Origin of the sequence: Gluconacetobacter johannae (assembly GCF_014174305.1) — a bacterium.
Taxonomy (GTDB): domain Bacteria; phylum Pseudomonadota; class Alphaproteobacteria; order Acetobacterales; family Acetobacteraceae; genus Gluconacetobacter; species Gluconacetobacter johannae.
In genome coordinates this window covers 1-42,497 of the sequence record NZ_JABEQH010000028.1, presented here as the reverse complement: position 1 = coordinate 42,497, position 42,497 = coordinate 1, and the positions used below count along the sequence as shown (strand labels likewise).

Below are 42,497 nucleotides of genomic sequence, written 5' to 3'. Positions count from 1 at the left end.
CCCGCCGCGCACCGGCGCGCGGCCGCCGGCCGCGATGCCGACCCGGCGGCGGGACGTGCCATCGCGCAACTGCGCCAGCACGGTCTCCGCGCCCGGAAAGCCCCCCGCCCGCGCCCCGCCGGTGCGGCGGCTTTTCTGGATCGACCAGTCCAGCGCGGCCTCGACCGGCGACGTCGTGCGGTCGATGTCCGAACCATAGAGGCACAGGCCGGCCTCCAGCCGCAGGCTGTCGCGCGCGCCCAGGCCCGCCGGGGCGACGCCCGGCTGCGCCAGCAGCGCCTCGGCCACGCGGACCGCGCCGTCCGAGGGCATGCCCAGTTCGAACCCGTCCTCGCCGGTATAGCCCGAGCGCGAGGCGATGCAGGGCACGCCGGCCACGTCGAATTCCGCCACGTCCATGAAGCGCATGTCCGCTGCCCGCGGGGCCAGGCCGGCCAGCGCCGCGCCGGCGGCGGGGCCCTGCACCGCGATCAGCGCGCGATCGGGCATCGCCTCGATTGTGCAGGCATCCTGCACGCCGGCCACGATATGGGCCAGGTCGCCTTCCTTGCAGGCGGCGTTGACGACCAGCAGCAGCCAGTCGTCCAGGCGCGAGACCATCAGGTCGTCGATGATGCCGCCCTGCGGATCGGTCAGCAGCGCGTAGCGCTGCCGCCCCGGCTTCAGCGACAGCATGTCGGCGGGCACCAGGCGTTCCAGCGCCAGGGCCGCGTCCTCGACCCGGCCCGAGCGGGCGCGCAGGCGGATCTGCCCCATATGGGACACGTCGAACAGGCCGGCGGCGGCGCGGGTATGCTGGTGCTCGGCCATCACCCCGGCCCGATACTGCACGGGCATCTGGTACCCCGCGAAGGGCACCATGCGCCCGCCCAGCGACAGATGCAGGTCGTGCAGCGGCGTGTGCAGCAGGGGCGCGTTCATGCGTCCCTCCGCGCCGCGCGCGGCCGGGCTGTGGGGGATGGGGAAAACCGGAAAGACGAAGTGCGGGACATGAACAGGGCCTCCTGAATCCATGCATTGGATCCGAATGCCCCTTCTGTCGCTGTGCCTGAGATCGCTATCCCGTCGGCGGACGCACGGGGCGCCTCTCTCCAGAAGTCAATGCCGGGCGGTCCTTTGGCCTGAGAGTTTCCGGGGCGGTTGCTCCTTCGGCGCCGGCTCTCGCCAGTCTCTCCCGCTTCAGCGTTCCGATGCTTGGCACATGTCTCGCGATCAAGTCAATTGATCCGGCGCTGGATCGCCTGCCGGCCCGGCGCTAGATTTGCGCGCACCGATCACCGGAACAGCGAAGGACGCCGACCATGGACGCACGCCCCCTGATCATCATCGCGGAATTCGAGACGACGCCGGAAACCCACGACAGATTTCTGGAAATCTGCGCCCATGACAGCGCGCATTCGGTAGCCGACGAACCCGGATGCCATTGTTTCGATGTGCTGGTGCCGGACGGCGAGGCGAATCGGGTCATCCTGCACGAAGTCTATACCGATCGCGCGGCCTTCGACACGCACCTGACCACGCCGCACTACAAGGCCTTCGCCGACGGCCTGGCGGCCCTGAACATCACCACCGTTGCGGTGCGGATGCTGGCGCGATACGCCCCACGGGGCTGAACGGGACGAGCCGGGGCGCCACCAACGGCGCCCCGGCTACGATCATACCCCGGCGGAGGGCAGGTTGCGGGCGATGTAGGGCGGCAGGTTGAACGCCCCGGCATGGATTTCCGGCGTCCAGTAGCCGGTGGTCCCCAGGATGCCGGCGGCCTCGGCGCGGGCGCGGATCGTCTCGACCGGATGGGCGGCCGGGTTCTGCCCCTTTGCCGCGACGCCCAGCGTCATGAACCCGCCGACATAGGTCGGCACCGCCGCGACATAGGCCGAGACATGCGGGAAGAAACGGGCGCGACGCAGGCTGGTCTCGCGCAGTTCGTCGGCCTGCATGAAGGGCACGCCGCACTGGTTCACGATGATGCCGTTCGGCGTCAGGATCCGCGCGCAATGTTCGTAGAACGAATCGGTGAACAGCACCTCGCCCACGCCGATCGGGTCCGTGCTGTCGACGATGATCGCATCCACCGACGCCGTTTCGGCGCGCGCGACATAGTCGATGCCATCGCCGACGATCACCTCGGCCCGGGGGTCGGTCCAGGCATCGCCCGCGATGCCGGGCAGGAAGCGCTTGGACAGGTCGATGACCTCGCCATCGATTTCCACCATCACCGCGCGGGTCACGCCGCGATGCTGCAGCACGCGGCGCAGCACGCCGCCATCGCCCGCGCCGATAATCAGCACGCTGCGCGCGTCGCCATGCGCCAGCAGGGGCACATGCGTCAGCATTTCCTGATAGACGAACTCGTCCCCCTCGGTGATCTGGATCACACCGTCGAGGACGAGGACGCGGCCGTGCGTCTCGCTTTCGAAAACCACGATATCCTGGAAGGCACTTTTCGCGCGCGCCAGTTCCTTCCGCACCCGGAATCGCTGCTGCCAGCCGTCATAGAGGGTTTCGCCGATCCACGCTTCGGTCATTGCCTGTTCTCCCTGCGCGTACATAAAAAAAGAGGCCGGACGGATCCGGCCCCCCGGTTCATGCGGACGGCGCCCTGTCGGACGCCATCCCGGCCCGTCACCCCACCCGGCCGCGACGCTGTTCGTCGACGACGACCCGGCCCGCCTGGAACAGGCGCTGCATCACCGGGATCGCAAGGTGCGGATCGCACGCGCCGCACATGAAGATATCCACGGCGGCGAAATCGCGTTCGGGCCACGTGTGGATCGAAATGTGGCTCTCGGCCAGCACCACCACGCCCGACACCCCGCCGTTGGGCGAGAAGTGATGGAAATGGCTGTGCAGGATCGTGGCGCCGGCCGTTACCGCCGCCTCGCACAGGGTGCGGTCGATCTGCGCCGGATCATCCAGATTCCGGGCCTCCCAAAGATCGACGAGAAGATGCGTTCCCGCAAACTTCATCCCGTCTTTCTCGACGAAATAATCCGTCCGTTCCTCGGACGAGGACGGAGAAGAGGACATCTGGTTATTGCTCGGGAGTTCCGAGACCATCCCCAGCTGAGCAAGTGCGTTCATCACGTACCCCCAAACCAGTAGACAGCCTGTTGGGCGGGATCGCCCCCTTGGGCCAAGGGGGCCGCTGATAAGGCCACAGCCTTGCTGGCGCAAGTGTTTTCAACAGCTCGGGACCGAATTTTTTATGTATTTTCCATGACACCGCCTCACCCGCCGCGCACGGGGGCGCGACGGGCCGGAGAACGCGTCAGGCGCGGGCCCGCCGCGCGCGTTTTTTCGGCGCCGGGGCGGCGTCCGCCAGCAACGGACGCAGGAAGCGCCCGGTATGGCTGTCCGGGCAGGCGGCGATGTCCTCGGGCGTGCCCTCGGCGACGATGCGCCCGCCGCCGTCACCGCCCTCGGGCCCCATGTCCAGCACCCAGTCGGCGGTCTTGATGACCTCGAGATTATGCTCGATCACCACGACGGTGTTGCCCTGGTCGACCAGGGCATGCAGCACCTCCAGCAGCTTACGCACGTCTTCGGTATGCAGGCCGGTGGTCGGCTCGTCGAGAATATACAGGGTGCGGCCGGTGGCGCGGCGGGCCAGTTCCTTGGACAGCTTGACGCGCTGCGCCTCGCCGCCCGACAGGGTGGTCGCCTGCTGGCCCAGCGCCACATAGCCCAGCCCCACCTGCTGCAGGATCGCCAGCCGGTCGCGGATGCGCGGCACGGCCGAGAAATACGGCAGGGCCTCGTCCACCGTCATGGCCAGCACGTCGGCGATGGATTTGCCGCGGAACTTCACCTCCAGCGTCTCGCGGTTATAGCGCGCGCCCTTGCAGGTATCGCAGGTCACGAACACGTCGGGCAGGAAGTGCATCTCGATCTTCAGCACGCCGTCGCCCTGGCAGGCCTCGCACCGCCCGCCCTTGACGTTGAACGAGAACCGCCCCGGCTTGTAGCCCCGCGCCTTGCTCTCCGGCAGTTCGGCGAACCAGTCGCGGATCGGCGCGAACAGGTCGGTGTAGGTCGCGGGGTTGGAGCGCGGCGTGCGGCCGATCGGCGACTGGTCGATGTCGATGATCTTGTCCAGCAGGTCCAGCCCCGCGATCCGGCGATAGGGCGCGGGAGTCTGCCCGGAGCCCATCAGTTGCCGCGACAGCGCCTTGTACAGCGTGTCGACCACCAGCGTCGATTTCCCCCCGCCCGAAACGCCGGTGACGCAGGTGAAGGTGCCCAGCGGAAAACGCGCCGTCACGTCCTTCAGATTGTTGCCGGCCGCCCCCTCCAGCACCAGGCTGCGCTCTGGATCGACGGGGCGGCGCTGCGCCGGCACCGCGATCCTGCGCCGGCCCGACAGGTAATCGCCGGTCAGGCTGGCCGGATTGGCCGCGACCTCGGCCGGGGTACCGCTGGCCACGACATGCCCGCCATTGACCCCTGCCCCCGGCCCCATGTCGATCAGCCAGTCGGCAGCGCGGATCGCGTCCTCGTCATGTTCCACGACGATCAGCGTGTTCCCCAGCCGTTTCAGCCGGTCCAGCGTCGCCAGCAGCCGTTCATTATCGCGCTGATGCAGCCCGATCGAAGGCTCGTCGAGCACATACAGCACGCCCGTCAGGCCCGAGCCGATCTGGCTGGCCAGCCGGATGCGCTGGCTTTCCCCGCCCGACAGGGTCGCCGACCCGCGCGACAGCGTCAGGTAATCCAGCCCCACATCGTCCAGGAACCGCAGCCGGTCGAGGATTTCACGCAGGATGCGCCGGGCGATTTCCGCCCGCTGGGGCGTCAGCGTCGCCTCCACCGTGCCGAACCACTCCAGCGCCCGGCGAATGGGCAGGTCCGACGCCGTGGCGATGTCCGACCCGGCGACGCGCACCGATAGCGCCTCAGGCCGCAGGCGCGCGCCTTGGCAGACATGGCACGGCTTGTCGGACTGGTAGCGCGACAGCTCCTCGCGCACCCAGACGCTGTCGGTTTCCGCCATGCGCCGGCGCAGGTTGGTCGCCACCCCCTCGAACGGCTTGGTCAGCCCGTAGGACCGCTTGCCGTCGCGATAGAGAAAGGTGATGTCGTCCTTGCCGCCGTCCAGGATCACGTCGCGCACCCCCTGCGGCAGGTCGCGCCACGGAGTGTCCATCCGCGCCCCGTAATGGGCGGCCAGGCTTTCCAGGGTCTGCTGGTAATAGGGGCTCTGGCTGCTGCGCCACGGGGCGACGGCGCCCCCGGCCAGCGACAGCGATTCGTCGGGGACGATCAGATGCGGGTCGAAGAACGTTTCGGTCCCGATTCCGTCGCAGGCCGGGCACGCGCCCTGCGGGGCGTTGAACGAGAACAGGCGCGGTTCGATCTCCTCCAGCGTGAAGCCACTGACCGGGCAGGCGAAGCGCGACGAGAAGACCATGTGCGGCGGGGGCTCGGCGCCTTCGCCACGCACGACCTCCTCGGCGTAGACCAGGCCGTCGGACAGGGCCAGGGCGGTCTCGAAACTGTCGGCCAGGCGGGATTCCAGCCCGGGCTTGACGACCACGCGGTCCACCACGGCCTCGACCGTGTGGCGCAGCTTGCGGTTCAGGTCCGGGACCTCGGCGATTTCGTGCAGGGTGCCGTCGACCTTGACGCGGGTGAAGCCCTTGCGCTGCAGTTCGGCCAGTTCCTTGCGGCATTCGCCCTTGCGGTCGCGGATCACCGGGGCCAGCAGGATCAGCCGCGTGCCCTCGGGCAGCGCCATGACGCGGTCCACCATCTGGCTGACGGTCTGCGCCTCGATCGGCAGGCCGGTCGCAGGCGAATAGGGCACGCCGGCCCGCGCCCACAGCAGGCGCATGTAATCATGGATTTCGGTGATCGTGCCCACGGTGGAACGCGGGTTCTTCGACGTCGTCTTCTGCTCGATCGAGATCGCCGGCGACAGGCCCTCGATCGAATCCATGTCGGGCTTGCCCATCAGCTCCAGGAACTGCCGCGCATAGGCCGACAGGCTTTCGACATAGCGCCGCTGCCCCTCGGCATAGATCGTATCGAACGCCAGGGACGATTTCCCCGATCCCGACAGGCCGGTCACCACCGTCAGGGCATCGCGCGGGATCTCGACGTCGATGTTCTTCAGGTTGTGCGCCCGCGCCCCGCGAACCCGGATCGACTGCGCCGCCGGCAGGCCAGGGGCAGGCCTGGATGGGGTATCCATGATGTCCGCTCTCCGCTTTTTTCCCGACGCGCACGGCGCGTTCCGTTCATACTCTGTTCTGACCTGTTCCGCGCCCCGCGCCAAGATCCGTCGCCCCGGAAAAATGCATCGCCCGGCCGATCGCATCGCCGGGGACGCCAGATGACGCGACACGGACAGGTATCCTCGGCCATGCAATTGGGTTAAGATGTCCGTTCAGCCTCGTCCGCCCCAGATACCGATCCGGGCGGACGGCATTATTCCATGGGGCGCGACCCGACGGGACGCGACTCCATACCGGACAGCAGCAGGAAGCACTATGGCGGGTAGCGTCAACAAGGTCATTCTCGTAGGCAATCTGGGCAAGGACCCCGAGGTCCGGAACACCCAGAACGGCGCCAAGATCGTCTCGCTGACGCTGGCGACCAGCGACACGTGGAACGACCGCGCGTCCGGCGAGCGGCGGGAACGGACCGAGTGGCATCGCGTCGTCATCTTCAACGAGCGCATCGCCGACGTGGCCGAGCGGTTCCTGCGGAAGGGACGCAAGATCTATCTGGAAGGCTCGCTCCAGACCCGCAAATGGACCGACCAGTCCGGGCAGGAACGCTATACGACCGAGGTCGTGGTCGACCGCTTCCGTGGCGACCTTGTGCTGCTGGACAGCAACCGCGGCGGTGACGCTGGCGACGACATGGGCGGCGGCTATTCGGCCCCGTCCGCCCCGCGCCAGATCGGCGGCGGTCGCGGCGGCAGCCAGGGCGGCGCCCCCTCGGGCGGTCCGTCCTCCGGTGGTTCTTCGTCCGGCGGCTGGGACGCGCCGCATGGCGGCGGCAGCGACATGGACGACGAAATTCCGTTCTGACCGGTTTTGCGGGGCGCCGCGACGGCCGGCGCGGGCCGCGCGGTTTCTCCGCCGCCGGCAAACCGTGCTAGGGTCGCGTCGCGCGCCGGCACCGGCCCCGCACCAGTTTCCGCCAGCCGTGTCCGCCGATACGGGGAACACGAGGGTGACTTTGACATGACGGATATGCCTTGACCGAAATACCCGACCCGCCGCAGCCGCCGGCCCCTTCCGACATGATTCCGGTGACGATCGAGGAGGAAATGCGGTCCTCCTACCTCGCCTATGCGATGTCGGTCATCGTCAGCCGCGCCCTGCCCGACGTGCGGGACGGCCTGAAGCCGGTGCATCGGCGCATCCTCTATTCCATGCGCGAAAGCGGGTTCACCCACGACAAGCCCTATCGCAAATCGGCCCGCGCGGTGGGTGACGTGATGGGTAAATACCATCCGCACGGCGATTCCTCGATCTACGACGCCATGGTCCGGATGGCGCAGTTCTGGTCGATGCGCGTCAAGCTGATCGACGGACAGGGCAATTTCGGATCGGTCGACGGCGATTCCCCCGCCGCCATGCGCTACACCGAGGCCCGGCTGGCCAAGGCGGCGTCGTTCCTGCTGGACGACATCGACCGCGACACCGTCGATTTCCAGCCGAACTACGACGAGAGCGAGCAGGAACCCAAGATCCTGCCCGCCGCCTTCCCCAACCTGCTCATCAACGGGGCGTCGGGCATCGCGGTCGGCATGGCGACCAACATCCCGCCCCACAACCCCGGCGAAATCATCGACGCGACGCTGGCGCTGATCGCCCGGCCCGACATGACGCTGGACGAGCTGATGCAGATCGTGCCGGGGCCCGATTTCCCGACCGGCGGCATCATCCTGGGCCGCGCGGGCATCCGCAGCGCGTTCGAGACCGGCCGTGGGTCCGTCCTTATCCGCGCCCGCGCCGAGATCGAGGACCTGCGCCGCGATCGCCAGGCCATCGTCATCACCGAAATCCCCTACCAGGTGAACAAATCGACCCTGCAGGAACGCATCGCCGAACTGGTGCGCGCCAAGCAGATCGAGGGCATTTCCGACATTCGCGACGAAAGCGACCGGTCGGGCATGCGTATCGTCATCGAGATCAAGCGCGACGCGACGCCCGAAGTGGTGCTGAACCACCTGTACCGCTTCACGCAGCTCCAGACCTCGTTCGGCGTCAACACGCTGGCGCTGGATAACGGCAAGCCGCGCCTGATGGGGCTGAAGGACGTCCTGGAGGCCTTCCTGGCCTTCCGCGAGGAAGTCATCCTGCGCCGGGCGCGCCACGACCTGAACAAGGCGCGCGACCGGGGCCACCTGCTGGTCGGCCTGGTGATCGCGGTGGCCAATATCGACGCGGTCATCGCGCTGATCCGCGCCGCCCCGGACGCTGCCACGGCGCGCGAATCGCTGATGACCACCGCGTGGGACGCCGCCGACGTCGAACCGCTGCTGGCGCTGATCCATGACGAAGGCAACGTCGTCACAGGGGGCAAGGTCCACCTGACCGAGGCCCAGGCGCGCGGCATCCTGGAACTGCGCCTGCAGCGCCTGACCGGGCTGGAGCGCGAGAAGATCCAGCAGGAACTGTCCGAGGTCGCGACCCGGATCAACGAACTGCTGGACATCATCGCCAGCCGTCCGCGCCGCCTGGAAGTGATGCGCGAGGAACTGACCGCGATCCGCGCCGAACTGGCCAGCCCGCGCATGACCGAAATCGCGGATTATGCCGGCGACCAGACGGACGAAAGCCTGATCGAACCCGGACAGATGGTCGTGACCATCACCCGCGAGGGCTTCATCAAGCGCACGCCGCTGGACGTCTTCCGGGCCCAGAATCGCGGCGGACGCGGCCGCACCGCCGCCGGCCGGCGCGGGGACGACATCGTCGTGCGGTCGTTCAACGCGCACACCCATCAATGGGTGCTGTTCTTCTCGTCCGGTGGCAAGGCCTATCGCGAGAAGGTCTGGCGCCTGCCGGAAGCCAGCCCCACGGCCAAGGGCCGGGCGCTGATTAATCTGCTGCCCGACCTGGGCGGCGATTCGATCACGGCCGTCCTGCCCCTGCCGCAGGACGAGAGCCTGTGGGAAAACCTGCATCTGGTCTTCGCCACCGCGACCGGCAACGTGCGCCGCAACCGGCTGAGCGATTTCCGCAATATCCGCTCCTCCGGCCTGATCGCCATGAAGCTGGACGAGGATGACCGCCTGATCGGCGTCGCCACCTGCCGCGAAGGGCAGGACGTGTTCCTGGCCACCCGCAACGCCCGCTGCATCCGCTTCCAGATCACGGACGACACGCTGCGCGTCTTTGCCGGGCGCGACAGTTCGGGCGTGCGCGGCATCCGCCTGGCCGAGGGCGACGAGGTCAACAGCCTGTGCGTCCTGAACCATGTCGAGGCCACGGTCGAGGAGCGTGCATCCTACCTGCGCCTGGCCAACGCCCGGCGCCGGGCGGAAAACGCTGCGCTCCAGGCCGGCGAGGATGCCGAGGACACCGTCGCCGAGGCCTCGGACGAGGAAGCGGTGCCCCCCGACGCGACCATCGATGCCGAGCGGTTCGCGGAACTGGAGATGGCCGAGGAAGTCCTGCTGACCGTCAGCGACGCGGGCTTCGGCCGGCGGTCGTCCGCCTACGATTATCGCGTGAGCGGGCGCGGCGGCCAGGGCATCGCGAACATGACCTTCACCTCCGGCAAGCGCGGCAGCGAGGTCGTCGCCACGCTGCCCGTCATCAACGGCACGGACGTGATGCTGGTCACCGACGCCGGCCGCCTGATCCGCGTTCCGGTGGACCAGATCCGCATCATGTCGCGCCAGGCCAGCGGGGTGACGCTGTTCCGCCTGGACACGACCGAGCGCGTGACCAGCGTCTTCCCGGTCATGGACGACGGATCGGACGAGGATGGCGGTGAGGACGGGGGCGAGGACGACGCGGCTACCCCGGACGCGGCGCCGGACGCCCCCGATGCCTGACGCCGCGCCGCGCACGGGCTTCTACCCCGGCACGTTCGACCCGGTGACCAATGGTCATCTGGACATTATCGAGCGTGCGGCGCGGCTGGTCGACCGGCTGGTGATCGGGGTCGCCGAGAATATCGGCAAGCAGCCCCTGCTACCGCTGGACGAGCGGATCCTCTGCCTGACGACCGAGGTACGCAAGCCGGCCCGGCGCACGGGCACCACGATCGATGTCGTCGGCTTCGGCAACCTGCTGATCGACGCCGCGCGCGGCCAGGGCGCCACGGTGATCGTGCGCGGTTTGCGCGTCGTCGCCGATTTCGACTACGAGATGCAGATGTTCGGCATGAACCGTCATCTGGCCCCGGATATCGAGACCATCTTCCTGATGGCCAACGAGCGGAGCCAGTACATCTCGTCGCGGCTGGTGAAGGAGGTCGCCCGCATGGGCGGCGACATCGCCGGCTTCGTTCCCCCCTTCACGCGCCGCCATGTGCTGGCGCGGCTTGGGGGATAACAGCATGGCGTCCGGCATTGCACGCCGCGCCACACGCCTTAGCACTGGAACATGAACGATGTCTGATACCGAGAACAAGGCCGACCTGATCGCCCTGGAACTGAAGACGGGCCGGGTCGTCATCCGCCTGCGCCCGGACGTGGCCCCGCTGGCCGCCGAACGGATCCGCACCCTGGCGGCCGAAGGCTTCTACGACAACACGCCGTTCCATCGCGTGATCCAGGGCTTCATGGCGCAGGGCGGCGACCCGACCGGCACCGGCACCAGCGGCAGCCACCTGCCCGACCTGAAGGCCGAATTCACGCGTGCCGCCAAATTCGAACGCGGCACGGTCGGCATGGCCCGCACGATGAACCCGGACAGCGCGAACAGCCAGTTCTTCATCATGTTCGAGCCCTCCCCCCATCTCGACGGCCAGTACACGATTGTCGGCCAGGTGATCGAGGGCATGGAGCACATCGACCAGATCAAGCGCGGCGCCGGCCAGAGCGGCGTGGTGCAGGACCCCGACCGCATCATCAGCATGCGCCCCGTCGAGGCCTGATAGAGGTTGACTTGAACCTCTGAAGCCAGTACCCGAAGCCGCACCGCACATGCGGCTTCGGTGAGCCGGTAGCTCAGCCGGTAGAGCATTCGACTTTTAATCGAATGGTCGTGGGTTCGAGTCCCACCCGGCTCACCATTCGAAAACACCATATAAAATTCATGGGTTTTCCCGATCGCCGGGCAGCCGCCCGGCGGGCCGGACTTTTCCCGAACCCGCGTCCAGAGTCCGAATCTCACGAGACGCTTCCTCGCAGTATCTATATACGGGTGGATACAAATACCCACAAGCGACGGTCATGCCTGGACGTCGCGGATACAGCGGGAGCAGACGCCGTCATGGCCGATGAGACCATCGTCGAGACCTCACATCGGAAATCGCCCGAACCATGGCAGATCGCCAATCTTTTTGCGCGATACGCCAACTTCACCTGGGGCGGCGGCAGCGCGACGGTATCTGTCCTGCACAAGGAAATCATCGACCGCCGCGACTGGCTGAGCGAGAGCGAATTCACCCTGTGCTTCGCCCTGGCGCGCCTCATTCCGGGCACGAACCTCCTGGCCTTCTGCACCGGCATCGGCTGGATGGCGCGACGTGGCGGCGGCGCGGTGTGCGCGTTGCTCGGGGCCTCCGTCCCATCGGCGCTGCTCGTCCTGGTCTGCACCATGCTGTTCAGTTTCTGGGAACATGATCCGATCGTCCAGGCTGCGATCCGGGGCGCGGTGGCCTGCGCGGTGGCCGTGACGGTCAGGACGGCATGGGTGATCGCGCGGCCGCATGTCGTCCAGGGGTCCAGAACGATGATCGCGCTGGTCGCGGTGGGGTCGCTGGTCCTCTATTGGGGGTTCGACATTCCGGCCATCGACATCCTGCTGTCCTGCGCGGTCGTCGGCGCGCTGCTGCCGGTGGCCCGGGCATGAGTTTCCTGGACCTGTATGTCGTTCTTCTCAGGGCGACGATCACTTCCTTCGCCGGCCTGGCCTCGCTGCCGGCCATCCAGGATGCCCTTGTCCTGCATCGCCATGTGCTGACGGAAGCGCAACTGAACGAGGCCGTGGTCATTACCCGCAGCACGCCCGGCGCCGTGGGCCTGTATGTCGTCAGTGTCGGCTATTTCGTCTCGGGTGTCAGCGGCGCCGTCGCGGGCTGGCTGGCCCTGGTCACGCCGGCGGTCATGATCGTGCCGCTGCTGCATTATGCCGGGCGACGCCTCCATCATCCCAGGCTTCAGAACCTGCTGAAGATGGTCGTCGTGAGCAGCGCCGCGCTGCTGTTCGCCGCCGCCTTTCCACTGGCGAAGGACGCGCTCACGGGGTGGTTCACCTACGCCCTCGCGGCGATCGGCCTGCTGCTGATGTTCGTGACCAAAATCGACATTTTCTGGATCATTCTGGGGTCGGCGATCCTGTCCGTGGGCATGAGTGTCCTTGCCGCGTCGTGATGACAGGGTCGTTCGCGCCCTTCGGCCGGACAAATAAAAAGGGCGCCTCGCGGCGCCCCTTTTTCTTAGCCGACCCGGAGGTTGGTGGCGGACACTTTGCCGCTCCGCCCCGTTTCCAGTTCGTAGCTGAGGGTCTGGCCTTCGTTCAGGCCGCGCAACCCGGCCTGCTCGACCGCCGAAATATGCACGAACACATCGCTCGCGCCGTCAGTCGGCTGGATAAAGCCGAAGCCCTTCTGGGCGTTGAACCATTTGACAGTGCCTGTAGCCATGACAGGTCTCCTTATAACCGGCGCCCGCGCGAAAATGCGCGGGATCGAGACTTTTCTTTTTTCGGAGACGCCAGAATGTCGCGTGCGCGGCTACTTTGAGATCTTGCCCGTGGCTGAAAAGTCCAGCCGAGAGCGCTCTATAGATCCTCATGGCGAGGAATGCACGAACTTAATCCCGTCGTCAGTAAACCTCCTCGTACGTCGTCACGGTGAAGCCGGACAGGATCGCCGGCCCGAACGACGTCGTCAGCGCCACGTCGGTCGCATCGCGCCCACGCGCCATGACCACCCGGCCAATCCGCGGCGTATTGTGGCGTGCGTCAAAGGTGAACCACTGCCCGTCCAGCCAGACCTCGAACCAGGCGGAAAAATCCATCGGGTCGTCGACGGGCGGAACCCCGATATCGCCCAGGTAGCCGGTGCAGTACCGTGCCGGAATGTTCATGCAGCGGCACAGCGTCACCGCCAGGTGCGCGAAATCGCGGCATACGCCCACGCGCTCGTTATAGGCCTCGTACGCCGAGCGGGTCGCCCGGGCCTGGCTGTAATCGAAACGAATATGATGATGCACGAAACTGACGATCGCCTGCACCCGGTTCCAGCCCGGCAGCAGATGGCCGAACAGGGACCACGCGGTCTGCGACAGCAGGTCGGTCTCGCAATAGCGACTGCCCAGCAGGAAGACCAGGCAATCGGACGGCAGGTCGCCGACCGGAACCTCGCGCGCCATGGGCATCTGCCGGTCGGGCAGGCCGCTGTCGGCGATCAGGAAGGACATCGTCGTCCGCAGCGTTCCGCCGGGCGCGATCACCCGCGTGCAGCGGTTGCCGAACCCGTCCAGATAGCGCTGCGCCGGCACGGGCGGGTCGAACATCGGAATCTGCGGCGTCATCAGGTCCGGTTCCCGATCCGGATGAACCTCCAGCATCAGGACCAGCGGCGTAGGGGACTGAACCGTCAGTGCGATATCGTAGCCCGCGCGTATCAGCATGCCTCTCTCCCCGGTGTCCGGACGGGGCGCGACGACAGCCACACGATCCGCCCGGCGGCTGACGGCGGGACACCCCGCCGGAAAATCCGGACCGATCCACACCGATCCGGACGTCCCCACCCTGCCACGCCGCGCCGCGCGCGGCTATGGCCGATCAACCGCCCGCCTTCGCCGCAACACCGCGAGGGGCCGGCATCAGTGCGGGGTCGTGGCGTGGGCGCGCCTGTACACGATGATCGGAAGCTGACGGGCCAGGATCTGCACCACCGCCGGTCCCGACAGGCCCGTCTGTTCGGCGAACCAGTCCAGGTCCGGCTTTGCGATCAGGCCCCGGACCATGTCCTCGGTCATCGGGGCCGCCTTGTCGTCCGCCTTCCATCGGGCGACGATATCGCCATATCCCGCCGCCGCCGCCCGCTCGGCAAAGCCGTTCAGGCCGCTTTCGCGCCGGACACGGTCAAGATATTCGTGAATCGCGCTGACCAGACCGGAATGATCGTATTTCGCGCCGGTCACGAAGTCGCCCAGGGTCGTCACTGAATCAGTAATCGACATCGTTCGCCTCCATCAATATGGCATTGCGGAACAGTCCAGTAAGCGTGCGGGCTCCCGTTTCGTTCCCTGCTCGCCGAAACGTGCGGGATGCCGAAACGGAAAAACCGGGACCCGAAGGCCCCGGTTTCCCGCGGATGAGACGACACAGAGGAATTGGCCTTGATGGCCGAGTTCTGAATAACACTCATTCATTCAGCATATCAATCAGCCGAATGGGGGGCTCACGCCAATGTGTGACACCTGCGGTCCGACCATAAAAAAAGGCGGCCCCATGGGGACCGCCTTTCTGTCTTTTTCGGCGTACCGGCCAAAAAACGGCTCAGAAATTGTCGTCCCCGCCGCCGCCCCAGTCACCGCCGAAGCCGCCATCGCCGCCGCCGGCGTCGAATCCGGGGTCGACGTCCGTCCCCGCGCCGCCGAACGGATCAGCTGACGGGGCCCCGCCGTAATTATTGTTGACGATGGTTTCGCCACCGCCGCCCAATCCCCCGCCGAAGCCGGACTCATGATGCCCGCTGAACAGGTCGGTCAGCGCGTTGCCCACCATCATGCCGCCCGCGACGCCGGCCGCCGTGGTCAGCGCCGACCCCAGGAAGCCGCTGCCGCGCGCGGGAAACATCCCCGGCTGCATGCCCTGCGGATAGGCGGGCTGGGGCGGCGGCGGAGCCGCCTGCTGCCCTCCCCAGCCGGGCGGCGGGGCGCCCTGCGGACGCTGCCCCCCGCCGAACAGGCCGCCGAACAGTCCGCCGCCGGAGGGTCGCTGCTGCGTCTGCTGCGCCTGCAGGGCCTGTTGCGCCTGCTGCAACTGCCATTGCAGCTGCTGGATGCGGTTCTGCGCCGCGACCAGCGCCGCTTCCTGCACCACCGCCATCTGGGTGACGCGATACCGGGCCTCGGGGTATTGCTGGTACATCTGCCCGATATACTGGTCGGCCTCCGGGTCAATCGGCGGCAGGTTGGGCGTCGTCGCGGGCACGCTGCCGAATCCCCCCTGCGGCGCGCCGCCCACACGGGCAACGAACTTCGTGATAAGGTCGCGTTCCTCGATATTCATCGTTTCCGTCCTGTCTCCGACAAGATAACCAACCCTTGATGTGGCGCGCGGACGTGAATTCCGCAAGCCCGTCCCCCGCGATCGCCCGGATATCCGGCACGGCGGCCGCCTTTCGGTCGCCGCGGCATGGCTGTATGGTGCGCGCTCTTTACCCATGCCGCCGGCCGGCATGTCCTTCCCTATCTGCCTACCGGAGCATCCTTTCCATGGTCCCGGCCCCAGCGCCCCGTTCCATCGCCCCCGCCACGCGCCCCCTGTCGTTCCAGGCGCTGATCCTGAAGCTGCATCAATTCTGGTCGGAACAGGGCTGCGCGATCCTGCAACCCTACGATACCGAGGTCGGGGCCGGAACGCTGTCCCCCCACACCACGCTGCGCGCGTTGGGCGCGCGGCCGTGGAAGGCGGCGTATGTCCAGCCCTGCCGCCGCCCGTCCGACGGACGCTACGGCGAGAATCCGAACCGGCTGCAGCATTACTACCAGTACCAGGTGCTGCTGAAACCGACGCCGGAAGAAAGCCAGAAACTGCTGCTGGACAGCTATCGCGCCATCGGCATCGACCCGATGGAGCATGACATCCGCTTCGTCGAGGACGATTGGGAAAACCCGACCATCGGCGCCTGGGGCCTGGGCTGGGAAGTCTGGTGCGACGGGATGGAGGTGACGCAGTTCACCTATTTCCAGCAGGTGGGCGGCATCCCGACCGTCCTGCCCTCGACCGAACTGACCTACGGGCTGGAGCGGCTGGCGATGTACGTGCAGGGAATCGAGAATGTCTACGACCTCGATTTCAACGGGCAGGGCCTGACCTACGGCGATGTCTTCCTGCGCGCCGAACGCGATTATTCGCGCCATAATTTCGAACTGGCGGACACCGACATGCTGCACCGCCATTTCATCGACGCCGAACGCGAGGCCATCGCGCTGGTGGAACACGGGATCGCCCAGCCCGCCTACGACCAGTGCCTGAAGGCCAGCCATCTGTTCAACCTGCTGGACGCGCGCGGCGTCATCAGCGTCAGCGAACGCGCCTCGTATATCGGGCGCGTCCGCACGCTGGCGAAACGCTGCTGCGAAGCGTGGCTGGCGGGCGAGGAATAAGGACCATGCCCGAACTTCTGCTCGAACTCCTCTCGGAAGAAATTCCCGCGCGCATGCAGACCCGCGCGGCCGAGGACCTGGTCCGCCTGGTCGGCGAGGCCCTGGCGCCCCTGAACCCGCGCGCCGCCACCGGCTTTTCCGGCCCGCGCCGCATCGCCCTGACATTGACGCTGGACGCCACGGTGCCCGGCACCACGATTGCCGAGCGCGGCCCGCGCGAGGGCGCGCCGGACAAGGCGCTGGACGGCTTCACCCGCAAGCACGGCGTAACACGGGACGACCTGGTGCCGGAGGGCGGATTCTGGGTGCTGAACCGCACCGTCCCGCCGGTCGAGGCCGCCACCCGCATCGCCGAGATCCTGCCCCCGCTGCTACGCCGCTTTCCCTGGCCCAAATCCATGCGCTGGGGCCAGGGCAGCGCCTTCACCTGGGTCCGGCCGCTGCGCCGCATCCTGTGCCTGCTCGACGGGCAGGTGGTCGATTTCACCCTGGCCGACGGCGAGGATAACGGCCACGGCCTGCGCGCCGACCGGTTCAGCGAAGGCCATCGCTTCACCGCCCCCGCCCCCTTCGCGCCCGACAACGCCGCCGCGTGGCAGGCGGGCCTGCGCGACCGGCAGGTGCTGGCCGACGCCGCCGAACGCCGGACGCTGATCGCCGAGGGCGTCGCGCGCCTGGCCGCCGAGGAAGGGCTGAGTGTCGTGGCCGACCCCGGCCTGGTGGACGAGGTCGCGGGCCTGACCGAATGGCCGGTGCCCTTCCTGGGCCGTATCGACGCCGCGTTCATGGACCTGCCCGCCGAAGTCATGCAGGTGTCCATGCGCGTGAACCAGCGCTATTTCGCACTCCGCAACGACGACGGCAGCGCCGCCCCGCGCTTCGCCTTCGTCGCCAACCTGCTGCCGGCGGACGGCGGCGCGCTGACGATCGCGGGGAATGAGCGGGTGCTGCGCGCCCGCTTCGCCGACGCGCGTCATTTCTGGGACCTGGACCGGTCGCGCACGCTGGCCAGCCGCGTGCCGGCGCTGGATGCCGTCGTCTTCCATGCCGCCCTGGGCAGCCAGGGCGCGCGGGTGGCGCGCATCGTCCGCCTGGCGGGCCTGCTGGCCCCGATGGTGGGCGCCGACCCGGCGCAGGCCGAACGCGCGGCCCTGCTGGCCAAGGCCGACCTGACCACCGGCATGGTCGGCGAGTTCCCGGAATTGCAGGGGGTGATGGGGGCCTATTACGCCCGGCACGACGGCGAGGCCGCCGACGTCGCCCAGGCGGTGGCCGAGCATTACATGCCGCGCGGCCAGACCGACGGCGTGCCGACGGCCCCCGTGTCCATCGCCGTGGCGCTGGCGGACAAGATCGACAGCCTGACCGCCTTCTTCGCGGCCGGCGAAAAGCCCGGCGGGTCGGGCGACCCCTACGCCCTGCGGCGCGCGGCGCTGGGCGTCATTCGCATCATCCGCGAAAACGCCCTGCGCCTCGACCTGGTGCGGCTGTTCGTCCTGGCGTCCGAATCCCTGCCCGGAGACCTGGCGAACGCGCCGGACCTGGAACTGCTGCCGGCCTTCGTGGCCGAACGCCTGCGCGTGCAGTTGCGGGCCGAGGGCGCGCGCCACGATATCCTGGCCGCGATTTCCAGCGGCAACGCCGACAGCGACATCACCCGCCTGCTGGCCCGGACCGAGGCCCTGGCCGCGATGCTGGCGACCGACGACGGGCGCAACCTGCTGGCGGCGACCAAGCGCGCGGCCAACATCCTGCGGATCGAGGACCGCAAGGACGGCCCCCATGACGGCACGCCCGACCCCGCCCTGTATGAACAGGACGAGGAACGGGACCTGGCCCGCGCCCTGCTGGAGACCATTCCGACGGTCGAGGCCGCCATCGCCGGCGAACGGTTCGAAGACGCGATGCGCGCGGCCGCAGGCCTGCGGCCGGTGCTGGACCGGTTCTTCGAGGCCGTGACCGTCAACGCGGACCGCGCCGACCTGCGCCTCAACCGCCTGCGGCTGCTGGCCGACCTGCGCCGGATGACGGTGCTGATCGCGGATTTCAGCCAGATCGAAGGCTGACGTCGCGCCGGCCGGGGCCCACCCCGGCCGGCATAGCGCGGGCGGTCAGGCCAGGAAGACCAGCCGCGCCGCCCGTTCGTCGCGCAGCACCAGCACCGCGTTCTGCCCGAAGCGGCGGGCGACGACCCGCCCGCGCGCCAGCGGGAAGGCGACCGCGTACAGCGCCTCGGACCACGCACCCAGCGTCCCCTCGCCCGGACAGTGCGGCACGCCGGATAGATGTTCGGCCAGCCGGGCCATCATCCGGCGGTTCCACCCGTCGGGCCGCCGCCGGCCGCCAGGATTGCAGGCACTGACGAACACGACGTCGCCCCGCCGCCCCCGCCACCAGCCGGGCCTGCCGACCGGCCGGCCTCCGGGCCACACCGCCAGGCCGCCCGCCCGATACAGGCTGCGGCGATAGGCCCGCGCCGTCGCCGGATCGACGGGCCGCAGGCCGGTCATGTCTCGTCCGTCACCGCCTCGCCGAAGCGGGAATTGCGGTGCACCCAGGCCGACAGCAGCAGGCCGAATCCGAACATCACCGTCAGCATCGCCGATCCGCCATAGGAAATCAGCGGTAGCGGCACGCCGCCCACCGGTATGGTCCCCATCACCATGGACAGATTCACCGCGCAGTACAGGAAGAAATTCGTGGCGATCCCCAGGCCCAGCAGCCGGCCGAACTGGTTGCGGCTGCGTATCGCGATCAGCATGCCGCCCAGCACCATGGTCATCAGCAGGCCGATCACCGCGATCCCGCCGACATATCCCCATTCCTCGGCAATCATGGTGAAGATGAAATCGGTCTGTTTCTCGGGCAGGAAGTTCAGCTGTCCCTGCGTGCCGTGCAGGTAGCCCTGCCCCCACATCCCACCCGACCCCAGCGCGATCTTGGACTGGATGATGTTGTAGCCCGCCCCCAGCGGATCGCCCTCGGGGTGCAGGAAGGTGGTGATCCGCGCCTTCTGGTAATCATGCAGATGGGCATAGGCGATGCGGGCCAGGAACGGCACCGGCACGACCAGCAGCGCGATCTGCCACAGGCGCATCCCGGCCCCGAAGAACATCGTCGCCCCGACGGTCCCGATGATGACGGCGGTTCCCAGGTTGGGCTCCTTCAGCACCAGCCCGACCGGCAGCAGCACCATCAACGCCGGCGGCAGCAGATACAGCGGGTTGGCCATCCTGCGATAGCTGACGCGGTGGAACCAGGACGCCAGCGCCAGCACCAGCGCGATCTTGGCCAGTTCCGACGGCTGGACCTGCATGCCGCCGACGATCAGCCACCGTTCCGCCCCCTTGCCGACATGGCCCATCCGCAGCACCGCAACCAGCAGCAGGATGGACAGGCCGTAAAGCGGCCATGCCAGCCGGACCAGGACGCGCGGGCTGGTCAGCGCCACGCACAGCATCATCACCAGCCCGAAGGCGAAGCGGATGGTCTGCGGCCCCGCGAAGGGGTGCGCCGATCCGCCCGCCGCGGAATAGAGGGCGCCGTAGCCGACCCCCGCCAGCACGCAGATCAGCAGCACGTACAGCCAGTTGACCTGCCAGAGCTTGGCCAGGAGGCGGAAATTGGGTTCGGCGCGCAGAAGGCGCTTCTGGAAATTCATCGTCGCCCTCCTACCACCAAGGGGCCGAAGCCCTGGCCGGGTTCGGTCCCATATAACTTAGCGCCTATGGGGTGCCGCCCTGAAACCCGCCAAAGACAGTCGCGTTTGGAAACCAGTTATTATCCTCGATCGGGATCCCGGCCTAATCGACCTCGGCCACGACCTGGCCTGGGGGTTCCTTGCGGTTCGCGGGGTCGCGCGTCAGCGTGTCGGTCATGATGTCGCGCGCCAGCGGCGCGGCGACGGCGGCGCCCGCGTTGCCATGTTCCACCACCACGGCCGCGGCGTAGCGCGGCGCGTCATAGGGCGCGAAACAGATGAACAGGGCATGCGGACGATATTCCCACGGCAGGGCGGACGAATCGAAATGCCCGCTTTCACGCAGCGCCCGGGACACGCGCCGCACCTGCGCCGACCCGGTCTTGCCCGCCATCTGCACGCCGGGAATGCCCAGGCGCGCCATGGGCGCGCTTCCATGTTCCTCGTTGACCACGGCGAACATGCCGGTACGCAGATGCATCAGGAAGGCGTCGGGCATGTCCAGCCCAGGCCAGTGCGCGGGGTCCGTTCCCTCAACCAGCCTGCCGCCCGTGCTGCGGATCAGATGGGGCTGCACCGCACGCCCCGTCGCGATCCTCGACACATAGGTCGCAAGTTGCAGGGGCGTGACCTGCACGGCGCCCTGGCCGATGCCGCTGACGATCGTGTCGCCGCCGTTCCAGTGCTGCCCGCGCCCGCGCTGCCAGGCGGGGGTCGGGATCAGGCCCGCGCGCGTGTGCGGCACCTCGATATCCAGATGCGTGCCCAGCCCGAAGGCATGGGACGCTGCGGCGATGGCCTCCATACCCGTGCGGCGCGCGACCTCGTAGAAGAAGACGTCGCAGGAAAATTTCAGCGCGTCCTTCAACGTCAGCGACCCGTGGCCGTAGCGCGACCAGCAATGGAAACGCGTACCGCCCACATCCAGGTAGCCGGGACAGAAAATCCGGTCGGTGGGCGCCAGCGTGCCCGCCTGCATGGCGGCCATCGCCACCGCGGGCTTGAAGGTCGATCCGGGCGGGTAGACGCCCGCGACGGCCTTGTTGATGAGGGGGGTACGTTCGTTGTTGGTCCAATCGACCCATTGCGCCTGGCTGACGCCGCTGTCGAACAGGGACGGGTCGAAGGACGGGTTGCTGACCATCGCCAGCACCTCGCCATTGCGGCAGTCCATGACCACCGCGCTGGCCGACTGGTCCGCAATCCGGCCCAGCACTGCCTGCTGCAGGCCGCTGTCGATCGTCAGCGCGATCTCGTCGCCTGCCCGCCCCTCGTCACGCGACAGTTCGGCCATGACGCGGCCGACGGCGTTGACCTCGATCTCCACCGCGCCGACCTGGCCGCGCAGCAGGGCGTCCTGCGTCTGCTCGATTCCCGCGCGGCCGATCCGCATGCCGGGCAGCGCCATCGTGGCGTCCCCCGTCACGTCCTTCTCACTCGGCGGGGCGACATATCCCACGACATGCGCCAGCAGCGGCCCGAACGGGTAATTGCGGGTGGTCCCGACGTCGATCAGCACGCCGGGCAATGACGGCGCATTCAGTTCGATGCGCGCCATGTCGTCCCACGACAGGAAATCGCGCAGCATGATCGGGATGAAGCGTCGCTTGTGGCGCATCTCGCGCTCGATGCGCGTGCGGTCGCGGGCTTCGATGGGCACCAGCGTCGAAAACCGGTCCAGCGTGCCGGCGATGTCGTTGGTTTGCTCGGGCAGCAGCAGCGCGCGCCAGTTCACCTTGTTCGAGGCCAGCGCGATCCCGAAGCGGTCCACCACCCGTCCACGCGGCGGCGCGATCAGGCGGCGGTTGACGCGATTACTCTCGGCCAGGCGGGCATAATGATCCCCTTCCAGCACCTGCAACCCGTACAGGCGATGGCCCAGCGCGCCCAGGGCCGCCATCTGCGCGCCCAGCACCACCAGCGCCCGCCGGGTAAAGACGGCACGGGAGGGGTTGCCGGTATCGGGTCGCGACATCAGGCGGGGCATAGTCTTGCGACGACGAATCATCCACCTATCCACGTCGCAAGTGGTAAACCGGTTTTCAAGCGGACTTTCAGGCGCGGTCGGGGTTGGCCATGGTGCGCGCCATGATCGTGAACAGCGCGCAGAGCATGGGAAACACGCCCAGCGCCAGCGCCCACTGGAACACGAACGGCGCGCCGGGCATCACGCGCAGCGCCAGCACCGAGATGAGGCCCCATTGCAGCACCGTGGCCGCCAGCGCCACCCCGCCGAACACCGCCCACAGCAGCAGGATATGCATCCGCGCGAAACCGTACCGTCCGGACAGGCCAAGCCCATGCACGATCAGCAGGATCAGCAGCATGACCCCCGGCGGCCCGAAGCCCAGCAGATCGACCAGCAGCCCCAGCAGGAACACCATGGGCGAGGACATCGACGCCGGGCGGAAGACCGACCAGAAGAACACCGCGGACAGGACCACGCCCGGAAGCAGTTCCGCCTGGCCCGGCAGGTCGAAGGGCGCCGACAGCAGCAGAATCGACAGGGCGGTGAACACCCCGGGCAGGCCGCGCCGCGACATGGCGTCCAGCCGGCGCCACAGGCTGGGGCGAGGCTGGATTCCGGATTGCAGCACAGCAGGCTGGTCGGGTGTCATCCATGCATACCCTCATCCCCGGCCGACCTTGGACTGGAAGGATGGCACGAGGGAATTGCCGGGACGCGGCAAGGGAATCCGCCCCGGCGCGTCCGGCGCGACCACAGAAGCCCGTCCGTAATCGAACACCCGGACGATGTCGAGATGGTCGAGGGACGCCGAGGGGATGACGACGGGCTGACCCGGCCTGACATAATGAACCCGCCCGACCGGCAGGCCCGCAGGCAGTGAATCGATCTCGCCATTGGTGACGACACGCTCTCCCTCGATCGGGCCATTGTCCTGCGGATAGTACATCAGCCTGGGCGTGGCCGAATTGTCGCCCGCCATTATAGCCGCCCCGTGACTGACTTCCAGGGTTACCGGGATGCGGCTCGAGACGTCGGTCACCAGCAGCACCCGGACCGAGCGGCCGCCGACCTCGGTCACCCGGCCGACAAGGCCCGAGGCGTCGAGCACGATTTCGTCCTTGTGGATTCCGGCATCGACATTGGCCGCCAGCAGCACGCTGCGCGCATACAGGCCGCTGGTGTCCCTTACCACCCGGCCGGTGACGAAGGACGGCGACGGGTCGGGCATCCAGTGCAGATGGGCCTTCAGGGCGGCGTTTTCGTCCGCCAGCGCCGCCGCCACGTCATACCAATGGCGCAAATTGGCGTTTTCCGCCCGCAGGCGTTCGTTCTCGGCTTCGATTCGCGTCATGTCGCGCATGCGCCGATACAGGCCGTGCAGGCGCTCCTGCGGCCAGACGATCAGGCCATAGGCCGGGGCCAGCATGTCGGCGACACCCATGCGTACCCGTTCGGTCAACGCACGGTCGGCCTGGCCCAGCAGCATGATGCCCAACGCCATGACGACCAGAAGCGGCAGCACCAGCTTGTCCAGCGCCTGGCGGGACTGAATGGACAGCGGAATCAGCATCGCGCACCCGCGACCCGGTCGCGCGCGCGCCGCCTGCCCGAACCCGTGTTCCGCTGCCGGACGTTCATCGTCCCGGCCCCCTTGCTCGCCCGTTCGCCGGAATGCGGGAGTCTGCCCGCGCCGGCCCGCCTGTCAGTACATGCTGGTCAGCACGTTCCGCAATCGTTTCATTTCTTCCAGGGCGCGTCCAGTCCCCAATGCCACGCACGACAGCGCATCCTCGCCGACCGTCACCGGCAGGCCGGTCGCCCGGCGCAGCACCTCGTCCAGGCGATAGAGCAGCGCGCCACCGCCGGTCAGGACGATTCCCTTATCGACGATGTCGGCCGCCAGTTCCGGCGGCGTGTTTTCCAGCGCCGTTGTGACGGCATCGACGATCTGGCTGACCGGTTCGGCCAGGCTCTCGGCGATCTGGGCCTGGGACACGATGACTTCACGCGGGACGCCATTGACCAGGTCGCGGCCCCGGACCTCGCGCCAGCCGCCCTCGTCGTCCAGATCGTCAGGCGGCAACGCGGCGCCCAGGTCGATCTTGATCCGCTCGGCCGAGCTTTCGCCGATCAGCAGATTATGGTTCCGGCGGATGTAGGAAATGATCGCGTCGTCCATCTTGTCGCCACCGACGCGGGCCGAGCGGGCATAAACGATGCCGCCCAGCGAGATCACCGCGACCTCGGTGGTGCCGCCGCCGATATCGACGATCATGCTGCCCGAAGGCTCGGTCACCGGCAGGCCGGCCCCGATCGCGGCCGCCATCGGTTCCTCGATCAGGAACACCTTGCGCGCGCCGGCGCTTTCGGCGCTTTCCTGGATCGCGCGGCGTTCGACTGCGGTCGAACCCGAGGGCACGCAGACGATAATCAGCGGGCTGGCGAACATGCGGCGATTATGAACCTTGCGGATGAAATGCTTGATCATTTCCTCCGCCACCTCGAAATCCGCGATGACGCCGTCGCGCAGCGGGCGGATGGCCGTGATGTTGCCCGGCGTGCGGCCGACCATCTGCTTGGCTTCCTCGCCCACGGCCAGCACCTGCTTCTTGCCGCGCACGTCGGCGATCGCCACCACCGAAGGTTCGTTCAGGACGACGCCGCGTCCCTTCACATAGACAAGGGTATTGGCCGTGCCGAGGTCGATGGCCATGTCGGCCGACAGCAGACCCAGCAGACGAGCAAACATCCAGAACTCCCGACAACAAGCACGCGACACGGCAGGGCACGATCCCGGCGACGAGTCGCGCGACGCCTCGACGGGCGCCCCGTCCATCGTCACCCATCCCGGCCCTTCCTGGATCAGGGCGAGGGCTTAACGGTGCTGGCGCGCGCGGGCAAGGCCCGTGGACATTAATTCGTGCTTTTCCTCACGTCACCGGCCCGCCCGGCGGAAATTTCCATCCCGCCGTCCCGGCGCCGCCCTGTTTTCGCCATCGAAGGACCCCCATACCTTCATCAGAGGGTTTGACGATCGCATGGGTCTCCGAAGGCCAGGTCCGGGCGGAGGGCATGCGCCGCCGGACCATCGCGAACAAGGAAGACAATCATGAAGATCCGTATGCAACGCCCCCACATCGCCCGTGCCGCACTGCTGGGTTGCGGATTGCTGGCCCTGGCCGGCTGCGGCGACCCCTATGATCCGGGCGCCCGCGCCGGCACCGGCGCGCTGATCGGCGCGGGTGGCGGCGCCGCCATCGGCGGGCTGGCCGGCGGCGGAACGGGGGCGGCCATCGGGGCGCTGACCGGCGGCGCCGTCGGCGCGGCGACCGGCGCCGCGACCACGCCCAACCGGCCCCGCAGTGGCTATTATAACCGGGGCTACTGATTTCGTCCCCAGGCCGCCCCGCGGTTCACCGCAATCATGAGATGAACATGACCTCTTTTCGCAGCCTATCCTTCCATGCCGGCCCGTCCGCCCGCCGCCCCCTGCGTGCGACGGCGGCGCTGGCCCTGACGGGCGCCGTCCTGTCGCTGACGGCATGCAACAATCCCTACGACCCCGGACAGCGCGCCCTGGGCGGGGGGCTGATCGGCGCAGGCGGCGGCGCCGCGATCGGGGCGCTGGCCGGTGGCGGACAGGGGGCGGCCATCGGCGCGCTGGCCGGGGGCGCCATCGGTGCGGCGACCGGCGCGGCCACCACGCCCACGGCGCCCCGCCGCTATTACCCGCCGCAGGGTTATCCGCCACCCGGCTACCCCCAGACTGGTTATCCCCAGGGCGGCTATCCGCCCCCGGCCCATGGCGGCTACGCCCAGCCGGCCTACCCGCCGCAAGGCTATTATCCCCCGCAGAATTATCCGGGCGGTTACAACAACGGCTACTGAGCCAACCCGATAACGGGATGCGCCATGCAGGCGTGGCGCATCCCGCGAGTCGGGGCCTTCGTCTTCAGGCCGTCAGGGCTTCGGGTTCGGCACGGGTGCGCTTGACCAGCAGCTTGTTCAGCGCATGGACATAGGCCCGCACGGCGGACACCAGCGTGTCGCTGTCCGCGCCCTGGCCATCCACCAGCTTGCCGTCCTCTTCCAGCCGCACGGTGGTGCGGGCCTGCGCGTCGCTGCCCTCGGTCACCGCGCCGACCGAATAGAGCTGCAGCGTCGCGTCATGGGGGAAGATTTGCTGGATCGCGTTGAAGGCGGCATCGACCGGCCCCTGCCCGGTGACGGTCGCACTGCGGGCCTCGCCATCGACCTCCAGCGTCAGGGCCGCGCGCGCGGGGCGCTTCGACCCGGCCTCGACCTCCAGCGAGACGAAGCGAATGCGGGCGTGGTCCCGCGCCTCGTCATCCACCAGCGCCGCCAGGTCCTCGTCGTAGACGACCTTCTTGCGGTCGGCCAGGTCCTTGAACCGGGCGAAGGCGTCGTTCAGATGCGCGTCGTCCATCTCGCCGTAGCCCATCGCCTTCAGCTTGTCGCGGAAGGCCGCCCGGCCGGAATGCTTGCCCAGCACCAGCGAGGACCGGGTCCAGCCCACGCTCTCGGGCGTCATGATCTCGTACGTCGCGGCGTTCTTCAGCACGCCGTCCTGATGGATGCCGCTTTCATGGGCGAAGGCGTTGCGGCCGACGATGGCCTTGTTCGGCTGCACGTCGAACCCGGTGATGGTCGCCAGCATGCGCGAGGTCCGCAGCAGGGCCTGCGTGCGGATGCCGGTTGTATAGGGCATCACGTCATGGCGCGTGCGGATCGCCATGACGATTTCCTCCAGCGCCGCATTGCCCGCGCGCTCGCCGATGCCGTTGATGGTGCATTCGATCTGCCGGGCGCCCGCTGCCAGCGACGCGATGGTGTTGGCGACCCCCAGGCCCAGGTCGTTATGGTTGTGGGCCGAGAAGATCACCCGGTCCGCCCCCGGCACGCGGGTCCGCACGTCGTTGAAGATGCGGGCCATGTCCTCGGGCGTGGCATAGCCGACCGTGTCGGGGATGTTGATCGTCGTGGCCCCGGCCTTGATCGCGGCCTCGACGCAGCGGCACAGGAAGTCGGGGTCGGTCCGCGACCCGTCCTCGGCCGACCATTCGACGTCATCGGTGAACTGGCGCGCCGCGCTGTTGCCGGCGACGATCAGTTCCAGCACCGTTTCCGGCTCCATCCGCAGCTTGTATTTCATGTGCAGTGGCGAGGTGGAGATGAAATTATGGATGCGCCCGCGTTCGGCGGGGCGAATGGCCTCGCCCGCGCTGGCGATGTCGTTCTTGCCGCCGCTACGCGCCAGCGCGCACACCACGGGGCCGCGCACGGTGGACGCAATCTGGTGGACGCTGTCGAAATCGCCCTTCGACGCCACGGGAAAGCCGGCCTCGATCACGTCGACGCCCAGTTCCGCCAGGGCCTCCGCCATCCGGAGCTTTTCCGTCAGGTTCATCGAAAAGCCGGGGGATTGTTCGCCGTCACGCAGGGTCGTGTCGAAAATGATGACACGGTCGTCGCCGATGCGGCCGAAGGACGGATGGTCGATAGTCATGGATTACCTCGGACAGGTCCGGATGTTCGCCTCTGAACGCCACGACGGGCGTTCGTTGCCTAGCCTGCGGGATTGCTCCCGCCATTACCCCTGGGCGTACCGGCTTCGTGCCGGCCCTGAACGCTCAGGGGCAGATAAGTCGAAGGCTGAGGCGAAGGGCGGCACGTCCATGGGCGCGCGACGACACCGGCGCTGCCGCGCCCGACCCGTCTGCCATCATGAACATCGCAAAATCCATGGGCGGCACCATACAGACCGATCCGCCGATTGCAACCCAAAAGGCCGCCATCCGAACCGGCGCGACATCAGCCCGTCAGGCGGGTAACGCCGCCGGCCGAGGCGAAATAACGGTCGATCGCCTGCTTCATCGCGCCGGCCACCATCATCCGATGCCCTGCCTGACGCAACGCGGCCTCGTCCAGCCGGTTGGACATGAACCCCATTTCCACCAGCACCGACGGAATGTCCGCCGATTTCAGGACCACGAACGCCGCATGCCGCGACGGATGCGGCAGCAGGCCGATCCGGGGCTGGAAGGCCGCGACGACGCTGCTGGCCAGATGGGCGGCGCCGCGCCGGGTTTCCTCGGTCACCAGGCTGGCCAGGATGGCCTGCACCTCGGGCGAACTGGCGTGCACCTGCGGGCCGCCGAATCGGTCGGCGCTGTTTTCGGTGCGGGCCAGCGCCGCCGTCTGGGCGTCCGAGGCCTGGCCCGACAGGGTATAGACGCTGGCCCCCCGCACCCCGCGATCGGCCAGCGCGTCGGCATGCATGGACACGAACAGGGCGGCGCGATGGGCGTGGGCGATGTCGACCCGCCCCTCCAGCGGGATGAACCGGTCGTCGGAGCGCGTCATCGCCACGCGGTAAGCGCCGCTGGCCAGCAACTGCCGCCGCAATTCCGACGCCGCGGCCTCGGCGATATGCTTTTCGTAGGTGCCGGATATCCCGATCGCACCCGGATCCTTGCCGCCGTGACCGGGGTCGAGCATGACCAGCGGCAGGGGCGCCGCCGCCCGGCCGACGATGGCGGGCGCGCGATGCGTGACCGGCGCATGAACGGCGTGCGCCCGATGGTGCGTCGTGACGGCGGACGCGGCACCCGGGCGCAGCAGCATTCCGGCCATGGACAGGCCGGACAGCAGGACATGGCGCCGATCCCGACAGGGCGGGCCGGCCGGACAATCGGCCTTCCGGCCCGCCGTCGTCGCGCGATCGGAACGATGGGTGTGCATGACGGCCGGTCCCTGCTGCGGATCCTGGTGGGCCTCATAGCATCTTTCGACCCGCCCGTCAGCAATTCAACCACTTGCGGCCATTCATTCGTACGAATTTTCAGGCGGCGACGGTGTTTTGGCGGTGGCGCTTGCAGCGAAGGCGCAGTTGGGTCATGCTGAACTGGTGATGGGTCCGCGTCGACCGACGTCCGTGCAGGTCACGGGCGCCCCCGGCCGGCATGACCGGCCCCATCCGGCAGGCCGGCCCCGCGCGGGCGTGGCGCGTCCGACCGCAACACGGGTCGGACGGCCCGCAACCGCGTGGCCCGGCGGCCGCTCCGCCCCTGCCGCAAGGCCGGGCGCAGGATGACGACGATATATTGATCTGACGACGCGGCCGCGCCTCGGCCTGGACGCATCGTCATCGCCTGATGAGGATGGATGAACGCCACGCGGACCGCGTTTGCAGGCAGCACGACACAGCATGCGTCACCCGTGACACATGCCGGCGCTGGTTGCCCGGGCCCCGCCGCAACGGCTTCCGGATCCGTCATATCTTTCCCGTTCGTTTTTGCCCGCCCTCTCCATCGCAGTTGCCCGTCCCCGATGCGGACGCCGGACAGACAGGGGAGCCGGGCACACCGGAGTTCCGTTTTTTATGAACAAGCGCATGCTGATCGACACGACCCACGCGGAAGAAACCCGCGTGGTCGTGATGGATGGTAACAGGCTCGAAGACTACGACGTCGAGGCATCCGCCAAGAAGCAGCTCAAGGGCAATATCTATCTCGCCAAGGTAATCCGGGTCGAGCCCAGCCTGCAGGCCGCCTTCGTCGAATATGGCGGAAACCGTCACGGTTTCCTGGCCTTCAGCGAGATCCATCCGGATTACTACCAGATCCCGGTTGCCGACCGCGAGAAGCTGCTGGCGCTGCAGGAAGAGGAAGCCCGCGCCGAGGAAGCCGCCCCCCAGGACGACGAGGCCGACCCCGCGCCCCGCGACGCCGAGGGCGCGAATGGCGAGGACGAGGCCACCGACAGCAATGGCGAGCCCCTGCCCGAGACCGTCGGTGGCGAGACCGACACCGGCGACGAGGGCGTGGTCCAGCGCCGGATCGCCCGCTTCCTCCGCAGCTACAAGATCCAGGAAGTCATCCGTCGCCGGCAGATCCTGCTGGTGCAGGTCGTCAAGGAAGAGCGCGGCAACAAGGGCGCCGCGCTGACCACCTATGTCTCGCTGGCCGGGCGCTATTGCGTGCTGATGCCCAATTCGCTGCGCGGCGGCGGCGTGTCGCGCAAGATCACGTCGGTGGCCGACCGGCGCCGGCTGAAGGACGTGATCGCGGAACTGCAGATCCCGCGCGGCATGGCGATGATCGTCCGCACCGCCGGCGCCCAGCGCCCGCGCCCCGAAATCATGCGCGACTGCGAATATCTGCTACGCCTGTGGGACGACATCCGCGAACATACGCTCAATTCGATCGCCCCGGCGCTGATCTATGAAGAAGCGAGCCTGATTAAGCGCGCCATCCGCGACATCTATACCCGCGACGTGGGCGAAATCCTGGTCGATGGCGAGACCGGTTGGAAGTCCGCCCGCGAATTCATGCGTATGCTGATGCCGCAGGGCGCGCAGAAGGTGAAATGCTGGCGTGACGGGCAGCCGCTGTTCTCGCATTTCAATGTCGAGGGGCTGCTGGATTCGATGCTGTCGCCGACGGTGCAGCTGCGCTCGGGCGGGTATCTGGTCATCAACCAGGCCGAGGCGCTGGTCGCCATCGACGTCAATTCGGGCCGTGCGACGCGCGAGCGCAATATCGAGGAAACGGCGCTTCGCACCAACCTCGAGGCCGCCGAGGAAGTGGCGCGGCAGTTGCGCCTGCGCGACCTGGCCGGCCTGATCGTCATCGACTTCATCGACATGGAAAGCCGCAAGCACAACGCGATGGTCGAGCGGCGGCTGAAGGACGCGCTGCGTACCGACCGCGCGCGCATCCAGGTCGGCAATATCTCGCATTTCGGGCTGCTGGAGATGTCACGCCAGCGGCTGCGCCCGTCGATCACGGAATCGACCTTCACCCCCTGCCCGCACTGCCAGGGCACGGGCATCATCCGCGGGACCGAGAGCGCCGCGCTGCATGTGCTGCGCGCCGTCGAGGAAGAAGGCACCCGTCGCCGCGCCGCCGAGATCACGGTGCATGTGGCCTCGGAAATCGCGCTGTATATCCTCAACAACAAGCGCGTCTGGCTCGATGAGATCGAGAAGCGCCACAAGATGCGTGTCGTCTTCACCCCCGATGCGACCCTGCTGCCGCCGCAACTGCGGATCGAGCGCGTCCGCCCGCAGACCGAAAAGTTCGAACCGGTCGCCCTGGCCGCCTCCACGGAGGAGCCCGAGACCGTCGCGGCGCCCGCCCTGGTCCGCGAAATCCCGATTCAGGACGAGGCCCCCGCCCAGGCCGAGGCCGAAACCGCAGCACCCCCGACCGCTGCGGAGGAAAGCGACGACGGCACCGATCATCGCCGTCGCCGTCGCCGTCGCCGTCGGCGTCGTGGTGGCGCCGAGCATGGCGAGGCCGCGACCCCGCAGCCGGCCGCCGTCGCGACGCCGGAGGAATCCGAGGCCATCGAGGCCGAGGAAGAAAGCCCGGCCGCCGTGCCCGAGACCGTTGCCTCCGCTCCTGTGGTTCGGGAAGAAGGCGGCCGCGATCGCCACCGCCGTCGTCGCGACCGGCAAGACCGCCGCCCCGTGACGCCCGCGCTGGAAGCGCCGTACCGCGGCCCGACACCGGCCAATCCGTTCGGCAACGGCATCATCGACATCTTCGATGTGATCGAGCAATCGACCGACACCGACCTTATCCCGGCGACGCCCGTCCAGGCCCCGGTCTCGGTCGAGATCGTCGATATCGCCGAGACGCTGGCCATCTCGGAACCCGAAGCGGTCCCCGAGACACCGGTGATCGAGGCAACGGCGGAGATCGTGGCCGACGCCGAAACGGTGGAAGCCGAGGCGCCGGAAGCCCCCGTCGAGGTCGAGGTCGAGGTCGAAATCGTCGAGGCCGAGCCCGCGCCCAAGCGGACACCCCGCCGCCGCGCCACCGCTCGCCCCCGCAAGGCCGCCGCCAAGACCGAGGCGGAAGCCCCTGCCCCGGTCGTCGCGGCCACACCGGAAGCCGAGGCCGAGACCGTCGTCGCCGAACCGGTCAAGCCCGCGCGGCGCCGGGCCCCGGCGCGCAAGGCCGCGGCCAAGAGCACGGCGAAGACGCCGCCCAAGGTGGCGGAGGAGCCCGTCGCGGTAGCCGAACCCGAGGCACCCGCCGCCGAAGCCGAGGAGCCGAAGAAGCCGGCCCGCAAGCGCACGCCGCGCGCCGCCACGACGACCCGCAAGGCGAAGTCGGCGGAACCGGCGGTGACCGAGGACGCACCCGCCGCCGAAACGCCGGCGGCCGAAGCCCCGGCCAAGCCGCGCCGCGCCCGCAAGACGCCGGCCCGCGCGAAGAAGGCCGAGCCCGCTGCGGAGGCCCCGGCAGAGGCCGCGACGCCGGCCAGCCCGGTGGTCCAGCCGATCGTGATCGACGACAGCGCACCCGCCCCGGTCCGCAAGACCGGCTGGTGGCGCCGCTGATCCTCCGCCGGTTCACCGGCCAGGATGACTGACGAAAAAGCCTCGCTTCCTTCCGGAAGCGGGGCTTTTTCCATTCTCGGCCCGGCCGGCAATCGCGTCGAAGCGGGCGTACCATCGAATTGCCCTGGCTGCGGTCCGTTTCCATATAGTTGACTAAGGCAACCATATGGCGCAGCGTCTTTCCTATGGAACAGACGATAGAAGCCGTTCGCGCATTCAACCGATTCTATACCCGCTATGTCGGGGCTTTGGACGCGCGCTTCCTCGGCAGCGACATGAGCCTGCCGGAGGCTCGGCTTCTGCTGGAAATTGCCCGGCGCGAACCGGTTCAGGCCAACACGCTGCAAGATGAACTGGGCCTGGATCGCGGCTATCTGAGCCGCATGGTCGGCCGGTTTGAGCAACGGGAGTGGATTTCACGCGATCGTTCGGCCGGGGACGGCCGTTCCCGGCCCATCCGCCTCACCCCGGCCGGTCGCGCGGCATTTGCGGCCATAGATCGTCGTCAGCATGACGTCATCGCGGCGGCGCTGTCGCGTCTCGCTCCGGCCGAACAGCAGGAGCTGGCCACGGCCCTTTCCTCGGCAAGACGGTTGCTGGCCGCCGCGGAAACGCCGCGTGCCGTTTCAGATGCGCCGGGTGATGGACATTCGCTGGAGATGCTTGACCGTCCCGTCTGGAATGCGCTCTCGGGACGTCAGGCATTGCTGTCGATCGGCACCCCCGACGCGCGGCGCTTCGATCCGGCAATCGGGCCGTTCGGCGCCGCCCGCCGGAATACGGCACCGCATCTGGACACGCTGGCGCGGTTATCTGAAACCGACGAAATCTGGCTCATTGAAAAAGAGACGATCGCAGCACCAAGGGGCGCCATGATCGTCCGTAGCGCCGAGTGCCTGCAAATGGTTGCCTCACATGTCTCTGAACAGGACCGCAGTTTTCCCTTCCGTGATCTCGGAGAAGATGATGCCGCAGACATGCTGGCGCTGGCAACGCTGACCGCCCCCGGCCCTTTCCTGGCCGGCACCTGTCGCCTTGGTGGCTTCATAGGAATTCGCGACAACGGCCGCCTTGTCGCCATGGCCGGAGAGCGCATGAAGCCGGGAAATTTCACCGAAGTCAGCGGTGTATGTACCCACCCGGACTATCGTGGACGAGGCTATGCCGGTTTCCTCATGCGCGTGGTCGCGCAGCGAATCCTTGCGAGAGGAGAGCAGCCCTTTCTGCATTCTTATGCACATAATGCCGGAGCGATCGCCCTGTATGAATCACTTGGCTTCAAGGCCCACCAACGCGTGACGGCAACAGTGATTCGGGCGACGGAACGAGACGATCCATGTCATCCACTCCCTTCACCCGCCATTGTGTGAAATAATCCGCCCACCGAAACCGATGTCCGGAGATTGCCTTGAAACTCGCCGTTTTCTGTGGCTCGTCCGAAGGGCGTGAACCAGCCTACAAGCATGCTGCATATGCATTCGGGCGTCTCGCCGCACAGCGCGGTGTCGCGATCGTATATGGCGGCGGACATGTCGGCCTTATGGGCGCCGTCGCAAACGGTGCGCTGGAGGCCGGTGGCGAGGTCATCGGTGTCATGCCGAAGGCCCTTGTCGAGCGCGAAATCGCGCATCAGGGACTGACTCATCTCGAAGTGGTTCCCGATATGCATGTTCGCAAACAGCGCATGTCGGAACTGGCGTCGGGCTTCGTGACGCTTCCCGGCGGAGCAGGAACCCTGGAGGAGATATTTGAACAGTGGACCTGGGCGCAGCTTGGCATCCACGACAAGCCTTGCGGCTTTCTCAATGTTGAGGGCTATTTCGATCCTCTGTTGGCCATGATCGCGAAGACCACCCGGGAAGGATTCATGAAGCCCGAATATGCCAGCATGCTGGTCGTTACATCCGACCCTCTGGAACTCTTCGAACTGTTTGACGATTATACGCCCCCCACCCGAAAGTGGACGCAGGCGGCCATCCACCCGGCTTCCGCCTGACCATCGTGTCGACACAGCCGTCGGGGAAGCGCGCCCTGAAAGACGTCCAGGAAACGCAACTCCGGTCTGTCGTCGCCGAAAGCCCGCTTCTTTCCGCGTTTCTCGGACGATGGGATCAAATTTCCCTTCCCGACGCCTGGCTTGTCGCCGGAGCAGTTGCCCAGACCGTCTGGAATCATAAATTCAGCTATCCGCCTGCTCACGGCATCAATGACATTGATATCATTTATTTCGATGCGGACAATTTCTCCGAGGATGCCGAAGCCTCGCACTCGGCTCGGATCCGCGCGGCATTCCGCGATGTGCCCGTCTGGATAGACGTAAAGAACCAGGCCAGAGTCCATTGCTGGTACAAGGAAAAATTCGGATACGCTATCCCTCCTTACACATCGACCACCGAAGCCATTGCGACATTCCCGACCACCGCAACGGCGGTTGGTTTGCGTCCTCGCGACACCGGCCTGGATTTATGCGCGCCTTACGGACTGTCCGATTTGTTCGGTTCGGTCGCGCGTCCCAATAAAAAACAAATCACGCGTGAAATATACGAAAGGAAGCTCGCAAGGTGGAAGGCCTTATGGCCCGAACTCACGATCATCGGTTGGGATGAATAACGGTTCCGCCTGCGACTTTTCCCTGGTCAGCCCTGGCCCGCACCATTGGGGTCGGACGGGGCGGTTTCCCAGCCAAGGCCGATGACGGCGGCACTTCGACGCCCCATGCCGTCGGTACGCAGCACAATGACGTTCTGTTCTTCAAGATACGCCAGTTGTCGCCGGGCACGGCCCAGGGAATGGGTGCCGTAGACGCGGGCGATGGTGGCGTCGGATGGGCAGGGGGCGCCTTCCATCGCCGCGCGGGCGATCAGCAGGAAGATCCCGCGCATGTCGTCGGGCAGCGGCGTCGCGATCCGCTCGGCCTGCTGCCAGGCCTCGCCCTCGGCGGTTTCGGCGTCGATTCCGGCCCGCGCGGTGGCCAGCGCCCGGCGGAACTGCGGCATGTCCATTGCCTGTCGTCCCATCCCCTCGATCCGGCAGCGGACCAGGAAATCCTGATACAGCACATGCACCGGCCGGAAGCCGGCATCCTCGTCGCGCAATATGTCGGTCAGGATGGCGGCGAAGCGCCGGCGCTGTTCGGCCCGGTCGGCCGGGGTCTGCGGCGACGGTTCCTCGGCTTCGGCCTCCACGGCCGCCGAGGCGGCATGGGCGGCGAGCTGCGCCAGGATATCCGGCGGCGGCGGCGCTGGCGTCCGGGCCGGCCGGGCCATCAGTTCGCGCTCCGGCAGCGGGGTCAGGATCAGTTCGCGCATTTCCTCGGGCGGCGGCGCGGGCTCGAACGGCATCAGGGTCGGGCCGGCCGAACGGCTTTCGGTCTCGACCGCGCCGATCCGCACGGCGACCGGCCGGCGGCATATCGCGGGGCCCAGCGCCACGAAGAACCCGCGTTGCAGGTCGCGGAAGCTTTCGGCCTGCCGGCGCTCCATGCCCAGCAGGTCGGCCGCGCGCGCCATGTCGATGTCGAGGAACGTGCGCCCCATCAGGAAATTCGACGCCTCGGCGGCGACGTTCTTGGCCAGCTTGGCCAGGCGCTGGGTCGCGATGACCCCGGCCAGCCCGCGCTTGCGCCCCCGGCACATCAGATTGGTCATGGCGCCCAGCGAGGCGCGCCGGGCCTCGTCCGACACCTCGCCGGCGGCGGCGGGGGCGAAAAGCTGGGCCTCGTCCACCACCACCAGGACAGGATACCAGTGGGCGCGCGCGACCTCGAACATGCCGCCCAGGAAGGCCGCCGCGCGACGCATCTGCAACTCGGCATCCACGCCTTCCAGGTTCAGTACCACCGAGGCGCGATGGACGCGCATCCGCTCGCCCGCCGCCTGCAATTCGGCCTCGGTATGCATGGCGCCGTCGATCACCAGATGACCGTACTTCTCGGCCAGGCTGACGAAATCGCCCTCGGGGTCGATGATGGCCTGCTGGACCAGCGTCGCCGACTGCTCCAGCAGGCGGCGCAGCAGATGCGACTTGCCCGATCCGGAATTGCCCTGCACCAGCAGGCGCGTGGACAGCAGTTCCGCCAGATCCATCACGGCAGGCCCGCCGCCCCGCACTTCCCCAATCGTGATCGCAACCGTCATGGGGTGGACGGATACCGTTCCTTGGCCCCTTCCTGCAACCAGTCCAGCACGCCCGCCGCCGCCGCGCGGCCGGTGGCGAAGCAGGCCTGAAGCAGATAACCCCCGGTGGGGGCTTCCCAATCCAGCATCTCGCCCGCCGCGAAGACACCCGGCAGGGCCCGCAACATGAAGCGGGCATCGACGTCCGCCGCCCGGATGCCGCCGGCTACCGAAATCGCACGATCCAGCGAATCGGGCGCCAGCAGCGTCACCGGCACGGCCTTGACCAGCCGGGCCAGCCCCGCCGTATCACGCGGCGGCGCCCCCTCCGCCCCCTCGCGCAGGATCGCCACCGCCACCGGCGGCAGGCGCAGCGCCTTGCGGAGCGTGTTCGACAGGCTCTCGCGCCCCCGGACCCGCTCCAGGCGCGCCTGGACCACATCCGGCGACATGTCGGGGCGCAGGTCCAGCAGCACCCGCGCCTGCCCCTGGGCCGCGATCCTGTCCCGCAGGGCGGCGGACAGGGCGTAGATCGCCCCGCCTTCCAGCCCGGCGGCGGTCACCACCGCCTCGCCCCGGACGGGCGCGCCTAGCGCGCCCTCCATCGCCAGCGCGATGCCGCGCAGCGGTTCGCCGGCGAAGCGTGTCCGCGTGGCCTCGGTCCAACGGGTGGCGAACCCGCAATTGGCCGCCCGGAAAGGTGCTGCGGTGACCCCGCGTTCGGCCAGGAGGCGGGTCCATCGCCCGTCCGCCCCCAGGCGCGGCCAGCTTGCCCCGCCCAGGGCCAGAAGCACGGCATCGGCCGACATGGCGCCCGCGCCGTCCGGCCCGGTGAAGGTGACGCGGCCCGCCGCGTCCCAGCCGGTCCAGTCATGCCGGGTGCGGATATCCACCCCCAGCCCGCTTAGGCGGGCGACCCATGCCCGCAGCAGCGGCGACGCCTTCATCGCCTGGGGGAAGACCCGGCCGCTGCTGCCGGTAAAACAGGGCTGTCCCAGATCCTCGGCCCATCGGCGCAGGTCGTCCGGCGCAAAGGCGCGCAGGGCGGGCTCCAGCCACGGCCGGGCCGGGCCATAGCGGGTGACGAAACGGTCGAACGGTTCGGAATGGGTCAGGTTCAGCCCGCCCCGCCCGGCCATCAGGATCTTGCGCCCGACGGTCGGCATGCGCTCCAGCACCGTGACGGCGCAGCCCCGGCCCGCCAGTTCGCCGGCCGCGGCCAGGCCGGCGGGGCCTCCACCAATCACCACGATATGCGGCATGTCGCTCCTGATCCGCGGCCTGGCTGGCGCGGGCCTATCGCGCGACCAGCGGTCCGTCGGTCTTCACCCCGCGATGCCAGACCTGCTCGATCCTGTCGACGGCCGTGATGTCGGTGGCCGGGTCGCCGGACACGACGAACAGGTCGGCCAGGCGGCCGGGCAGGATCACGCCCCGGTCGGACAGGTGCAGCAGGGCGGCGGCATTGCCCGTGGCCACCGTCAGGGCCTGCAGCGGCGTCAGGCCGGCATCGACCATCAGCTTCAGCTCCCGATGTTCGGCGAAACCGGGAATACGGGTGGGCGACGCACCCGAATCGGTCCCGAACCCGATGCGGATTCCCGCCCGGTACAAGGTCAGCAGATTATGTTCGTTGACCGCCAGCGCCGCCTTGGACGCGGCGCTCAGCGGGGCCGCCAGCACCTTTGCCCGCCAGGCCGGGTCGGCGAACTGCGCGCGCAGTTCGGGGCTGAGGGCCGCCGACAGGACCGGATCGTCCAGCCATTCCGGATGCTGGGCGAAGATGTAATTCGCCTCGTCCAGGCTCAGGGTCGCGACATACCACGCGCCCTTCTGTTCCATCAGCATGATGAAATCGGTATCGACCGGCTGGTCGCGCACCCCGTGGGCGATGATATCGGCCCCGGCCTCGACCAGCGCCTTGGCGTCGGACAGATCGTGGATATGGGCGGCGACCCGCTTGCCGCGCGCGTGGGCCTCGGCGATCACGGCGCGATAGATCGCGGGGTCCAGCTTCGGGTAGCCCTTCGCGCCGGGCACGCCGTTGCGGAACGTGTCCACCCAGACCTTCACCAGGTCGGTGCCCTCGTCGGCCATGCGATCGACGGCGGCGCGGGCCTCGGCCTCGGTGGTGGGGCGATAGATCTGGTCGGGCCCCAGATGGAACATGCCCTGCGGCGGCACCCCGTCGGGCGCGCCGATCCCCTGATCGACGCCGAACAGGTCGGCGCCGGGATTGCTGCCGGCATGCTGTTCCTGCCGCAACTGGTCGAACAACGGCGAGTTGTTCAGGCCCAGGGACGTGACCGTCAGCACGCCGTACCGTTCGTACTGTTTCAGGGCCGCCAGGATGATGTCGCGCGTATAGTTCGACGCATCCACCTTCGTGCCCTTGACCAGGCCGGTGTGGCTGTGGTCCGAAATCAGGCCGGGCAGGACCGTCTTGCCGGACAGATCGACCGTCCTGGTCCCCCGGGGCATCACGACGGCCCCGCTATGCCCCACGGCCGCGATATGCCCGTCCTGGATCAGGATCGCGCTATCGGGCTGCGGCGCGGCCCCCGTCCCGTCGATCAGGGTCGCATGATCCAGAAGAACCGGCGCCGCCATGGCCGCGGCGGAATATAGCCCCCCACATACCGTCAGCGACATCAGCCACGCGATACGATCCCCAGCCCTCATGCCGTGTTTCCTTTTTTCAGACGTTTCCACCCGGCAGTGTTTGGCCCGGCGCCGGGGATGTCCAGACGGAAACGCCTGATATTCGGATTCCGCGTCAGATCATGTAGTCGATCGGGGGCAGCATCTGGTCCATGGTGAAGGCGGGCAGCGCGGAATGGCGCGTGCCCACCGGCCGGGCCGGGTTGCCGACGACGGTGGTAAACGGCGGCACCGATTCCAGGACGATCGAGCCCGCGCCGACCTTCGCCCCCTCGCCCAGTTCGATATTCCCCAGGATCTTGGCGCCCGCGCCGATCAGGACGCCGCGCCGGACCTTGGGGTGGCGATCACCGACATTCTTGCCGGTGCCGCCCAGCGTCACCCCCTGCAGCAGCGATACGTCGTCCTCCAGCACCGAGGTCTCGCCGATCACGATCCCGGTACCATGGTCGAGCAGGATCCGCCGCCCCAGCCGCGCCGCCGGGTGGATATCGACGGCGAACAGTTCGGATGCGCGGCTTTGCAGATGCAGCGCCAGATGGCGGCGGCCGGCCTGCCACAGCCAGTGCGCCACGCGATGGCTCTGTACCGCGTGGTAGCCCTTGAAGAACAGGAACGGCGTCGCGTAGTCGGCGGTGGCGGGGTCACGCTCGCGGATCGCGACCAGGTCGGCGGCAGCGGCGGCCACGATCTCGGGGTCGGCCAAGAAGACTTCGATCACCAGTTCGAACAGGGCGTTGTCGGCCACCGACCGGTCGCCCAGCTTCCGCCCGATCAGCGCCGCCAGCGCATTGGCGAATGTCGCATGTTTGCGGATGCCGGTCGCCAGCAGGCCGCGCACCAGCGGGTCGCCACACCCCTCGCACCCATGCGCGAGTTCTTCCCACAGCCGGTGCTGATCGACAGCCGACAGCGTGGGTTCTGCGACGGGGCGTCCCGCGCGGGAACCCGGAAGGGATATCGTGGATGTATCGGGCATGACGGACCTGACGGTTGCACGGAACAGCCGATATGGGAACCCGTCCCCCCCATTGACCAGAGGGGGAGGACCAGAGGGGTGGGCTAAAGGCCCATTGCCTGGCGGACGAAGGCCCGGCGCAGGGCCGGAAGGCGATGCACGCCCGCCAGCCCCAGGTCGCGCGCCCGGCGCAGGATGGGATTGTCGTTGCCGAACAGGCGTTCCAGCCCGTCCATCGCCGCCAGCATCAGCATGTTGACCGGGCGGCAGCGCGCCTGATAGCGGCGCAGCAGCGCCTGCGCCCCCGGATCCTCGCCCCGCGCGTGAGCCGCGATCAGCAGGTCCGCCAGCGCGATGACGTCGCGGAAGCCCAGGTTCAGTCCCTGGCCCGCGATGGGATGGACGCCATGGGCGGCGTCCCCCACCAGCGCCAGCCGGGTATCGACGTAACGCTGGGCGTACTGCGCCGACAGCGGATAGATCCAGCGTTGCCCCACCGGCGTCACCTGTCCCAGCCAATCCCCCATCCGGCGCTGGATTTCGTGGGCGAAGGCATCGGGCGGCAGGGCGACCATGCGGCGGGCGACCTCGTCCCTTTCCGACCAGACGATGGCCGACAGGTTCGGATAATCGGCTGTTCCGGCCATCGGAAGCTGGGCGAAGGGGCCGGCCGGCAGGAAATGTTCCAGCGCACGGTTGCCGTGCGGCCGCTCGTGCGCCACCGCACCGACGATCCCGCATTGATGGTACGGCAGCCGGGTGATCCCGATCCGCGCCTGCTCGCGCAGGGGGCTGCGCCGCCCCTCGGCCGCGACCGCCAGGCGCGCGCCGAACGCCCGCCCCGAACGGGTCCGCACCATCACCCCCTGTTCGGTCCGGGTGATGGCGGCCTCGTCGGGGGCCAGGACGACGATGTTGTCCGACGCGTGCAGCGCCGCGTTCAGCGCCACCCGCAGGGACCGGGCCTCGATCATCCAGCCGAACGGCTGATCCGCGTCCGCGCGGCCGAATTCCAGGAACAGGGGGGACGGGGCCTCGCCGGGGCGACCGTCGGAGACGCGGATTTCCTCGATCGGGCAGGACGGCTGCGGCAGCCGCCCCCATACGCCGGCGGCGTCCAGCAGGTTGCGCGGCCCCGCCGCGATGGCATAGGCGCGACCGTCGAATCCGGGATCTTCCATCGGCGGCAGGGCGGCGCGATCAATGATGGCGACGCGCAGCCCGCCGACCGCCAGCCGGCAGGCCAGGGTGGCGCCGACCGGTCCCGCGCCCACGATGCACACATCGACATCCCCGATCGCCCCGTCGCCGTCTTTCCCCGCGTCGAGTCCGGTCGTCGGAAACGGCGTCATGCCTTCGGTCATGCCTGTGGTCCTGTGATAGCCCTCCGGATGGCGTAATCCGTCGGAACCGTGATCCGTTCCGGGGCTGCCGCCCATAAATCAGGCAGATGCCGCCGCTTTCGATGGCTGCAAGGCACACCAGTCAGGCCCCTGCGTCAAGTTCGCTCACGGATGGCACGGATTTTGTATTGCCGTTATAGAAGTTCGGATCATCATTCGGATCGGGAAACGGATCACCATGGAACAAGGAGGCATGGCGCGATGAAGCTTGTCACAGCCATCATCAAGCCCTTCAAGCTTGACGACGTTCGGGAATCGCTGACGCCGCTGGGCATCCAGGGCCTCACGGTATCGGAAGTGAAGGGGTTCGGCCGCCAGAAAGGCCAGACCGAAATCTACCGCGGCGCGGAATACCATGTCAGCTTCCTGCCAAAAGTGAAGATCGAGGTCGCGGTTTCCGACGACATTGTCGACCAGGTTGTCGACGTGATCCTGCAGTCGGCGCACACCGGCAAGATCGGCGACGGCAAGATCTTCGTCTCCAGCCTCGACAGCGTCATCCGCATTCGCACCCGTGAGACCGGAGAGGACGCGCTGTGACCGCCACCCGTCCCCATACCCCCGCCCGCCTTCCGTCGCGCGTCCTGTCCGGGCTGGCGGCCGCCCCGCTGCTGATGGCGGCGGCCCCGGCACTGGCCGCGGACCCGGCCCCGCCCGCGATCGACACCGGCGACACGGCATGGATGCTGGTCAGCACCGCGCTGGTGCTGATGATGACCATTCCGGGGCTGGCGCTGTTCTATGCCGGCATGGTCCGCAAGAAGAACGTGCTGGCGACGGTCATGCAGTCGTTCGCCATCTGCTGCATCATCACCGTGGTGTGGATGGTGGCGGGCTAC

General features: G+C 68.0%; 37 protein-coding genes, 1 tRNA gene, 1 pseudogene and 1 riboswitch. Of the genes and pseudogenes, 18 read left to right on the top strand and 21 right to left on the bottom strand.

From position 1 onward, the window contains the following. The coding region (gene gcvT / locus HLH21_RS16050; RefSeq protein ID WP_182944756.1) for a glycine cleavage system aminomethyltransferase GcvT at nucleotides 1-921 on the bottom strand (921 nt) is incomplete at its 3' end. 178 nt (nucleotides 922-1,099) lie between these two features. Next, nucleotides 1,100-1,187: riboswitch (glycine riboswitch) on the bottom strand. 114 nt (nucleotides 1,188-1,301) lie between these two features. Here gcvT and HLH21_RS16045 point away from each other — a divergent pair. Further along, complete coding sequence (locus HLH21_RS16045; RefSeq protein WP_182944755.1) at nucleotides 1,302-1,613, top strand: putative quinol monooxygenase; 312 nt, start codon at nucleotides 1,302-1,304, stop codon at nucleotides 1,611-1,613. A 42-nt stretch (nucleotides 1,614-1,655) separates the two neighbouring features. Here HLH21_RS16045 and speE read toward each other — a convergent pair whose 3' ends face one another. The 3 genes from speE to uvrA all read right to left on the bottom strand — a co-directional run bounded on the left by speE (nucleotide 1,656) and on the right by uvrA (nucleotide 6,193). Next, nucleotides 1,656-2,528, bottom strand: coding sequence for a polyamine aminopropyltransferase (gene speE, locus HLH21_RS16040; protein WP_182944754.1), 873 nt, complete (start codon nucleotides 2,526-2,528; stop codon nucleotides 1,656-1,658). A 97-nt stretch (nucleotides 2,529-2,625) separates the two neighbouring features. Continuing rightward, nucleotides 2,626-3,084 carry an adenosylmethionine decarboxylase gene (speD, locus tag HLH21_RS16035; protein WP_182944753.1) on the bottom strand — a complete coding sequence of 153 codons (459 nt, stop codon included), beginning with the start codon at nucleotides 3,082-3,084 and terminating at the stop codon, nucleotides 2,626-2,628. Nucleotides 3,085-3,271: 187 nt separating this feature from the next. Next, nucleotides 3,272-6,193, bottom strand: coding sequence for an excinuclease ABC subunit UvrA (uvrA, locus tag HLH21_RS16030; protein ID WP_182944752.1), 2,922 nt, complete (start codon nucleotides 6,191-6,193; stop codon nucleotides 3,272-3,274). 298 nt (nucleotides 6,194-6,491) lie between these two features. Here uvrA and ssb point away from each other — a divergent pair, with 298 nt between their 5' ends. From ssb to HLH21_RS15995, 7 genes are all read left to right on the top strand, one after another. Continuing rightward, nucleotides 6,492-7,037 (top strand): single-stranded DNA-binding protein, encoded by a 546-nt coding sequence (ssb, locus tag HLH21_RS16025; RefSeq protein ID WP_182944751.1) that lies wholly within the window; start codon nucleotides 6,492-6,494, stop codon nucleotides 7,035-7,037. 170 nt (nucleotides 7,038-7,207) lie between these two features. Beyond that, complete coding sequence (gene gyrA / locus HLH21_RS16020) at nucleotides 7,208-10,021, top strand: DNA gyrase subunit A (protein ID WP_182944750.1); 2,814 nt, start codon at nucleotides 7,208-7,210, stop codon at nucleotides 10,019-10,021. Continuing rightward, nucleotides 10,014-10,523: a pantetheine-phosphate adenylyltransferase gene (gene coaD / locus HLH21_RS16015; protein ID WP_182944749.1), complete on the top strand. Its 510-nt coding sequence runs from the start codon at nucleotides 10,014-10,016 to the stop codon at nucleotides 10,521-10,523. Before gyrA ends, coaD begins: the two co-directional genes overlap by 8 nt. Nucleotides 10,524-10,581: 58 nt before the next feature. Further along, complete coding sequence (locus tag HLH21_RS16010; protein WP_182944748.1) at nucleotides 10,582-11,067, top strand: peptidylprolyl isomerase; 486 nt, start codon at nucleotides 10,582-10,584, stop codon at nucleotides 11,065-11,067. 62 nt (nucleotides 11,068-11,129) lie between these two features. After that, nucleotides 11,130-11,205: transfer RNA gene (locus HLH21_RS16005), tRNA-Lys, on the top strand. A 200-nt stretch (nucleotides 11,206-11,405) separates the two neighbouring features. Beyond that, nucleotides 11,406-11,987 carry a chromate transporter gene (locus HLH21_RS16000; protein ID WP_182944747.1) on the top strand — a complete coding sequence of 194 codons (582 nt, stop codon included), beginning with the start codon at nucleotides 11,406-11,408 and terminating at the stop codon, nucleotides 11,985-11,987. Further along, complete coding sequence (locus tag HLH21_RS15995) at nucleotides 11,984-12,508, top strand: chromate transporter (RefSeq protein ID WP_182944746.1); 525 nt, start codon at nucleotides 11,984-11,986, stop codon at nucleotides 12,506-12,508. Before HLH21_RS16000 ends, HLH21_RS15995 begins: the two co-directional genes overlap by 4 nt. Nucleotides 12,509-12,573: 65 nt before the next feature. Here HLH21_RS15995 and HLH21_RS15990 read toward each other — a convergent pair whose 3' ends face one another. The 4 genes from HLH21_RS15990 to HLH21_RS15975 all read right to left on the bottom strand — a co-directional run bounded on the left by HLH21_RS15990 (nucleotide 12,574) and on the right by HLH21_RS15975 (nucleotide 15,380). Next, entirely contained in the window at nucleotides 12,574-12,780 is a 207-nt protein-coding gene (locus HLH21_RS15990; RefSeq protein ID WP_182944745.1) for a cold-shock protein, read from the bottom strand. A 181-nt stretch (nucleotides 12,781-12,961) separates the two neighbouring features. Beyond that, complete coding sequence (locus HLH21_RS15985; protein WP_182944744.1) at nucleotides 12,962-13,771, bottom strand: transglutaminase-like domain-containing protein; 810 nt, start codon at nucleotides 13,769-13,771, stop codon at nucleotides 12,962-12,964. Nucleotides 13,772-13,966: 195 nt separating this feature from the next. After that, complete coding sequence (locus HLH21_RS15980) at nucleotides 13,967-14,326, bottom strand: YidB family protein (protein ID WP_182944743.1); 360 nt, start codon at nucleotides 14,324-14,326, stop codon at nucleotides 13,967-13,969. A 319-nt stretch (nucleotides 14,327-14,645) separates the two neighbouring features. After that, nucleotides 14,646-15,380 carry a DUF2076 domain-containing protein gene (locus HLH21_RS15975; RefSeq protein WP_182944742.1) on the bottom strand — a complete coding sequence of 245 codons (735 nt, stop codon included), beginning with the start codon at nucleotides 15,378-15,380 and terminating at the stop codon, nucleotides 14,646-14,648. A gap of 206 nt (nucleotides 15,381-15,586) precedes the next feature. Between HLH21_RS15975 and HLH21_RS15970 the strand changes: the two genes are divergently transcribed. After that, nucleotides 15,587-16,480 carry a glycine--tRNA ligase subunit alpha gene (locus HLH21_RS15970; RefSeq protein ID WP_182944741.1) on the top strand — a complete coding sequence of 298 codons (894 nt, stop codon included), beginning with the start codon at nucleotides 15,587-15,589 and terminating at the stop codon, nucleotides 16,478-16,480. A gap of 5 nt (nucleotides 16,481-16,485) precedes the next feature. Then, a complete protein-coding gene (glyS, locus tag HLH21_RS15965; RefSeq protein ID WP_182944740.1) occupies nucleotides 16,486-18,546 on the top strand; it encodes a glycine--tRNA ligase subunit beta in 2,061 nt (686 codons plus the stop codon). A 45-nt stretch (nucleotides 18,547-18,591) separates the two neighbouring features. Here the strand turns inward: glyS and HLH21_RS15960 are convergent, their stop codons facing one another. The 6 genes from HLH21_RS15960 to HLH21_RS15935 form a co-directional block, all read right to left on the bottom strand. Beyond that, nucleotides 18,592-18,990, bottom strand: coding sequence for a DUF3293 domain-containing protein (locus HLH21_RS15960; protein ID WP_182944739.1), 399 nt, complete (start codon nucleotides 18,988-18,990; stop codon nucleotides 18,592-18,594). After that, on the bottom strand, nucleotides 18,987-20,141 hold the full coding sequence (gene rodA / locus HLH21_RS15955; RefSeq protein WP_182944738.1) for a rod shape-determining protein RodA: 1,155 nt from the start codon (nucleotides 20,139-20,141) through the stop codon (nucleotides 18,987-18,989). Before rodA ends, HLH21_RS15960 begins: the two co-directional genes overlap by 4 nt. Before the next feature lie 142 nt (nucleotides 20,142-20,283). Continuing rightward, entirely contained in the window at nucleotides 20,284-22,155 is a 1,872-nt protein-coding gene (mrdA, locus tag HLH21_RS15950) for a penicillin-binding protein 2 (RefSeq protein WP_373319624.1), read from the bottom strand. 79 nt (nucleotides 22,156-22,234) lie between these two features. Further along, nucleotides 22,235-22,798 (bottom strand): hypothetical protein, encoded by a 564-nt coding sequence (locus HLH21_RS15945; protein ID WP_182944736.1) that lies wholly within the window; start codon nucleotides 22,796-22,798, stop codon nucleotides 22,235-22,237. 12 nt (nucleotides 22,799-22,810) lie between these two features. After that, entirely contained in the window at nucleotides 22,811-23,716 is a 906-nt protein-coding gene (mreC, locus tag HLH21_RS15940) for a rod shape-determining protein MreC (RefSeq protein ID WP_182944762.1), read from the bottom strand. Between the two features lie 135 nt (nucleotides 23,717-23,851). Further along, nucleotides 23,852-24,898 (bottom strand): rod shape-determining protein, encoded by a 1,047-nt coding sequence (locus HLH21_RS15935; protein ID WP_182944735.1) that lies wholly within the window; start codon nucleotides 24,896-24,898, stop codon nucleotides 23,852-23,854. Nucleotides 24,899-25,258: 360 nt separating this feature from the next. On the opposite strand from HLH21_RS15935, the gene HLH21_RS15930 reads away from it, so the two are divergent. Both HLH21_RS15930 and HLH21_RS17090 read left to right on the top strand, forming a co-directional pair. Continuing rightward, on the top strand, nucleotides 25,259-25,537 hold the full coding sequence (locus tag HLH21_RS15930; protein ID WP_246379889.1) for a cell envelope biogenesis protein OmpA: 279 nt from the start codon (nucleotides 25,259-25,261) through the stop codon (nucleotides 25,535-25,537). 47 nt (nucleotides 25,538-25,584) lie between these two features. Further along, the gene (locus HLH21_RS17090; protein WP_246379883.1) at nucleotides 25,585-26,037 is read left to right on the top strand and encodes a hypothetical protein; all 453 of its coding nucleotides are present in this window, start codon (nucleotides 25,585-25,587) and stop codon (nucleotides 26,035-26,037) included. A 64-nt stretch (nucleotides 26,038-26,101) separates the two neighbouring features. Here the strand turns inward: HLH21_RS17090 and HLH21_RS15915 are convergent, their stop codons facing one another. Both HLH21_RS15915 and HLH21_RS15910 read right to left on the bottom strand, forming a co-directional pair. After that, nucleotides 26,102-27,676, bottom strand: coding sequence for a 2-isopropylmalate synthase (locus HLH21_RS15915; protein ID WP_182944734.1), 1,575 nt, complete (start codon nucleotides 27,674-27,676; stop codon nucleotides 26,102-26,104). A gap of 305 nt (nucleotides 27,677-27,981) precedes the next feature. Next, a complete protein-coding gene (locus tag HLH21_RS15910; protein ID WP_182944760.1) occupies nucleotides 27,982-28,803 on the bottom strand; it encodes an N-acetylmuramoyl-L-alanine amidase family protein in 822 nt (273 codons plus the stop codon). Between the two features lie 748 nt (nucleotides 28,804-29,551). On the opposite strand from HLH21_RS15910, the gene HLH21_RS15905 reads away from it, so the two are divergent. From HLH21_RS15905 to HLH21_RS15885, 4 genes are all read left to right on the top strand, one after another. Then, nucleotides 29,552-32,521 carry an Rne/Rng family ribonuclease gene (locus HLH21_RS15905; RefSeq protein WP_182944733.1) on the top strand — a complete coding sequence of 990 codons (2,970 nt, stop codon included), beginning with the start codon at nucleotides 29,552-29,554 and terminating at the stop codon, nucleotides 32,519-32,521. Nucleotides 32,522-32,706: 185 nt separating this feature from the next. Then, nucleotides 32,707-33,891, top strand: coding sequence for a GNAT family N-acetyltransferase (locus HLH21_RS16930; protein ID WP_220789860.1), 1,185 nt, complete (start codon nucleotides 32,707-32,709; stop codon nucleotides 33,889-33,891). Nucleotides 33,892-33,929: 38 nt separating this feature from the next. Beyond that, nucleotides 33,930-34,517, top strand: coding sequence for an LOG family protein (locus tag HLH21_RS15890; RefSeq protein WP_182944732.1), 588 nt, complete (start codon nucleotides 33,930-33,932; stop codon nucleotides 34,515-34,517). Nucleotides 34,518-34,522: 5 nt separating this feature from the next. Further along, nucleotides 34,523-35,131: a nucleotidyltransferase family protein gene (locus HLH21_RS15885; protein WP_220789859.1), complete on the top strand. Its 609-nt coding sequence runs from the start codon at nucleotides 34,523-34,525 to the stop codon at nucleotides 35,129-35,131. Nucleotides 35,132-35,157: 26 nt separating this feature from the next. On the opposite strand, the gene HLH21_RS15880 is transcribed toward HLH21_RS15885, so the two are convergent. From HLH21_RS15880 to HLH21_RS15860, 5 genes are all read right to left on the bottom strand, one after another. Further along, nucleotides 35,158-36,657: an ATP-binding protein gene (locus tag HLH21_RS15880; protein ID WP_182944731.1), complete on the bottom strand. Its 1,500-nt coding sequence runs from the start codon at nucleotides 36,655-36,657 to the stop codon at nucleotides 35,158-35,160. Beyond that, the gene (locus tag HLH21_RS15875) at nucleotides 36,654-37,898 is read right to left on the bottom strand and encodes a TIGR03862 family flavoprotein (protein ID WP_182944730.1); all 1,245 of its coding nucleotides are present in this window, start codon (nucleotides 37,896-37,898) and stop codon (nucleotides 36,654-36,656) included. Before HLH21_RS15875 ends, HLH21_RS15880 begins: the two co-directional genes overlap by 4 nt. A 34-nt stretch (nucleotides 37,899-37,932) precedes the next feature. Continuing rightward, on the bottom strand, nucleotides 37,933-39,318 hold the full coding sequence (locus HLH21_RS15870; RefSeq protein ID WP_182944729.1) for an amidohydrolase family protein: 1,386 nt from the start codon (nucleotides 39,316-39,318) through the stop codon (nucleotides 37,933-37,935). 94 nt (nucleotides 39,319-39,412) lie between these two features. Further along, nucleotides 39,413-40,276, bottom strand: coding sequence for a serine O-acetyltransferase (gene cysE / locus HLH21_RS15865; protein ID WP_182944728.1), 864 nt, complete (start codon nucleotides 40,274-40,276; stop codon nucleotides 39,413-39,415). Nucleotides 40,277-40,359: 83 nt separating this feature from the next. Next, entirely contained in the window at nucleotides 40,360-41,607 is a 1,248-nt protein-coding gene (locus HLH21_RS15860) for a UbiH/UbiF/VisC/COQ6 family ubiquinone biosynthesis hydroxylase (protein WP_246379893.1), read from the bottom strand. A gap of 252 nt (nucleotides 41,608-41,859) precedes the next feature. Between HLH21_RS15860 and glnK the strand changes: the two genes are divergently transcribed. Both glnK and HLH21_RS15850 read left to right on the top strand, forming a co-directional pair. After that, entirely contained in the window at nucleotides 41,860-42,198 is a 339-nt protein-coding gene (gene glnK, locus HLH21_RS15855; protein WP_012226274.1) for a P-II family nitrogen regulator, read from the top strand. A gap of 74 nt (nucleotides 42,199-42,272) precedes the next feature. After that, nucleotides 42,273-42,497 (top strand): annotated as a pseudogene (locus HLH21_RS15850) (ammonium transporter); the annotation flags it as partial.

Bases quoted from the DNA above. Each gene is read 5' to 3' on its own strand.
- HLH21_RS15910 (WP_182944760.1), bottom strand. From the start codon at position 28,803: ATGGCCGGAATGCTGCTGCGCCCGGGTGCCGCGTCCGCCGTCACGACG.
- glnK (WP_012226274.1), top strand. From the start codon at position 41,860: ATGAAGCTTGTCACAGCCATCATCAAGCCCTTCAAGCTTGACGACGTT.
- HLH21_RS15975 (WP_182944742.1), bottom strand. From the start codon at position 15,380: ATGAATATCGAGGAACGCGACCTTATCACGAAGTTCGTTGCCCGTGTG.
- HLH21_RS15935 (WP_182944735.1), bottom strand. From the start codon at position 24,898: ATGTTTGCTCGTCTGCTGGGTCTGCTGTCGGCCGACATGGCCATCGAC.
- HLH21_RS15960 (WP_182944739.1), bottom strand. From the start codon at position 18,990: ATGACCGGCCTGCGGCCCGTCGATCCGGCGACGGCGCGGGCCTATCGC.
- HLH21_RS15915 (WP_182944734.1), bottom strand. From the start codon at position 27,676: ATGACTATCGACCATCCGTCCTTCGGCCGCATCGGCGACGACCGTGTC.
- HLH21_RS15860 (WP_246379893.1), bottom strand. From the start codon at position 41,607: ATGACGCCGTTTCCGACGACCGGACTCGACGCGGGGAAAGACGGCGAC.
- HLH21_RS15880 (WP_182944731.1), bottom strand. From the start codon at position 36,657: ATGACGGTTGCGATCACGATTGGGGAAGTGCGGGGCGGCGGGCCTGCC.
- HLH21_RS15870 (WP_182944729.1), bottom strand. From the start codon at position 39,318: ATGAGGGCTGGGGATCGTATCGCGTGGCTGATGTCGCTGACGGTATGT.
- HLH21_RS15905 (WP_182944733.1), top strand. From the start codon at position 29,552: ATGAACAAGCGCATGCTGATCGACACGACCCACGCGGAAGAAACCCGC.
- HLH21_RS16000 (WP_182944747.1), top strand. From the start codon at position 11,406: ATGGCCGATGAGACCATCGTCGAGACCTCACATCGGAAATCGCCCGAA.
- uvrA (WP_182944752.1), bottom strand. From the start codon at position 6,193: ATGGATACCCCATCCAGGCCTGCCCCTGGCCTGCCGGCGGCGCAGTCG.
- HLH21_RS16930 (WP_220789860.1), top strand. From the start codon at position 32,707: ATGGAACAGACGATAGAAGCCGTTCGCGCATTCAACCGATTCTATACC.
- HLH21_RS15930 (WP_246379889.1), top strand. From the start codon at position 25,259: ATGAAGATCCGTATGCAACGCCCCCACATCGCCCGTGCCGCACTGCTG.
- HLH21_RS16045 (WP_182944755.1), top strand. From the start codon at position 1,302: ATGGACGCACGCCCCCTGATCATCATCGCGGAATTCGAGACGACGCCG.
- coaD (WP_182944749.1), top strand. From the start codon at position 10,014: ATGCCTGACGCCGCGCCGCGCACGGGCTTCTACCCCGGCACGTTCGAC.
- HLH21_RS17090 (WP_246379883.1), top strand. From the start codon at position 25,585: ATGACCTCTTTTCGCAGCCTATCCTTCCATGCCGGCCCGTCCGCCCGC.
- HLH21_RS16010 (WP_182944748.1), top strand. From the start codon at position 10,582: ATGTCTGATACCGAGAACAAGGCCGACCTGATCGCCCTGGAACTGAAG.
- ssb (WP_182944751.1), top strand. From the start codon at position 6,492: ATGGCGGGTAGCGTCAACAAGGTCATTCTCGTAGGCAATCTGGGCAAG.
- HLH21_RS15945 (WP_182944736.1), bottom strand. From the start codon at position 22,798: ATGACACCCGACCAGCCTGCTGTGCTGCAATCCGGAATCCAGCCTCGC.
- mrdA (WP_373319624.1), bottom strand. From the start codon at position 22,155: ATGTCGCGACCCGATACCGGCAACCCCTCCCGTGCCGTCTTTACCCGG.
- HLH21_RS15990 (WP_182944745.1), bottom strand. From the start codon at position 12,780: ATGGCTACAGGCACTGTCAAATGGTTCAACGCCCAGAAGGGCTTCGGC.
- cysE (WP_182944728.1), bottom strand. From the start codon at position 40,276: ATGCCCGATACATCCACGATATCCCTTCCGGGTTCCCGCGCGGGACGC.
- glyS (WP_182944740.1), top strand. From the start codon at position 16,486: ATGCCCGAACTTCTGCTCGAACTCCTCTCGGAAGAAATTCCCGCGCGC.
- speD (WP_182944753.1), bottom strand. From the start codon at position 3,084: ATGAACGCACTTGCTCAGCTGGGGATGGTCTCGGAACTCCCGAGCAAT.
- HLH21_RS15875 (WP_182944730.1), bottom strand. From the start codon at position 37,898: ATGCCGCATATCGTGGTGATTGGTGGAGGCCCCGCCGGCCTGGCCGCG.
- HLH21_RS15970 (WP_182944741.1), top strand. From the start codon at position 15,587: ATGGTCCCGGCCCCAGCGCCCCGTTCCATCGCCCCCGCCACGCGCCCC.
- rodA (WP_182944738.1), bottom strand. From the start codon at position 20,141: ATGAATTTCCAGAAGCGCCTTCTGCGCGCCGAACCCAATTTCCGCCTC.
- HLH21_RS15980 (WP_182944743.1), bottom strand. From the start codon at position 14,326: ATGTCGATTACTGATTCAGTGACGACCCTGGGCGACTTCGTGACCGGC.
- HLH21_RS15995 (WP_182944746.1), top strand. From the start codon at position 11,984: ATGAGTTTCCTGGACCTGTATGTCGTTCTTCTCAGGGCGACGATCACT.
- HLH21_RS15985 (WP_182944744.1), bottom strand. From the start codon at position 13,771: ATGCTGATACGCGCGGGCTACGATATCGCACTGACGGTTCAGTCCCCT.
- speE (WP_182944754.1), bottom strand. From the start codon at position 2,528: ATGACCGAAGCGTGGATCGGCGAAACCCTCTATGACGGCTGGCAGCAG.